Raw genomic sequence first — 57,272 nt, 5'->3', positions numbered from 1 at the left:
GACGTCCGACCCTCAGGTTGTCGCGCTGCGCGACGTCGTGGGTGAGGATAACCCGGGAGCCGGTGCCGAGCCGGGACAGCACCGTGAGCAGCACATTGCGTTCCAGCGACTGCGCCTCGTCCACGATCACGAACGAATCGTGCAATGACCGTCCGCGAATATGCGTGAGTGGCAACACTTCCAGCATGCCGCGACTGATCACCTCGTCCATCACCTCGGTGCTGGCAAGGCCGTCGAGAGTGTCGAAGACCGCCTGGGCCCACGGGCCCATCTTCTCGCTCTCACTACCCGGCAGGTAGCCGAGTTCCTGCCCGCCCACCGCGTAGAGCGGCCGGAAGACAACGACTTTCCGCTGGGTACGGCGCTCGAGCACCGCCTCCAGCCCCGCCGTCAACGCAAGCGCCGACTTGCCGGTGCCCGCCTTGCCGCCCAGCGACACGATGCCCACACTGTCGTCCAGCAGGATGTCCAGGGCGATCCGCTGCTCGGCCGAACGTCCGTGCAGACCGAATGCCTCACGCTCCCCCCGCACCAACTGCACCCGCTTGTCGGCGTTCACGCGGCCCAGTGCGCTCGACGAACCGCCCAGCAGCCGAATACCCGTGTGGCACGGAAGCTCCCGAGCTTCCTCCAGGTCGACGACGCCCTCGGAGAACAGTTCGTCGATCGACGAGGACGCCACATCCAGTTCGGTCATACCCGTCCAACCGGACGGAACGACGTCGTGGGCGTGGTACTCGTCGGCGGGAAGACCCACCGCACCGGCCTTCACACGCATCGGGATGTCCTTGCTGACCAGGACGACGTCACTGCCCTCGGCCTCGAGGTTCAGGGCGCAGGCCAGGATCCTCGAATCGTTGCTGTCCGTGCGGAATCCGACCGGGAGAACCGACGGGTCGGTGTGGTTCAGCTCGACCTGCAAGGTGCCGCCCTCGGTGCCGATCGGCACGGGCTGGTCGAGACGACCGTATTCCAGCCGGAGGTCGTCGAGCATGCGCAGCGATTCTCTTGCGAACCATCCCAACTCGTGGTGGTGCCGCTTCCCTTCGAGCTCGCTGATCACGACGAGGGGAAGCACCACACGATGCTCGGCGAACCTGGTGACGGCCCAGGGGTCGGACAGCAGTACGGAGGTGTCGAGTACGAATGTACGAACTGCAGAATCCGACGATTTCCTGGGGGCGGCGGACGAACGTCCGACGCGGGCTGAGACGGAGCGTGAAGCAGTCACGTTGGCTCCTAGGTCTGCGTGGCACCCACGCAAACTCGGTTCGCTGGACCGGTCCGTCCCTGGTGTGTCACCACACGAGGGCCGGGCGCCGGCCCCCTCGCACTGAGTGTGTCAGCCACGATCAGGACCTCCCGTACAAGCAACTTCCCCGCTGCCTGTTACCCCCGACGGTACTGCCAAACACGCCGGACGGCCGTGCGAGCGGCGGGCGTGTCGGTGAACATCAAGTTACGCGGAGGCGCCTGCGGCGCCCGTGCGCGGTTAACGAGTCCTTGCACTCGCAGGCCACGCACGGGCGGCGGAGCCGCCTAGATCAGGCGCCAGTCCTCGAGACCCTCGTACAGCGGGAAGTCGGCGGCGAGCTTCGACACGCGGGACTTCAGCGTCTCGACGTCGGACGATCCGGCGAGTGCGGTGCCGATGATGTCGGCGACCTCGGTGAACTGCTCGTCCCCGAATCCACGCGATGCGAGCGCCGCGGTACCGATCCGGAGGCCGGACGTGACCATCGGCGGGCGCGGGTCGAACGGCACCGCGTTGCGGTTGACGGTGATGCCGACCTCGTGAAGAAGGTCCTCACCCTGCTGGCCGTCGAGCTGCGAGTTGCGCAGGTCGACGAGCACGAGGTGGACGTCGGTGCCGCCGGTGAGGACGCTGACGCCCTTGTCGACGACATCCGCGCCGGTCAGACGCTCGGCGAGGATCTTCGCGCCGGTCAGGGTGCGCTGCTGACGGTCCTTGAACTCCTCGGTGCCCGCGATCTTCAGGGAGACGGCCTTGGCGGCGATGGCGTGCATCAGCGGCCCGCCCTGCTGGCCGGGGAAGACGGCGGAGTTGAGCTTCTTCGCCCATTCCTGCTTGGCGAGGATCAGGCCGGAGCGCGGCCCGCCGAGCGTCTTGTGGACGGTGCTGGACACGACGTCGGCGTAGGGCACGGGCGACGGGTGCAGGCCGGCCGCGACCAGGCCGGCGAAGTGCGCCATGTCGACCCACAGGTACGCGCCGACCTCGTCGGCGATCGACCGGAACGCGGCGAAGTCCTCGTGACGCGGGTAGGCGGACCAGCCGGCGACGATGACCTTCGGCTGCGCGGCGACGGCGATCTTGCGGACCTCGTCCATGTCGATGCGGTGGTCTTCCTTGCTGACCCCGTACGACTCGACGTCGTAGAGCTTGCCGGAGAAGTTCAGCTTCATGCCGTGCGTGAGGTGACCGCCGTGCGCCAGGTCGAGGCCGAGGAGCTTCTCACCCGGGTTCATCAGGGCCATCAGGACCGCCGCGTTGGCCTGCGCGCCGGAGTGCGGCTGGACGTTCGCGAAGTCGGCGCCGAACAGTTCCTTGGCGCGGTTACGGGCGAGATCCTCGACGACGTCGACGTGCTCGCAGCCGCCGTAGTAGCGGCGTCCCGGGTATCCCTCGGCGTACTTGTTGGTGAGGACGCTGCCCTGCGCCTGGAGGACCGCGCGGGGAACGAAGTTCTCCGACGCGATCATCTCCAGCGTGTCGCGCTGACGGGCCAGCTCACCTGCCATGGCCTGGGCGACTTCGGGGTCGAGTTCGGCGAGGGGGGCCGTGTTGACGTCGGTACCGGGCACAGCGGTCATCGAGGGATCTCCAAGCTGGATGCGGAAACGAATGCTCCCAGTCTACGAAGTACCCGTGAGGACTTCCTAACCGCCCGCGGTGAGGTACCCCTCACCGGCGCGCAGGACGCCGGGCACGAGCGGCTCGTCGAGCAGTCGACGGAACCGCTCCGACCGCTCCGCACCGACGGGTACCTCGGCCAGCCAGCCACCGAGCAGCCGGTATCCCTCCACGTAGGTGCTGGTGTACGCCCGCCACAGAGGCGACGACAGGAACCGCAGCGACTGCCGTGCCCGCTCGGGGGTCGACAGACTCCATCGCTGCAGGAACGCCGCGACGTCGTCGTGGCTGCGACCCTCGTCGTGCAGCATCATCGTCGCGTCCTGCCGCACACCGAGCAGCTGCCCGGACGCGCCGGACAGGCGTTGCGCCTGCTCACCGTCGAATCGCAGGCCCAGGTCGGCGTAGATTGCCTGCGCCCACAGCCCCCAGTCGGACCCGACGATCGATTCGAGCGCGAGGTCCGCGAGGCCCTCGGCCATCAGGCACTGCGGGGTGTTGACGACGAACAACGTCTGCTCGAGTTGTCCCGACCCGACGAGTCCGGCTTCCTTGCGACAGTGCTCGGTGTGGTGGCCGGGGTACGACTCGTGCGCGATCAGCCGGGGCAGGTTCGACATGTGCTGCTTCAGGTCGGAGTTGATCGCGACCCGGGACCGGTAGTCGCCGAGGTAATAGTTGAACCCCGACCACGGCTTGTCGCCCACCACCTCGTACTCCACGACCTCCGAGTCGGGCAGTGCGTAATGCTCCCGCACGAGGTCGCGCAGGGCACTCGAGAAGGCGTCGACACATTCCTGCAACCGGTCCGCGGGGATCTCGTCCTTCGCACGGTGGGCCTGGATGCGTTCGGCGAGCGGCCCCGTTCCGGGCAGCACGGCGTCCATCTTCCTGTGCGCCTCCCGGTACTGCTCCTCGTCGCCGCGTTCGATGCGGACGTCGAAGTACGCCTCGACCTCGTCGACGAAGCCGACGTCGTCGCCCGCGAACTTTCGCCCCGAGCATTCGAGGGCGCGGAGATGGACGTCGAGGAACCGGGTCCGCTCCTCGGACAATCCGGCCGACGGCAATTCCGCGCGGAGGGTCGCCGCCGTGCGCGCGAGGTCGCGCGGATCGGGCTTCGGCGCGTTCTCCACCTGCCTGCGTAGTGCGGGATCGCCGGTATACGCGTCGACGAATCCTTCCTCCAGCCGGTCGAAACCCAGCCCGAGCAGCAAGTATTCGCGTACGAACGAAACGGATTCCATGCCGTCCGACCTTAGTCGCAGACGCGTCTTCCCGACCCGCCGACAGCGCAGCCTGTGGCACCAAGCACAATCCGACTATGCAACCGCTACTCGCCAGCGCAACGACGACGGCAGAGATTCTGGGCATGGACCGCTCACTCCCCCGTGTACCCGAGTGTGAGCGGAACTGATGGCGCGGACGAGCGAGTCCAGTCCGTACGTCGAATTCGACCGGAAGCAGTGGCGCACACTGCGTAAGTCGACGCCACTAGTCCTGACCGAGGAAGAGCTGTACGGACTGCGCGGCCTCGGCGAGCAGATCGACCTCGAAGAGGTCGCGGAGGTGTACCTGCCGCTGTCGCGTCTCATCCACCTCCAGGTCGCGGCCAGGCAGCGACTGTTCGCCGCGACCGCGACGTTCCTCGGCGAGAAGCACCCCGACCAGCAGGTGCCGTTCGTGATCGGCGTCGCCGGCAGTGTGGCGGTCGGCAAATCCACCACGGCCCGTGTCCTCCAGGCCCTCCTTGCGCGGTGGGAGCACCACCCGCGCGTCGACCTGGTGACGACTGACGGCTTCCTGTATCCGACGGCCGAACTGAACCGCCGTGGGATCATGCACCGCAAGGGCTTTCCCGAGAGTTACGACCGCCGGAAGCTGCTGCGGTTCGTCACCGAGGTGAAGTCGGGGGCCGAGGAAGTGGCCGCACCGGTCTATTCACACATCTCGTACGACATCATCCCGGGCCAGTACCACCTGATCCGGCAGCCCGACATCCTCATCATCGAGGGTCTCAACGTGCTGCAGACCGGACCGCGGCTGATGGTGTCGGACCTGTTCGACTTCTCGATCTACGTCGACGCCCGCATCGAGGACATCGAGAACTGGTACATCCAGCGTTTTCTCGCGCTGCGGAAGACGTCGTTCTCCGACCCCGACGCGCACTTCCACCACTACGCCGGATTGTCCGACCGGGACGCGACGGCTGCCGCTCAGGAGATCTGGCACAACATCAACCGGCCGAACCTCGTGGAGAACATCCTGCCGACGCGTCCGCGTGCCACGCTCGTGCTGCGCAAGGACGCCAATCATTCGATCAACCGGCTGCGGCTGCGGAAGCTGTAGGTGAGTGGCGACGTGTGTTCCGGCACGCTTCGCCGCTCACGTCAGACGCCGAAGCGGCGGTGCCGGGCGGCGTAGTCGCGGAGCGCGCGGAGGAAGTCGACGCGGCGGAACTCGGGCCAGTACGCCTCCGTGAACCAGATCTCGGAGTAGGCGCTCTGCCACAGCAGGAACCCCGACAGCCGCTGCTCCCCCGACGTGCGGATCACGAGGTCGGGGTCGGGCTGGCCGGACGTGTAGAGGTGCCCGTCGATACCGTCGATTGTGATCGATTTCACGAGGTCGTCGCCCGACAGTCCCGCGAGGAGTTTCTCACTCAGCAGCGACTGCACGGCATCGGCGATCTCCTGGCGGCCGCCGTAGCCGATCGCGACGTTGACGTGGGTGCCGGTGCGTCCCTCGGTCCCGGCGGCCGCGTCGCGCAGACGCCGCGACTGTTCGGCGGGCAGGAGGTCGAGGGCGCCGACGATCTTGACGCTCCAGTTCTTGTCGGGGCCGGAGATCTCCTCGACGACGTCCGTGATGATCTCGAGCAGGGTGTCGAGTTCCCCCGGGTCGCGGCGCAGGTTCTCGGTGGACAGCAGGTAGATGGTGGCCATCTCGATGCCCGCGGCGTCGCACCAGCCGAGCATCTCGGAGATCTTCAGTGCGCCCATGCGGTGGCCGTGACTGACGTCCTCGAAGCCGTTTTCCCGGGCCCACCGCCGGTTGCCGTCGCACATCACGGCTATGTGCCGAGGGTGCTGTAGACCGTCGAGCCGCTTGAGTAGCCGACGCTCGTAGATGCTGTACAGCAGTCCTCGCGCACTCACCTGGAGATCACCATGACACGCAAGACTACGCCGCAGCCGAAGGTGATCCGCGACGGCCGTCACACAGCGCACGACTTCCTGCTACCGACGGGTACGCTCTCACCACAAGCTAACCTACGGTTGCGTAGGTTAGTGCCACGCACAGCGAGAAGAGGTGTTCAGTGACCGCTTTCGGCCTCGACGAATTGCCCGTCAAGCCCCGACTGCGAGGGTGGATCCACCTGTGGGCGTTCGGCGTCTCCGTGATAGCCGGCATCGTCCTCGTCACACTCTCCGGCACCCAGGTGTCCGGGGAAGCGGCGCTCGCCACCGCCGTCTACAGCCTCACGGTGTGTGGTGTGTTCGGGGTCAGCGCCACCTACCACCGCATCCACTGGAACACCGTCTCGGCCCGCACCTGGATGAAGCGCGCGGACCACTCGATGATCTTCCTGTTCATCGCCGGCAGCTACACCCCGTTCGCGGTGCTGGGACTTCCGCCCGACACGGGCCGGACGCTGCTGATCGTCGTGTGGGCGGGGGCGCTCGCCGGGGTCGCACTGAAAATGCTGTGGCCGACGGCACCGCGCTGGGTCGGGGTGCCGCTCTACCTGCTGCTCGGCTGGGCCATCGTGCCCGTCGCGCCCGAACTGACGCACGAGGTCGGCGTCGTCCCGATGGTGCTGCTGCTGATCGGCGGCATCCTCTACTCGGTCGGCGCGATCCTCTACGCCACCAAGTGGCCCAACCCCTGGCCGACCACGTTCGGGCATCACGAGTTCTTCCATGCCGCCACCGTCATCGCCGCCCTGTGCCACTACATCGCCGTGTGGCTGGTGGTGTTCCGGTAGGCCGGCTACCGGCTCAACGCGGCACCCAGGTCTGCGACCGTCGATACCGGGCGGTCGCACACGAACCCGCGGCACACGTACGCCGCGGACGCGCCGCCGACCAGCGGCCGGTCGGCGAGCAGCGGTGACGAGTCCGGTTCGCCGCCGACCACGACGGCACCACCGGGAGCGAGTCTGCGCGCCTCCCGGAGCAGGACGGAATCGCCGTCGGTTGCGACGGCCACCTGGATCGGGCCGCGCACCGACGCCTCCGCCACGGCGAGCCAGTGCCCGGCCGATCGCGGTGCGCGCTCCAGCAGCAGTGCCACCCGGTCGAGCGATTCGGCGGCGGCGGTCGCGTACCGTCCCGACGCCTCCCCGTCGGCCACCGCAGCCGCGGTGAGCAGCGCCTCGACCAGACACGACGCACCGGACGGCGTTGCACCGTCGACCGGGTCCCGGGGACGGGTCACCAGGGACTCGGCGTCGTCGGCGGTATCGAACCAGCTTCCCGGCCGCTCGTCGTCGGCGAAATGGATCAGGGCGCGGTCCAGCAGCGCCTGTGCATGCGTCAGCCACTCGCTGTCGCCGGTCGCCTGATACAACGCGAGGAGGCCCGTCGCCAGGCAGGCGTAGTCCTCGAGCACCCCGGCCGATTCGCCCACCGACGTGCCCAGGGACGCCCTCCGCAGGCGCCCGTCGACGACGTGCAATCCCAGCACCGCACGCGCGCAGTCGGCGGCCGCGGCCACCCACTCCGGCCTGCCGAGCCCGGCACCGGCCTCGGCGAGCGCGGTGATCGTGAGACCGTTCCAGGCGGTGACCACCTTGTCGTCGCGTCCCGGCTGCGGCCGCGTCGCACGCTGCGCGAGCAGCGTGCCCCGGATCCGGCTCCAACGGTCCCAGTCGTCCGGATCGCGGGGAAGCTGCAGGACGGACGTGCCGGCCTCGAACGTCCCGTCGGCGGTGACCGCGAACACCCGGGCCGCCCACTCCCCGTCCTCGGGACCGAGGACCTCGACGAGCTGCGCGGGGGTCCACACGTACGTGAGTCCCTCGACACCCTCGGTGTCGGCGTCGAGGGCGGACGCGAACGACCCGTTGTCGGTGCGCAGATCGCGCAGCAGGAACTCGACGGTCTCCTCGGTGACACGGACGGCCAGGTCCGAGCCCGTGCGCCGGCCCAGGTGCGCATACGCGCGCAGCAGCTGGGCGTTGTCGTAGAGCATCTTCTCGAAGTGCGGCACCACCCACGCGGCGTCGACCGAATACCGGGCGAAACCGCCGCCGAGCTGGTCGTAGATGCCGCCGCGCGCCATCGCCGACGCCGTCCGCGCCACGACGCCGAGCACCTCCTCGGCACCGGATCGCTCGTACGTGCGCAGCAGGCCTTCCATCAGCGCGGACGGCGGAAACTTGGGGGCTCCCCCGAACCCGCCGCGGTCGGCGTCCTCGTCCCGCAGCACGGCTCCGGCAGCCGCGTCCAGCAGGGCCGCATCCACCTGGACATCCCCCTCGGGGATGCCACCGGCTCCCCGGCGCAGTTCGGCGACCACCGAGGCGGCCGCGTCGTCGACGTCACCGCGGCGGTCCCGCCACGTGTCGGCGATGGCTCCCAGCAGCTGGGTGAACGACGGCATCCCACCACGCGGCGCGGCCGGGTAGTAGGTGCCGCAGTAGAACGGGGCGCCGTCGGGAGTGAGGAAGCACGTCATCGGCCAGCCACCCTGGCCGGTCATCGCGACCGTGGCGTTCATGTACACGGCATCGAGGTCCGGGCGCTCCTCGCGGTCGACCTTGACGCACACGAAATGCTCGTTCATCAGCGACGCCACCGCCTCGTCCTCGAAGGACTCGTGGACCATCACATGGCACCAGTGGCACGCCGAGTATCCGATCGACAACAGGATCGGGACGTCCCGCTCGCGCGCCCACTCGGTCGCCTCCGGACCCCACTGCTGCCAGTGCACAGGGTTGTCGGCGTGCTGTCGCAGATAGGGGCTGGTGGACCCACCGAGTGTGTTCTGTGCGCGTGGGTCCATCTCCAGCTCCTGTTCGACTACTTCTGCAGGTTGGGTGGGGTGTCCGTGGGCTTCGGCGGTTCGGTGCTGCTCGCCCCGCCACCGTGGATCGCGCCGCGGTCGGTGCCCTCGTCCACTTCCTGGTCCGGTTCGGGATGCTCCGGCTCGAACGTCTCGGGCAGGTTCTTGAGCTTCTTGTTCATCGAACGCACCAGCAGCACCACACCCGCGAGCAGCGCGAGAATGACGACGAGGCCGATGGGCGACGCCTTGCCGAACTCCGGACCCGACGGGGTGCTCGGCGTCTGCGCCAGGACGTCCGCCGTGCCGGCCAACAGGTTCACGGTCAACGCATTCACGGCTGTCCGTCCTCGGTGATGCCCGCGAACAGGTCGTTCTCCGGGATGGAGGTGGTGACCCGGGTCTTGGCGAGTTCGAATTCCTCGGTCGGCCAGATCTTCTGCTGGATTTCGAGCGGAACCGCGAAGAACGAGCCGTTCGGGTCGATCTGCGTCGCATGGGCCCGCAGCGCGTCGTCACGCTGCGGGAAGTAGTCGCCGCACGTGATCTGGGTGGTGACGCGTGCCATCAGGTCGCCCTGCTCGGTCTTCCACTTCTTGAGCCACTCGGCCATCGGGAACTCTTCGCCGCGGCGGTCGTACTCCTCCTGGAACTGCAGGAGACGCTTCCGGATGAAGCCGTGCGAGTAGTAGACCTTCTGCACCTTCCACGGTTCCCCGGCGTCGGGGAACCGCTCCGGGTCGGCAGCGGCCTCGTACGCGGCCATCGACACCTCGTGGCAGCGGATGTGATCGGGGTGCGGGTAGCCGCCGTTCTCGTCGTACGTGGTCATGACGTGCGGACGGAACTCGCGGATCACCCGCACCAGGGCCTCGGTCGACTCCTCGAGCGGAACGAGCGCGAAGCAGCCCTCCGGAAGCGGCGGCTTCGGGTCGCCCTCGGGCAGACCCGAGTCGACGAATCCCAGCCACTGGTGCTGGACTCCGAGGATGCGCGCGGCCTCGGCCATCTCCTCGATGCGGACCTCGTGGATGCGGTCACGCACCCCGGGGACGTCCATCGCGGGGTTGAGGATGTCGCCACGTTCACCCCCGGTCAACGTCACGACCTTCACTTCGTTGCCCTCTGCGGCGTAACGGGCCGTTGTCGCGGCACCCTTGCTCGACTCGTCGTCGGGATGGGCATGGACGGCCATGAGCCGGAATCCGCTCACGTATTCGTTCACCTCAACTTCGCCAGTAGCCGTTGCCGGCTTGTCCGTGTCGCGCGCTCTCGCCCTCCGCCATCGCTGACGGCGCACTGACGCACGTCCTCTATAGTTCCACCCGAGAGTTCCGCTTGCAGCCGTGCCCCCGCTCGAGTGCTGTGAGTTACGTGGAACCGGAGCGGTACGAGAGTTGAGAAATGACGAGAACGCTTCCCCCGGGCCGATACACAGCCGCGGCAAAGCCTGCGCGCCCGAAGCGCTGGCTCGTGTGGGCGCTGTCCGCGGCGGTCGTGGTCGTCGGTGTGATCGTGGCGTTCGTCGCCTACGACAAGTTCGCCGTCTCCGAGATCGACAGTGAGGCCACGTCGTTCGATCTGGTGAGTGATTCGCAGCTGGACATCACGTTCACCGTCACCCGGGAGGATCCGTCACAGGCGGCGGTCTGCATCGTCCGCTCCCGGTCCAAGGACGGTTCCGAGACCGGCCGGCGCGAGGTCTACATCGCCGGCGGGGAAGACCAGACGGTGAAAGTCACCGCCCCCGTCTACACGTCCCGCCCGCCCGCGATGGGCGACATCTACGGCTGCAGCCTGGACGTTCCCGCCTATCTGACCCGCGGCTGACACCGGCGCACCCGAGCGACCGTTCGGGTTATTCGGGGTTTGCGCTCCCCGATCGTGCTAGAATCGCCTGGTACACGGTTCCGGTTTGGAACCGTGTATTGCTGCATTGGCGGCAAGGCGGAAATTGAACGGCCCCGGCCGTCGAATTCTGCCGAGCCGTTGATCACTGCTGTTGCAGTGGTCTGTCGAGGGAGCCCGGCGGCTCCAACTACGAGGGAGTGATCGAGATGACCGAGACCCAGGTGACCTGGCTGACCCAGGAGTCACATGACAGGCTCAAGAGCGAACTCGACCAGCTCATTGCCAATCGTCCGGTCATCGCCGCCGAGATCAACGAGCGTCGCGAAGAGGGCGATCTGAAGGAGAACGGTGGCTACCACGCGGCCCGCGAAGAGCAGGGTCAGCAGGAGGCACGCATCCGCCAGCTTCAGGAACTCCTGAACAGCGCGAAGGTCGGCGAAGCGCCCACCCAGTCCGGTGTCGCACTGCCCGGTTCCGTGGTGAAGGTGTACTACGACGGCGACGAGAAGGACACCGAAACGTTCCTGATCGCCACCCGCGAAGAGGGTGCACGCGACAACAAACTCGAGGTCTACTCCCCCAACTCCCCGTTGGGTGGCGCACTGCTCGAGGCGAAGGTCGGCGAAACCCGCGAATACACGCTGCCCAACGGCAGCAGCATGAAGGTGACGCTCGTCAGCGCGGAGCCGTACCACAGCTGATCTCGGATCCACCGCCGAAAACTCCGGTCCGGGCCCAGTGCCCGGGCCGGAGTTTTCTGCTGTGACGCCCGGGATCGGGATCAGAAGACCCTGCGGGCCTTCATGTCGGCGAACACGGGACCGATGCGCACCACGTCACCCGTCGTCGGGGCGTGCAGCATCTGGCCGTTGCCGACGTAGATCGCGACGTGTCCCGGCCCGCCCGACTGCCAGTTGCCGAACAGCAGGTCTCCGGGCCTGGCCTGCGACAGCGGCACCTCCACACCCACATTCCACTGCGTTTCCGACGTGCGGGGCAGTTTGACGCCGGTTGCGGCGTACACGGCGAACGAGGTCAGTCCGGAGCAGTCGAAACCGCCGCCGGACGGTCCGTTGATGTTGCCGCCGCCCCACACGTACGGCAGCCCGATGAACCGCATGGCCGCCTCGACGACCCGGCTCGTGTCACCGGCGGCCGCACCGTAGAAGAACGGCGACAGCATCCGTGCGAACGACTCCTCCAGCGATCGGATCCGCGCGACGTACGGCTGCGTTTCGTGCTCGTAGTCGAACTTGCCGGCGGGCATGCCACCGGCGGTACGGACCGCACCCGCACCGGCGTTGTAGGCGGCGATCGTGAGGTCGAGGGTGTCACCCTTGACCACACCCTCCTTCTTCCAGCCCTCGATCTGCCCGAACAGGTCGCACAGCATCTGACCGGACGCCATCATCGGGTCGGCGACGCCGTTGATGTCGACCTTGCCGTCGCCGTCCGCGTCCTTGCCATATTTGGCCCAGGCAGGGGGCATGAACTGGCCGGGACCGCGGGCCCCTGCCCGGGACACCGGCGAGTTCGCGCCGTAACGGAAACCGTTCTCGACGGAGTACAGGGCCGCCAGTGTCGGCGGCTTGATGCCCTCGCACAGCGACCCGGCCTTCCGTATCCACGGCGCGAAGACGGCGATGGCGCCGACCGGCGCGAGCGAGACACCGGGGAAGCCGGCGGGGACGGACGGGATCAGCGATCCGAGTCCGCTGATCAGGGCCGGAACCCCGGGCAGAGCGGCGAGGCCCCCGATCGCCGTGCCGACGTCGGGGGCGCTCATCGCGGGGGGCTGGTCGAGTGGAGGGTCCGGGAGTGCCAGTGGGGGAACCGGGGCGGGCGGCGGCGCCGCCTCGACGGCGGGCGGCGATGGAATGTAGGGGTCGGTTGCCTGCTTCACCACATCCGAGGCCTGGGCCACCATCTGCTCGGCCTGCACGCGGGCCGGTTCCGGGAGGGTCGATATCGCTTCGTCAACTTGTTTCTGAACGTCGGGTGAGGCCTGCTCGACCACCTGAATTGCTTCGGCTGCTTGATCTTTCACCGGCTGCGGTATGTCCGCTCCCTGAACGATGGCCCCCGCTGCGGTGGTGATCGCCACGATGATCGCCGCTGCATCAACTGACATACGTGCGCTCCTCCTCCTCGGTGCACCTAACCGAGTGAGTTCACGTTACGACGGGGCACAGCAGGTGCGAGGCGATTCTGCGGGATTGATCCGTCTCCTACCGTGACCTGCGGGAGCGCGGCACCGGGCGAATCACGTCGCCTCGGTCACCCACGCACCGGCACGAAACGTTCGCTGAGGATCACGACCAGGTCGGCCGGATCCGTGGTCTCGTCGTCCAACATCTCGAGGAGTGGCGCGCGGTGAGCCGGCGCGATCGGCTCGATTCCTCCGAAGATCTGCCACGTGTCACCCGCAGGGACGACGCGGGCGCAGATCGGATTCCCGACGTGCAATTGCCGGCTCGCGGTTCGTTCCCTGATCGCGTGCAGGTCACCGGTGCGCAGGTCCCGCAGTGTCAGACCCTCACCCGGCCGGACCTCCTCCACCTCGTGCACCGACGGCTGTCGGCCGCGACTGCGCACAACTGCATGCGACACGCCGGGAGTGCACTGCACTCGTGCGCACTCGGCGAGGACAGACAGATTCTTCCCAGGTTGTTCTAAGGTTCTTCGGGGAAGCTGGTCGGCATGAGTGAAGACCGACGGATTTCCCGCCTGCTTCCCGTTCGCCGCGTCCTGGCGGCAGCCGGAATCGCCGGACTGGTCGCCGGCGGTGGCATGGCGGCGGCGGCGGACCCCGCAACCCCCGATTCGACGGTGGCCGCGCCCCTCGTCTCGGCCGGATTCGGCGCACCGGACGCCGTCTCCAGCGGTTCCTGACATCGCGCGACCGGAGAACCACCACATGACCCGCGCACGCAGCGCAACCGAATGGTCCACCTGGGGTGTGCACGCACGCATCGTCGTCACCGACCCCGACGCCCTGAACTCGGCGTCGAACCTGATCCGCGGTTACCTCGCGGCCACCGATGCCGCCGTCAACCGCGACCGCGCGGACGCCGAGATCCGCTCGCTCGACGAAGGCCGAAACACGGTCACACCGATGTTCGCGCGATTCCTCACCGACGCCCTCGCCGCGGCGCGGACCACGGAGGGCGCACTCGACCCCACGGCGTCGGCCCCCGCACCCCAGTCGTGGCGGTCGATCACCGTCGACGGCACCGAGGTCACGCTCCCCGCCGGGGTGGAACTCGACCTGACGGCCACCGCGCGGGCGAGTTCCGCCGACCACTGCGCGTCGACGACGGCGGAACTGCTCGGGTGCGGTGTCCTGGTCGCGCTCGGCGGAGACATCGCCACCGCCGGGACCACACCACCGGGCGGCTGGCAGGTTCAGGTCCAGGACCTGCCGGGCGACCCCACGTGCCAGGTGTCGATCCCGTCGGGTGCGGCCGTCGCGACCGCCAGCACCGTCAAGCCCCTGCACCCCGACTCGATCTCGTTGTGGCGGACCGTGTCCGTGGTGGCCGGGTCGTGCACCACCGCGCACGCGTCGAGCACGGCCGCGGTCGGTATGGGCGGCGGTGCGATCGACTGGCTCACCAACCTCGAGCTGCCTGCCCGGCTGGTGGATCAGGAGTTCCGGGTGATCACCCTGGGCGGGTGGCCGAGCTAGCCCTGGCTACTCCTGCAGCCGAATCGTGTACTGGGCGTCGCGCAGGGCGTCAAGGAGATCCTGCCGGTGTCCGGGACCACGGGTCTCGACGGTGAGGAACACCTCCACCTCGTCGAGCGCGAGCGCGCCACCGGTGCGGGAGTGGACGACGTCCACGACGCTGGCGCCGTTGCCGCTGATCACGCCGAGGAGACTGACCAGACCACCCGGTCGGTCCGGAATGGTCACGTGCACACCGAGATACCGTCCGGCAGCCCGGAGACCGTGATTGACGACATGGGTGAGCAGCAACGGGTCGATGTTGCCACCCGACAGCACCGCGCACACCTTCCCGGTGAGTCCCAGCTCGTCCGTCGAGCAGCTGATCAACGCGGCCACCGCGGCCGCGCCCGCAGGCTCCACGATGAGCTTCGCGCGTTCGAGGCACAGCAGCAGCGCCCGGGACAGGGCGTCCTCGCTGACCGTGACGATGGCGTCGACCTGCGAGCCGACGTGCGCGAACGGAACGTCGCCGGGCCGGCCGACCGCAATGCCGTCGGCCATGGTCGACATGGTCTCCAGCGGTATCGGGCGGCCCTCCGCCAGCGAACGCGGCCAGGCGGCCGCCTGCTCGGCCTGGACGCCGACGATCCGCACGTCGGGCCGGGTGGCCTTCACCGCCGCGGCGATACCCGCGATCAGTCCACCGCCACCGGTCGGGACGACGAGCGTGCCGACGTCGGGTTCCTGCTCGAGGATCTCGAGCCCCACGGTCCCCTGTCCGGCGACGATGTCGACGTGATCGAACGGGTGGATGAGGACGGCGCCGGTCTCGTTCGCGAACTCCTTCGCGGCGACGAGCGCGTCGTCCACCGTGTCGCCCGTGAGGTGGACGGTGGCGCCGTACGCCTTGGTAGCGACGAGTTTCGGAAGGGGTGCGCCGGTTGGCATGAACACGGTGGACGGGATACCCAGTTCCGTGGCCGCCCAGGCCACGCCCTGCGCGTGATTGCCCGCGCTGGCCGCCACCACCCCGCAGGCCCGTTCGGCGACCGACAGGTTCGCGATCCGATTGTACGCACCGCGCGGTTTGAAAGACCCTGTGCGCTGTAAGTTTTCGCACTTCAACGACACGACGTGCCCGCATCGTTCCGACAGCGCCCGGGACGCGATCACCGGCGTCCGGCGCATGACGGGGTCCAGCAGCTTACGAGCTGCTCTGATCTGATCCAGCGTGACAGGCTCCACGCGGGCCAGCATAGGGCGCTCCGCGCCCCGTGCGTGGTTGACGAGTCCAGAGACTCGTCAACCACGCACGGGCGGCGAAGCCGCCTGCTACTTCAGTGCCTGCTCGATGTCGCCAACGAGGTCGGCGGCATCCTCGATGCCGACGGACAGGCGCACCAGGTCGTCCGGGACCTCGAGCAGCGAACCGGCGGTCGAGGCGTGGGTCATGGCGCCCGGGTGCTCGATCAGCGACTCGACACCGCCGAGCGACTCGGCCAGCGTGAAGATCTCGGTGCGCGAGCAGAAGTCCAGCGCAGCCTGCTTGCCGCCTGCGAGGCGGACCGAGATCATGCCGCCGAAGCGGCGCATCTGCTTCTCCGCGACCTTGTGGCCGGGATGCGACTCGAGTCCGGGGTAGATGACCTGGGACACCGCGGGGTGCCCGGTGAGCAGTTCGACGACCTTCTCGGCGTTGTCGCTGTGCCGCTCCATGCGCAAGGAGAGGGTCTTGATGCCGCGGAGCGTGAGGAACGCGTCGAAGGGTCCGGGGACCGCGCCCGCACCGTTCTGCAGGAACGCGAACGCCGTGTCGAGCTCCTCGTCGTTGGTGACGAGTGCGCCACCGACGACGTCGGAGTGTCCGCCGATGTACTTGGTGGTCGAGTGCAGCGCGACGTCGGCGCCGAGCTGCAGCGGCTGCTGCAGGTACGGCGAGGCGAACGTGTTGTCGACGACGATCTTCGCTCCTGCCTCGTGCGCGACGTCGGACAGTGCCTCGATGTCACCGATGTTGAGGAGCGGGTTGGTGGGCGTCTCGACCCACACGAGCTTGGTGTTGGGGCGGATGGCTGCCCGGACGGCGTCCACGTCGGACACCGCGGCGGGCGTGTACTCGATGCCCCACTGGGTGAAGACCTTGTCGATCAGGCGGAACGTTCCGCCGTAGGCGTCGTTCGGGATGACGAGGTGGTCGCCGGGGCGGAGCGCGGCACGGAGCAGGCAGTCGGTGGCGGCCATGCCCGAGCCGAAGGCGCGACCGTACGTGCCCGACTCGAGGGCGGCGAGGTTGGCCTCGAGCGGTCGTCGGGTGGGGTTGCCGGTGCGGGCGTATTCGAATCCGTTACGCATGCCGCCGACGCCGTCCTGCGCGAACGTCGAACTCGCGTAGATCGGGACGTTGACGGCGCCCGTCTGCGGGTCCGGGTCGAATCCTGCGTGCACGGCCTTGGTGGAGAACCCCTGCCAGCTGATGTTGTCCGCTTTGCTGCGCTGCTCACTCATGGCCCCCAGCCTAGTGGGGACCTAATTCTCCAGATACTCCGCGATCGCGAACGCCACGTCGAGCTTGGTCGCGTCGCTGACGGAGGGGTCGAGCGCGTTGACGATGATGCTGTGTTCCGGGGTGAGCAGCGCCATGGCTACGACGTCGAGGACCACCCCGCCGAACTCGGCGGACCGGGGGTCGGGGACGACGTTGGTTCCGTTCCGCATCTCGACGAGGACGGCAGGATCCGTCACCTGCGGCTTGACCGACGCGGTGATGGTGCTCATGACGTTGGTCGGCCCCTTGGACCACGAGCACGTCGGATCGGTCGATCCGGGCAGGACGGCCTCGGTGAGATGCGGCCGGTCCGACACCAGGCGGCCGAGTGCCTTCGTCAGCGCGGTGCAGTCCGCGGACGCCCCGGAAGGCGACGTGCCCGAGGACACCGAGTCGACGTCCGACGATCCCGACTGTGCGACCGCGGCACCCTCGATGCTGTTCCCGCACCCGGCGGCGGCGAACCCGAGCAGGACGGCCGGGACCACCAGAACACGACGCAGACGAACACCCACTGTGATTCCCCCTCACGGACACCGCGCCGGTACCCCGCTGTGCACGGTACGTTCCGTGCGCAGCGGGGACCAGTGTCGTCTAGGAACCGGCGCTGAGGAAACCGAGAAGGTCGTGGCGGGTGATGACCCCGGCGGGCTTGCCGTCGTCGACGACCATGAGCGCGTCGGTGTCGCCGAGCGCCTTGGTGGCGGCCGACACGGGCTCACCGGAACCGATGAGCGGGAACGGCTTGCTCATGTGCTTCTCCACCGGGTCGGCGAGGTGCGCGCGGCCCTCGAACACGGCACTGAGCAGGTCGCGCTCGGTGACGCTGCCCGCCACTTCACCGGCCATGACGGGCGGCTCCGCGCCGACGACGGGCATCTGGGACACCCCGTACTCGCGGAGGATCTCGATGGCGTCGCGCAGCGTCTCGGACGGGTGGGTGTGGACGAGGTCCGGGAGTTCGCCGGACTTGCCGCGCAGCACGTCGCCGACGGTCTTCTCGTCGGGCTTGCCGTCGAGCGGGGTGCGGAGGAATCCGTAGGACGCCATCCACTTGTCGTTGAAGATCTTCGACAGGTATCCGCGACCACCGTCGGGCAGCAGGACGACGATGACGGCGTCGGGGCCCTCGCGCTTGGCCACCTCGAGTGCGGCGACGACGGCCATGCCGCAGGAGCCACCGACCAGCAGGCCCTCTTCGCGGGCGAGACGTCGGGTCATCTCGAAGGAGTCGGCGTCGGACACGGCGATGATCTCGTCGGGGATGGACGGGTCGTAGGCGCTCGGCCAGAAGTCCTCGCCCACGCCCTCGACCAGGTACGGACGGCCGGTGCCACCCGAGTACACGGAACCCTCGGGGTCGGCGCCGATGACCTTGACCTTGCCGCCGGACACCTCCTTGAGATAGCGCCCGGTGCCGGTGATGGTGCCGCCGGTGCCGACGCCCGCCACGAAGTGGGTGATCTTGCCGTCGGTGTCGGCCCAGATCTCGGGGCCGGTGGTCTCGTAGTGGCTCTGCGGGCCGCCGGGGTTGGAGTACTGGTTGGGCTTCCAGCCGCCGGGAAGTTCGCGTGCGAGCCGGTCGGAGACGCTGTAGTAGCTGTCCGGGTGCTCGGGCGCGACCGCGGTCGGGCACACCACGACCTCGGCGCCGTAGGCCTTGAGGACGTTCCGCTTGTCTTCGCTGACCTTGTCGGGGCAGACGAACACGCACTTGTATCCGCGCTTCTGTGCGACCAGGGCGAGGCCGATCCCGGTGTTGCCGGACGTGGGCTCGACGATGGTCCCGCCCGGCTTCAGCTCACCGGACGCCTCCGCGGCGTCGATCATCTTGACCGCGATGCGGTCCTTCGAGCTTCCACCCGGGTTGAGGTATTCGATCTTGGCTGCAACGGTCCCGTGGTTCTCACCGATGACAGAAGAGAGCTTGACGAGAGGGGTGTTGCCGATCAGGTCGACGACGTGTTCCGCGATGCGCATGCCTCCATGCTCCCAGATGCCCTGATCCGATGCTCACAGACGTCCGGCACGGGGGCCCTGATCCGACTAGATTGGTGCGGACGCAGTCCGCTGGAACCCGTGAGATGAGCACCAGGTAGCGGAAAGGTGAGACCAGTGCCCAAGAGGACCTGGCAGACCGGAGTGAAGGCCGGCGCCGCGGCTGTCGTGGCAGGTTCGAGCGCAGGCACGCTGTCGTGGGCGGCGTACTCCTATCTGATGTCCCAGGCGACGGCGGCCCGCGGTGTGATCGGGCACAACGTCGCCAAGCCGCCGGAGGCCGACGGCGTCTACTCCCCCGGCGCTGCCGTCCCCGAACGCTGGCTGCGAACCACCCCGTATGACGTCCATCTGATGATCTTCGGCGACTCCACGGCCGCCGGGGTGGGATGCCTGTCGGCGGACGAAGTTCCCGGCGTGCAGATCGCGAGGCGCCTCGCGGACGAGACCGGCAAGCGGATCCGGCTGAGCACCAAGGCCATCGGCGGCGCCACGTCCCGCGGACTCAGCGGGCAGGTGGACGCGATGTTCGTGGCCGGACCGCCGCCGGACGCCGCGGTGATCCTGGTCGGAGCCAACGACGTCACATCGAAGAACTCGATTCGGGCGTCGGCGCGCAGACTCGGGGAGGCGGTGGAACGGCTCCGCGCCCACGACTGCGCGGTCGTCGTCGGAACGTGCCCCGACCTCGGGGTGGTGACCGCGATCCCCCAACCGCTGCGGACCGTCGTGCGGACGTGGGGGTTGCGCCTGGCCCGGGCGCAGGCGGCCGCGACCAGCGCGGCGGGCGGCCACCCGGTGGCGTTGGCCGACCTGCTGGCACCCGAGTTCCTCGCGGCGCCCGACCGGATGTTCTCCTCCGACCACTTCCACCCGTCCGCGGCGGGCTACGAATTGGCGGCGATCCAGATCGTGCCCGTTCTCGCGACTGCTCTGGGCATGTGGCACGGCGGCCCTCTGCCCGACCTGCCCGAGGTGTCGGAGGCCGCGGAATCACGCAAGCTGTCGACCCGAATGACCGCCTCGCTCAACCGTTTCCTGTGGCGACGCACTGCCCGGCGACGCTCGCCTGCCCGTCTCGACGAACTCCTCGCGATCGAGGAGGCGTCCGCGTCCCGGACGCGACGGGTCGCTGAGTGAGATGGCGATGCCCCCGGTGCTGCCCGGCAACGTAAGTTGTCGGGAAGGCCACAGAACGGGTGGTCTGCAACACAGTGCAGACCCCCGCAGTTGACAAAGGAGTTTTCATGCCCGAGGCAGTCATCGTCTCCGCAGTACGCTCACCGATCGGCCGAGCCATGAAGGGCTCGCTCAAGACCATCCGCCCGGATGATCTGACGACTCAGATGGTGGCCGCGGCGCTGGCGAAGATCCCCGAACTCGATCCCACCGAGATCGACGACCTGCTCCTCGGCTGCGGTCAGCCCGCCGGCCAGTCGGGGTTCAACATCGCCCGCGTCGTCGCGGTGGAACTGGGCTACGACTTCCTGCCCGGCGTCACCGTCAACCGCTACTGTTCCTCTTCGCTGCAGACCACCCGCATGGCACTGCACGCGATCAAGGCCGGCGAGGGCGACGTGTTCATTTCCGCCGGTGTCGAGTCGGTGTCCAGCTTCGTCACCGGCAACGCCGACGGCCTGCCGAACACCAAGAACCCTAGGTTCGCCGACGCCGAGGCGCGTACCGCGAAGCTCGCCGAGGGTGGCGTCGCCTGGACCGACCCACGCGAGGACGAGCAGATTCCCGACGTCTACATCGCGATGGGTCAGACCGCCGAGAACGTCGCCTCGGCCACCGGCATCACCCGTGAGGAGCAGGACCGCTGGGGCGTCCGATCCCAGAACCGCGCGGAGGAGGCCATCAAGAACGGCTTCTTCGAGCGGGAGATCACCCCGGTCACCCTCCCCGACGGCACCGTCGTGGCCGCCGACGACGGCCCCCGCGCCGGCACCACCTACGAGGGCATCAGTGGGCTCAAGCCGGTGTTCCGCCCGGATGGCACCGTCACCGCGGGCAACGCGTGCCCCCTCAACGACGGCGCCGCCGCGCTCGTCATCATGTCCGACACGAAGGCCAAGGCCCTCGGCCTGACGCCGCTGGCCCGCATCGTGTCCACCGGGGTGTCCGGACTGTCCCCCGAGATCATGGGGCTCGGCCCGATCGAGGCCGTCAAGAAGGCCCTCGCGATCGCGGGCAAGTCCATCTCCGACATCGACCTGTTCGAGATCAACGAGGCCTTCGCGGTCCAGGTTCTCGGATCGGCTCGCGAGCTGAAGATCGACGAGGACAAGCTGAACATCTCCGGGGGCGCCATCGCCCTCGGTCACCCGTTCGGCATGACCGGTGCCCGCATCACCAACACCCTGCTCAACAACCTGCGCGAGCAGGACAAGACGTTCGGGGTCGAGACCATGTGCGTCGGCGGCGGGCAGGGCATGGCGATGGTCCTCGAGCGCCTGAGCTAGGCCCTCCGGGCCCGTGAGTGGTTGACGAGTGCAGAGACTCGCTGACCACGCACGGGTGCGAAGCGCCAGAAGGCCCCCGAGAGCATGCTCTCGGGGGCCTTCTCTGTTGAACTGCTAGTCGCTGTTGAAGTAGCTCAGGAGTCGCAGGATCTCGACGTACAGCCACACGAGGGTGACGGTGAGTCCGAATGCGACGCCCCATGCGGCCTTCGCCGGCGCCTGGGCGCGGATCAGCTGGTCGGCGGCGTCGAAGTCCAGCAGGAAGCTGAACGCGGCGATGCCGATGCAGACGAGGCTGAAGATGATCGCCACGGGACCGCCGTCGCGGAGGCCGAGGCCACCTTCGGTGAAGAAGCTGGCGATCACGTTGCCGAGGGCGAGGACGACGACACCGATGAGGGCACCGATGATCATCCGGGTCAGGCGGGGCGTGACTCGGATCGCGCCCGTCTTGTAGACGACGAGCATGCCGAAGAACACACCGAACGTGCCGAGTACGGCCTGGCCGATGAGCGCCGCTCCGCCGACTCCGCCGAACGTGATGTCGGTGAACATGAACGACAGGGCGCCGAGGAACAGGCCCTCCGCCACCGCGTAGGCGAGGACGATGCCCGGGTTGTCCATCTTGCGGCCGAACGTGGCCACCAGGACCAGCACGAGACCGACGAGGCCACCGCCGATGACCAACGGGCTCGCGAGGTTCGCGTTGTTGCTCACCAGGAAGTAGGAGATGATCGCCGACACCGTGAGCACGCCGAGCGTGACACCCGTCTTGGTGACGACGTCGTCGATGGTCATCGAACGGTAGTCGGGGCCCGTCCGGTAGGGCTCGGCCTGCGTGTACTGGGGCTGGCCGAACTGCTGCGTGACCTGCGCTGCGCCGGCCGTCGTAGATCCGAACGAGGCGTATCCGCCGCTGCCCTCTTGTTTGGGCAGGTTGCGGAACACCGGGTTACTGGTGGTGCGCACCGTGCACATCCCTTCTCGTGGCTCGCCGGGTGGATCCGGGTTTCTTGTACGTTGAACGTCCCGCACCCACCGCAAGTTCCCGTTCGTCGCTTTCGGGTCGGACAATTCGGACTCTACCGGTGCCGTGGGGACACCCGCCAGACGAGGCGGGTCGGCGTGGCGGTCAGGCCACCGATCGGGTGACGGTGAATTTGGGATTCCGCCCGACGACGTCCGTCGGGCCGACGAGCCGCTGCAATCGGCCCCGGTACCCGAGATGCGAGTTGTACACGGTCCACAGCTCGCCGCCGGGCCGGAGCACCCGTCCGGCTTCGGCGAACATCTTCGACGCGCCGCCGGTGTGGACGGCCGCGCCGACGTGGAACGGCGGGTTGCACAGGACGACGTCCTGGCTGTCGGTGGCGAGGGTGGACATGGCGTCGTCGCGCAGCGTGCTGACCTGTCCGTCGAGTCCGTTGGCGCGGGCGGTGGCGGCCGCCGATGCCACCGCGGCCGACGACTGGTCGGTGGCGATCACCGACACGTCCGGGAGGAGCCGGGCGAGGCTGACGGCGAGAATGCCCGTTCCGCACCCGAGGTCGACTGCGGCCCGCGCGCCGGGGTTCACGCGGGGAAGGAAGTCGAGGAGGTACCGGGTTCCGATGTCCAGCTTGGGGCCGGCGAACGCGGCCCCGTACGAGACGACGTCCAGCCCGATCTCGGCGAGATGATCGGTGACGGGATACGTCTGCTGCGCTACCTCCACCGGGCCGCGTGCGATCAGCACCCGTGACTTCTGCCTGCCGAGGGTCGCGCGGACGTCGGAGAACGAACGCCCGAGCACGTCGTTCATGGCGGTGGAGATGTGCTTGTTGCGTCCGCCCGCGTAGACGACGACGGACGGGTCGGCGTGACGGGCGATCGCCTCGGCGACCTCGGTCAGTTCGCCGAGGCTCCGCGGCAACTGCATCAGCACGACCGTCGCGCCCGCGAGGAGCTCCTCACCGAGCGCGCACGCCCGGTAGCGGTCGGCGAGCCCGACCGTCGCGGCGTTGGCGGCGAGCGCCAGTTCGCCGGTCAGCGGGTCCTGGTGCACGCGGATCCCGGTGGCGCCGTGCGCCGCCGCGGCGCCGAGGGTGAGCGCACCGTAGTGGTCGCCGATCACGGCGAGCGTCCCGGCAAGTGCCGCCGACAGCGCAGCCGCGGCCTCGTCGAGGATCAGCCGATCTGCGGCGTCGACGGCCGTCAGGTTGGGGGCCTCGACGTCGGGACGGCGACGGAGGCGGGCGAACAGGGCGTCCCGGTCGAACACTTCGGAGTCGAGCACGTTACTGCGACACCCACTGCGCGACGTTGGCGACGGGTTCCCGGTGGGTGCGGAATCCGTTGACGGGGTTCTCCATGTCGGGGTAGCCGAACGAGATCGCGCAGACCACCCGGCGGTCCTCGTCGAGCGAGAAGAAGTCGTGGATGAACCGGGAACTTCCGGCGACGGCGGCCTGCGGGATGGACGCGACTCCGAGGCTCTGCGCGGCGAGGAGGAACGTCTCGACATACAGGCCGCAGTCGACGGCGCCGTAGGTGCCGAGTGCTTCGTGAGTGGTGACGATCGCGACGTGCGGCGCGCCGAACAGGTCGAAGTTCTTCATCGTCTGCTCTGCGGACGCGGCCCGGTCTCCGGGGGCGATGCCGACGCTGGCGTAGAGCTGCATGGCACAGTCCCGGCGGCGTTGCTTGTGCTCGCCCACGTATTCGCGGGGCCACTCGAAGTCGGACTCCTGCGGGTGGGTGCGGACGTACTCCGCCAGCCCGGAACGGAACCGGTCGGTCCCCTCCCCCTCGGTGATCGCGACCTGCCACGGCTGCGTGTTGCACCACGACGGTGTCTGCTGGGCGAGCTCGAGGATCCGCTCGATCACGTCGCGCGGCACCTGCGTCGGTAGGTAAGCCCTGCAACTGATCCGCGCGTCGAGGAGCTGGGCCAGGGTCTGCTCGGCCAGGCTCGTGTCCGCTGCCGCAATACCGGTATCCGTCACCGTCGAATTCTCCTCGGGTCTACTCGTTCTCGAACACCGCTCTCTGTGTCGTGCGACCGCGATATGCTGGCGTCAGCGCACCGAGAAGGTGATTTCATTGAGTGTGCCACGACACCCGGAAAGCAGTTCCGGGCCGACCGACTCGGATCCGCAGGCTACCAAGCGGATCGTCGTGACCGACATCGTCGCGGAGCTGTCGTCGGAAGGATTCGACGACGCCCGCGAGATCGGCCGGGGAGGGTTCGGGGTCGTCTACCGCTGCCTCCAGACCGCGCTCGACCGCACGGTCGCGATCAAGGTGCTGTCCTCCGATCTGGACGGTGAGGACCGCGAACGCTTCCTGCGGGAACAACGTGCGATGGGAAAATTGTCGGGGCATCCGCACGTGGTCGACATCCTGCAGTCCGGGGTGACGCGCAGCGGCAGGCCGTACATCGTGATGCCCTACCACTCGCGCAATTCGCTCGACGCCTGGATTCGCCGTGAAGGGCCGCTGCCGTGGAGTGAAACGCTGCGCGTCGGCGTGAAGCTGGCGGGCGCCCTGGAGACGGCGCACCGGCTCGGCACGCTGCACCGCGACGTGAAGCCGGCGAACATCCTGCTCACCGGGTACGGCGAGCCGCAGCTCACGGACTTCGGCATCGCGCGGGTCACGGGCGGGTTCGAGACCACGTCGAGCATGATCACCGGTTCGCCCGCGTTCACGGCGCCGGAGGTCCTCCGGGGCGACGCACCGTCCGCGGCTTCCGATGTGTACAGCCTGGGCGCCGCCCTGTTCTGCCTGCTCACTGGGCATGCCGCGTTCGAGCGGCGGAGCGGGGAGCGGCTCGTCGCGCAGTTCCTCCGCATCGCCACTCAACCCGTTCCGGACCTGCGGGGCGAGGACATTCCCGACGACGTGTGCTCGGCCATCGAGCGCGCCATGTCCGAGGAACCGACCGACCGCCCGGCTTCGGCCGCGGAGTTCGGGCAGGAACTCCGCGACATCGAGCGCAGGCACGGGCTCGATGTCGACGAGATGGCGCTCCCCGCCGCGGCCGACGAGTTTCCGCGCACCGAGCACACGTCGGCACCGACCGCGCAGTCCTCGACATCCGGGCACAGTCGCAGCTACCGCCGGCGGTCGGGTGCCACCCCGCCGAGCGCCGCGGCCCGCTTCCGGCCGCCGACCCCGATGCGGGCCCTGGTGGAGCGCACCCGTCTGCTGGATCTGCTCCGAATGGGTCAACGGAGGCGGTTGACGCTCATCCACGCGCCCGCCGGCTTCGGGAAGAGCACGGTGGCGGCCCAGTGGCGCGACGTGCTGATCGAGGACGGCGCCGCGGTCGCCTGGCTGACGGTGGACAACGACGACAACAACGTCGTGTGGTTCCTGTCCCACCTCGTCGAGGCGATCCGCCGGGCCGATCCGACCTTGGCGGACGAGCTGGGGCAGGCGCTCGACGAGAACGGCGCCGAAGCGGAACGGTATGTGCTGACCTCGCTGGTGAATCAGGTCCACGACAGCAGGCGTCACGTGGTGGTGATGATCGACGACTGGCATCGCGTCACGTCGCCGGACACGATCGCCGCGATGGACTTCATCCTGGAGAACGGCTGCCACCACCTGCAGATGGTGGTCAGCAGCCGAAGCCAGGCGGGGCTTCCGCTGGCCAAGATGCGGGTGCGTGATGAACTCGTCGAAATCGATTCCGTGGCTTTGCGTTTCGACATCACCGAGTCGCAGAGATTCTTGGTCGACCTCGGCGGACTGCACCTGGAGGATTCCGACGTGGAGGCGCTGGAGGAGACCACGGACGGGTGGGTGGCGGCGCTGCAACTGGCGTCGCTGTCGCTGCGTGATCGCGCCGATCCCGGCGATCTCATCCGGCACATGTCGGGCCGCCACCACGCGATCGGGGAGTACCTGGCGGAGAACGTGCTGAGCACCCTCGAGCCTGCGCTGCTCGACTTCATGCTGGCCACGTCCGTCACCGAGCGGGTCTGCGGTGACCTCGCCTGCGTGCTGGCGAACGTGACCCGCGGTCAGGCCCTGCTCGAGCAGGTCGAATCGCGCGACCTGTTCCTGCGCAGCCTCGACGAGGACAGGGAGTGGTTCGAGTACCACCACCTGTTCGCCGAGTACCTCCGACGGCGGCTCGAACGCGATCATCCGTCGCGCATCGCGGACCTGCACCGTGCGGCCGCGCACTGGTTCGCCGACCACCACTACGTCAGCGACGCAGTGGATCACGCGTTGGCGGCGGGCGATCGCGACGTGGCCGTCGCGGTGGTCGAGGAGCAGGGCATGTACCTGGTGGAGCACTCGCGGATGGTCGCGCTGCTCGGCCTCGTCGACAAGTTGCCGCGGCCGCTGGTCGAATCCAGTCCCCGCATCCAGATCGCGGTCGCGTGGGCGAACATCCTCCTGCAACGGGTGGCGCCGACGCTGCGGTCGCTGTCGCTGGTCGCGTCGGCCCTCGAGTCCTCGACGCTGAGCGACACCGAGCAGGCGGACATCCGCGTGGAGGCCGACATCGTCCGCGCCGTGATCGCGGTGTCGTCCGATCGCATCGCCGGCGTCCCCGACCTCATCGCCGAATGCCTGGCCCGACCGGAAACCCTACGCGCGTGGGTGGTTTCGGCGGGGTCGAATCTCGCCTCCGCAGTCGCGATCGCCCAATTCGATTTCGTGGAGGCACGCCGACTGCAGGACTGGGCGACCGGGTACCACCAGCGGACTGTCGGACCGTTCAGCAGGATGTACGGGTACAGCTTCGCCGGCATCGCCGCGATGGAACAACTCGACATCGCCGCGGCCGAGGACAACTTCCGGCTGGCCGTGCAGACCGCGACGAAGTTGGCAGGCACCCATTCTCATGCCGCACGACTCGCAGGCGCACTCCTCGGCGAGCTGATGTACGAACTGGGCCATCTCGACGAGGCCGAACGACTCCTCGACGAGAGTTACGAGCTCGGACCCGAGGGCGGCATCGTCGATTTCATGATCGCGCGCTTCGTCACGGGCGCGCGGTTGAAGGCAAGTCGTGGCGATCTCGCGTCCGCTGCCCGCCACCTCGACGAGGGTGCGTCCGCGGCGGCGTCGCTGGGACTCCCGCGGCTGCGGGCCCGGGTCGAGAACGAACGGGTCCGGCTCGGCCTGCCCGCGTCACCTCAGCCGCCGGCCGGTGACGGGAAGGCGACCCGGATTCCCGATTTCGGTTTCGCCGAGATCGTCGCGCAGCTCGACGCCGCCACCGAGATCCGGAAGCAGTCGGCCGTCGAGCCCGACGTCGCGTGTCGCCGCGCCGAGGAATGGGTGCGCCGGGTCGAACGGGAGAGCCGGCCGAGGGCGGCCATGCAGGCCAGTCGCCTGCTCGTCGCATGCCTGGTCGCGGCGGGCCGGGTCGACGAGGCCAAGCCGGTACTGGCGTCCATCGCCGCGACGTGTGCACGAATCGGCTTCGTGCGCTACCTGATCGACGGCGGGCCGCGCATGGTGCCCGCGCTGACGGCCCTCCTCGAGGACAGGCGGGCCGGCCGCTGGCAGTCCGACTGGCCGGATGTTCCGGAAGAGTTCCTGGTTGCGGCGCTGGAGACGGCGACCCCGATCGAAAGTTAGCCCGCGCTTTCTTGACTAATTCAAGAAACGGTGGTGCAGTGTGACCGTGCACACACGCGAGGGCGGGAGGCGACCACCACCACGTCGCACGCCGTGAGTGTGTTCGATCCGCCACGTCGACCGCTCGTCGGCGAAGCCTCCTGCCCGACAGCCAGTTCCAGAAAACCCAGAGCGACAGCCAGCAACGAAGGGATCCACTGTGAGCCGAGAGACCACTGCGAACACCAGCGACAAGCTCACCACGGCCGTAGGCGCACCCGTCCCCGACAACCAGAACGTCGTGACCGCCGGGCCCCGCGGGCCGCAGTTGCTGCAGGACGTCTGGTTCCTCGAGAAGCTCGCACATTTCGACCGCGAGGTCATTCCGGAACGCCGCATGCACGCCAAGGGTTCCGGGGCGTACGGAACGTTCACCGTCACGAACGACATCACCCGGTACACCAGCGCGAAGATCTTCTCCGAGGTCGGCAAGAAGACCGAGTTGTTCGCCCGCTTCTCCACCGTCGCCGGTGAGCGCGGCGCCGCCGACGCCGAGCGCGACATCCGCGGCTTCGCAGTCAAGTTCTATACCGAGGAAGGCAACTGGGACCTCGTCGGCAACAACACCCCGGTCTTCTTCTTCCGCGACCCGCTGAAGTTCCCCGACCTCAACCACGCCGTCAAGCGCGACCCCCGAACGAATCTCCGCAGTCCCGACAACAATTGGGACTTCTGGACGTCGCTGCCCGAGTCGCTGCACCAGGTCACCATCGTGATGAGTGACCGCGGCATCCCCTCGTCGTACCGGCACATGCACGGATTCGGTTCGCACACCTTCAGTTTCATCAACGCCGCGGGCGAACGCTTCTGGGTGAAGTTCCACCACCGCGTGCAGCAGGGTGTCGAAAACCTCACCGACGCCGAGGCCGAGGCCCTGGTCGGCGCCGACCGCGAGAGCCACCAGCGGGACCTCTTCGACGCCATCGAGGCCGGCAATTTCCCGAAGTGGAAGCTGTGCGTGCAGATCATGCCCGAGGCCGACGCCGACACGGTCCCCTACCACCCGTTCGACCTGACGAAGGTGTGGCCGAAGGCCGACTACCCGCTCATCGAGGTCGGCGAATGGGAACTCAACCGCAACCCCGACAACTACTTCGCCGAGGTCGAGCAGGCGGCGTTCAACCCGGCGCACGTCGTGCCCGGCATCAGCTTCTCCCCGGACAAGATGCTCCAGGGCCGGTTGTTTTCCTACGGTGACGCGCAGCGCTACCGCCTCGGTGTGAACAACTACCAGATCCCGGTCAATGCGGCCCGGTGCCCGGTGAGCAACTTCCACCGCGACGGTGCCATGCGGGTCGACGGCAACAACGGTGGCACCCTGCACTACGAACCGAACAGCTACGGCAAGTGGCAGGAGCAGAGCCGGTACCGCGATCCCGCGCAGGGCGTGGGCGCGTTCGCCGACCGGTTCAACTTCCGTGAGGACGACGACGACTACTTCTCGCAGCCGCGCGTGTTGTTCAACAACATGAGCGACGAGCAGAAGCAGGTGTTGTTCGAGAACACCGCGCGGGCCATCAACGGCGCGTCGCAGCAGGTCGTGCAGCGGCACATCGACAACTGCACCCAGTGTGACCCGGCCTACGGCGAGGGCGTCGCGAAGGCGATCTCCGCGCTGGGCTGAGAACACCCGGGTCCGCCCGGTCCGGGATCGTCCCGGACCGGGCGGCTGTTCTGCCCACGAACAGGGGTCGCCGCGGCATATCGTGGACTTCCGGACTCTTTCGTGGGAGGGCTGATGACCGATCCGTCGCCGCTGGACGGGACCCCCCGTTTCAGCGGTCTGCGCGCCCTGTTCGTCAACTGCACCCTGAAGCGGTCTCCCGAGGTGAGCAACACCCAGGGGCTGATCGACCGCAGTGTCGGCCTGATGGAGCAGGAAGGGGTCTCGGTCGACCAGATCCGGGCGGTGGACCACGACATCGCGACCGGTGTGTATCCGGACATGACCGAGCACGGGTGGCCGAGCGACGAATGGCCCCAGCTTTTTCAGCGGGTGCTGGACGCCGACATCCTGGTCCTGGCCGGTCCGATCTGGCTCGGCGACAACGGTTCCGTCACGAAGCAGGTGATCGAGCGACTGTACGGTTGTTCGTCGATTCTCAACGACGACGGCCAGTACGCCTACTACGGGCGGGCCGGGGGTTGTCTGATCACCGGCAACGAGGACGGTGTCAAGCATTGCGCGATGAACATCCTCTACAGCCTCCAGCATCTCGGATACGTGATCCCGCCGCAGGCAGACGCCGGTTGGATCGGTGAGGCCGGCCCGGGCCCGTCGTATCTCGACGAAGGGTCGGGCGGCCCGGAGAACGATTTCACCAACCGCAACACCACCTTCATGACGTACAACCTGATGCACGTCGCCGCGATGTTGAAGAAGGCCGGCGGGTTCCCCGTGTACGGAAATCAACGTTCGGAGTGGGACGCGGGTTGCCGCCCCGACTTCGCCAACCCGGATTACCGCTGATCCGCCCCACCCGAGAGGGAAGTCATGTGCCGATTGTTCGGGTTGTCCGCCGCCCCTCATCGCGTCCGCGCGTCGTTCTGGCTGCTGGACGCCCCGGACAGCCTGGCGCAGCAGAGTCACCGCGAGCCGGACGGCACCGGACTCGGCACGTTCGCGGAGGACGGAACTCCGGTGGTGGAGAAGCAGCCGCTCGCGGCGTACGAGGACACGGAGTTCGCGCAGGAGGCGAAGCATCGGTATTCGGCCACGTTCGTCGCGCACATCCGTTTCGCGACCACGGGTGAACTGCTTCCCCAGAACACCCATCCGTTCGCCCAGGACGGTCGGGTGTTCGCCCACAACGGCGTGGTCGAGGACCTGCCGAAACTCGAGGCGGAACTGGGCCCCGACCTCGCGCTCGTTCACGGAGACACCGACTCCGAACGCGTCTTCGCTCTCGTGACCAGTCACATCGGCAGGAACGGCGGCGACGTCACCGCCGGCATCACCTCGGCCGCCCGGTGGCTGGCCGACACCGTGCCGATCTACGCGCTCAACATCCTGCTGACCACACCCGGCGAACTGTGGGCGCTGCGCTACCCGGACACCCACGACCTGCTCTTCCTCGAGCGGCGCGCGGGCGGTCCGAGCGGCGGTCGCCACCTCCAGCACGCGAGCACTCCCGGCCGGATCCGTGCCAGGTCCGAGCATCTCGCCGAGCATCCGGCGGTGGTCGTCGCCAGCGAGCAGATGGACGAGGATCCCGGCTGGACGCCGATGCAGTCGGGCGAACTGCTCCACGTCGACCGCGACCTCACCGTCACCCGGGAGGTGATCGTCGATCGCCCACCCCGTTACCCGATCCGCCTCGCCGATCTCAATGCGCGTGCCGCGGCCGCGCAGACCGAGAAGTAGTGCCGGCGTCGGTCAGAACTCGATCCGCACGTGCTCGCTGACGGGGCGGGCCTGGCACGCGAGGATGTAGCCGCTCGCAATGTCCTCGGGATCGAGGATCGACGCGTTGTCCATGTCCACTTCTCCCTGGACCACCGTGCATGCGCAGGAACCGCATTCGCCCTCGCGACACGAATAGGGGACGTCGAGGCCCTTCGAGAGCATGACGTCGACGAGTGTCGCCCGGCGTGGCCAGCTCAGGTTGTGAGCTTCGCCGTCGAGTTGCACCTCGACCGTCGACGTTCCCGCTTCCGTGTCCGGCAGTTCCTCGACCACGACGTCCGCGAACGGATCCCCGGACAGGGAGGTGAACACCTCGGCGTGCACCCGGTCGCGCGGGACGCCGGCCAGTGCGAGCGACTCGTGGATCGCGTCCATGAACGGACGCGGTCCGCACAGGTAGGCGCGGTGATCCCGGAAACGGTCCGACAGATTCGCCAGCTGGCGCGGTGTCGGCAGGCCCTGCACGCTCTCGAGCCAGTGGACGACGGTCAGCCGGTGTTCGTGGCGGGCCGCGAGTTCCCGCAACTCGTCGGCGAAGATGACCGACTTCTCGTCCCGGTTCGCGTACACCAGAACGACTTTCCCGTTGCCTACGCTGAGCGCCGACTTGAGGATCGACATCACCGGGGTGATTCCGCTGCCCGCGGCGAACAGGATCAGGTCTTCGTCCAGGCTGGCCGGAGTGAACACGCCCGCGGGAGGCAGGACCTCGATGCGGTCGCCGACGCCGACGTTGTCGCACAACCAGTGCGAACCGTAGCCGCCTGCGATGCGTTTGATCGTCACCTTCGGCAGGTCGTCGGTGAACGGCGAACTGGCCAGCGAGTAGCACCGGGCGACGGATCCCGTCCGGTCGCTCGGGATGCGCAACGTCAGGAACTGTCCGGGCTTGTAGGCGAATTCGTGCCGACGCTCGTCGGGGACGACGAACACCAGCGACCGGGCGTCGGACGTCTCCTCCACGACAGCGGCCACGGTGACCACTACTGATCGCGAACTGCGTGGTGTTTCAACGGTCGTCATCGCGACGGTGCCCTCTCGCTACGGTAATTCGATCCTGCCGAAACTAGTGCACATCGACGGCGGCGGCCGCGGCCCTTCCCGCTGTGCGGGACCCGGATCATCACCGTCACCCCCAACGGGACTGCCCGCCGTCAGCCCCAACGGGACTGCCCGCCGTCCAGGGGGATGGTGGCCCCGGTGAGGTAGCCGGCGTCGTCGCTCACCAGGAACACGACGGCGCGTCCGATGTCGGTTTCGGCGTCGCCGACGCGTCCGAGCGGGATTCCCGCCACGAACTCCGCCGCCTCGTCCGGGTTCCGCTCCATCCACCGCGCGAGGGCCGGGCTCTTGGCGTGCGGGGCGACGGACAGCACCCGGATGCCGTCCCGGCCCCACTCGCACGCCGCCGACCTGGTCAGCGAACGCATCCCCTCCTTGATCGAGCCGTAGGCGCCGTAGTTGCTGGCGTCCCAGCGCACGGCCGCCGACGTGACGAGGTTGACGATCACGCCGCCACCGCGCGAGACCATGTGCGGGTGGCACGACTGCATCATGCGCAGCGTCGCGAGCGGTCCCGTCGCGAACGACCGCTCGTACTCCTCGTCGATCACCGACAGGATCGGTCCCGGTGTGCAGTCGTTCGCGTTGTTGACCAGGATGTCGACGCCGCCGAACACGTCCACGGTCCGCTCGACGGCGGACGCGATGTCCGCGCGCCTGCTGACGTCGCACACCACCGGTTCGCTGCGGGCGCCGAGTTCGGTGAGTCGCTCGCACATGCCGTGCAGTTTCGATTCGGTCCGTCCGGCGACGGCGATCGCCGCGCCCTCCCGGGCGAGGGCCAGGGCGATGCCCTGCCCGATCCCCTGTCCCGCACCCGTGATCAGCGCGACCTTGCCGTCGAGTTTGCCCATGTCCACTCCCGTTCCCCTACTATCGAACCGAGCATTTGCTTGTTCTCGGTCTTCGTGCCGATTCACCCGATCTCGTTCGAGCGCCCGTTCTCCTCGCGCTCCCTCACTCCGAAGGTCTCCCGTGACAATCCCCCCTCCTCTCGATTTCAGTGGCCGCACCGTCGTCGTGACCGGCGGAACCAAGGGCATCGGTTTCGTCGTCGCCGAATCGTTTCTCGCCGCGGGTGCGAACGTGCTCGTGTGCGGCCGGAGCGCACCGGACACCCTGCCCGCGCACGGTGAGCGCACCGCCGCGTTCCGCGCGACCGACGTCCGCGACCACGCCGACGCCGCCGCACTGATCGACGATGCGGTCGCGCGGTTCGGCCGCCTCGACGTCCTCGTCAACAATGCGGGCGGTTCGCCCGACGCCGACGCGGCCACCGTCTCGCCGCGCTTCGTCGAGAAGATCGTCGCGCTGAACCTGCTGGCGCCCTTCACCGTTGCCCAGGCCGCCAACGCGGTGATGCAGCAGCAGTCCGACGGTGGTGCCATCGTCAACATCGGCAGTGTGTCCGCCCACGATCCGCAACCCGGCACCGCCGCGTACAGCGCCGCGAAGGCCGGCCTGCTCGTGCTCACGAAAGCGCTTGCGCTCGAATGGGCTCCGAAGGTCCGGATCAACCACATCACCACGGGCCTCATCCGCACCGAGAGCGCGGCGTCCGTCTACGGTGACGACGGCGGTGCCGCCGTCACCCGGACCCTGCCGATGGGGCGGATGGCGGTGCCGTCCGACATCGCGGACGCGTGCCTGTTCCTGGCGAGCGCGCAGGCGTCGTACGTGAACGGTGCCGATCTCGCCGTCCACGGCGGCGGCGAATACCCCGCGCGTTACCTCGCGACCCACTCCTGACCTCCGCGCCGTATGTCACACCGGTTCGGTTCGACTGCACCGGTGTGACATTCGGCGACGGCGGACGAAACGTCCGGTCAGCCGAATGCGGCGCGGGCGCCTGCGATGAGCGGCCGGTCGTCCTGGACGAGTTCGAACGTCGCATCACCCGCATCACCCCACGCCCGCAACGACGGCGCGTCGCCCGGGTAGACCGGTGCGGCGAACCGTCCCTCCAGCCGGACGAGGTCGGCCGGGTGGACGTCCAGCGCCCGCGCGAGTTCCAGCGTGCTGGCGGCGAGGGTGCACAGCCCGTGCATGATCGGCCGGGGCTGCCCAATCCGCTCGGCCGCCGCCGGGTCGATGTGGATGTGGTGCCGGTCGCCGGTCAGCCGGTACAGCGCGGCCTGGTTCTCCGCGGTCTGCAGCACAGACGTCGTGACCGGTTCACCCTCGGGCCGAGCCGGTTTCACGGGTCCGCGATCGCCGCCGAAACCGCCGGCACCGGGCGCGAACAGCGACCAGGTGGCGACGAAGAACTCGGACTCGACGCGCACCTCGAACACGGCCGCCGAACCCTTGTCCCACACCTCGCCGACCGACGCCGACAACGCGATCTCGCCGCGACGCGGAAGCGGCGCGAGCACCGTCAGTTCCTGCGATCCGTGCAGCGCCGTCTTCGTGTCGAAGGCGCCCCGCGACCCCAGCTCGTCCGGCGCCCACTGGGCGAGGGTGAGAGCGAACGTGGGCAGCACCCGCAGACGCTCCTCGAAGACGAGGTCCAGTTCGGTGGCCCGCGCACCCACCGACAGTGCGTACAGGACGGCGTCGCGCTCGTCGTAACTCACGGTGCGGGTGCCGAGGTCGGCCCCTCGCCACGCTCCTGCCGTCGTGCGCTCGGTTGTCGTCATGATCAGTCCTCTCTGCCCAGGATCAGGCCGCTGGTGGGCACGGCGGTGCCCGCGGTCACCAGCACGTTGCCGATGCCGTCCGGTTGTGTGGTCGACGTTCCCCGAATCAGGCGAACCGCCTCGGCGATGCCGTTGACGCCGTGCAGATATGCCTCGCCGATCTGGCCGCCGTGGGTGTTCGCCGGGAGTCGGCCGCCCACCTCGAGGTTGCCGTCCCGGATGAAATCCTTCGCCTCGCCGGGGCCGCAGAACCCGAGTTCCTCGAGTTGCGGGAGCACGAGCGGGGTGAAGTGGTCGTAGAGGATCGCCGCCGAGATGTCGTCGGGCGCGAGACCGCTCTGCCCGTAGAGTTGCCTGCCCACGAGGCCCATCTCGGGTATCCCGGTGATGTCGGGCCGGTAGTAACTGGCCATCATGTGCTGGTCCTTGCCCGAGCCCTGCGCGGCGGCCTTGACGATCGCCGGGGTGGCGCGGAGGTCCTTGGCACGTTGGGCGGAGACGACGACGAGGGCCTGGCCGCCGTCGGTTTCCTGGCAGCAGTCCAGTAGGTGCAGCGGTTCGGCGATCCACCGCGACTTCTGGTGATCGTCGAGGGTGATGGGCCGCCCGTGGAACCAGGCGGCGGGGTTGTCGGCGGCGTGCTTGCGTGCGACGACCGCGACCCGGCCGAAGTCCTCGCTCGTGGCGCCGTACCGATGCATGTACCGGCGGGCGAACATCGCCACCCACTGGGCGGGCGTCGACAGTCCCTGCGGGGTCAGCCAGGCGTACGCCGCCCGGTCCGCGGTGCTGTCCATCGGGCGGTCGTGCTGCCCGAGTCCGTAACGCACACCGGACCGTTCGTTGAACGCGCGGTAGCAGACGACGACGTCCGCGATGCCGGTGGCCACGGCCATCGCCGCCTGCTGGACCGTGGCGCACGCGGCGCCGCCGCCGTAACCGATGCGGGAGAAGAACTTCAGCTCGCCGATGCCCGTGTTGCGGGCGACGAGCACCTCCCCGTTCGTCTCGGCGGTGTACGTGGACAGTCCGTCGACGTCGGACGGGTCGATGCCCGCGTCGGCGAGTGCGGCGACGATCGCCTCGCACGCCAGTTGCAGTTCGCTTCGTCCCGAGTGCTTGGAGAATTCGGTGGCGCCGATGCCGACGATCGCGGCGGCGCCCGACAGGGGGCTGGTCACAGGTCTCCTCGTGCAGGCCAGGCGACGACGACGGTGCCGGTGGCGTGATCACCGAGGCTGTTCGCGCCCCGGATGTTCACGGTGACGAGGCCGCCGTCCTTCGCGACCACCTCACCGGTCACGGCCATCGCGTCGCCGGGGTAGTTGGGGGCACCGAGCCGCACCGCGATCCGGCGGAGCGACGCGTGCGGTCCGGCCCAGTCGGTGACGAACCGCCCCACCAGCCCGTTGGTGGTGAGGATGTTCATGAACACGTCCTTCGACCCCCTCTCCATCGCGAGGGCCGGGTCGTGGTGAACGTCCTGGAAGTCGCGGGTGGCGAGGGCGGTGGCGACGATCAGGGTGCGGGTCAGCGGAATCACCAGCTCCGGCAGTCGATCGCCGATCGTGACGGCGTCGTAGGTCGTCGCGCCGACGGTCGCGGTCATGCGACCACCTCCACCCCGGCCGCCAGCTGCGCGCCCAGACGTGCCAGGTCGGAGCCGGCTCCGCCGAAGGTGGCGGCGAGCTGTTTGCCCCACAACAGGTGTCGATGCACCGGGTAGTCGGTGTCCACGCCGATACCGCCGTGCACGTGCTGCGTGCGGTGGACGACCCGCTGCCCGCCGTCGGTCGCCCACCATTTCGCGACCAGCACAGCGGTTCCCGGATCTTCCCCGCTCGCGAGGAGCCACACGGCCTGCCACAGCGTCACCCGCATGGCCTCGAGGTCGATGTAGCAGTCCGCGAGCTGATGGGTGACGGCCTGGAACGTCGCTAGCGGGCGGCCGAACTGGGTGCGTCCGTTGAGGTAGGTGACCGCCTGCCGCACCGCGCCCTCCCCGACGCCCAGTTGCAGGGCGGCGACCGCCAGTTCCGCCCGTTCGATCAGCCACCGCACCGCGCTACCGTCCGCCGGGCCGACCGGTTCCGCGGGGGCCGCGACGAACGTGACGTTCGCGCAGATCTCGTGGGTGGTCGACTCCGCCTGCTGCGCCGTCACACCCGCGGCCCCCGGGTGCACCAGGAACAGCGCCGGACCACTGTCGGTGGTCGCGGAGACGAGGAGGCGTTCGGCGACGTGCGCCACGGGCACCGCGGCCTTGGCGCCGTGCACCTGCCACCGGCCGTCCACCTCGCGTGCCGTCGTCGCCGGTTCGCCCGCGACGTACGGTCCGAATTCCTCGAGCCCGACCGTGAGGATCAGGCTGCCGTCGGCCGCCGCGGGGACCAGGGCGGCACGTTGGTCCGGTGTCCCGAACTCGGCGATCGCGAGTGCGCCGAGCACGTGCGGCCACAGCGGAACCGGCGCCACGGTCCGGCCCTGCTCCTCGAGTAGGACGCACAGTTCTGCGAGCCCCATGCCGCCGCCACCGAGGTTCTCGGGCAGGGCGATGCCGAGCAGCCCTGTGGTGGCCAGTTCGCGCCACAGTTCCCGGTCGATCCGGTCGGCACTCGATTCGACGTCCTTGATCCGCTCGGGTCGCGACTTGGCAGCGAACACGTCCGCGGCCAGTCCGCGGACCGCTTCCTGCTCCTCGCCGAAGGTGAAATCCATCAGTGTTCCTCCGATGCTGCGGGCCGGAATGCGGGCAGTGTGAGTTCCGGGTCGGCGTCGATCCAGTCCAGTTCCACGGGCATTCCGATGTGCACGTGTTCGGGTTCGACGCCTGTCATGTTGGCGATCAGGCGGGTGCCCTCCTCGAGTTCGATCACCGCGACGACCAGTGGGTAGTCGAACGCGTCGATCTTCGGGTGGTGATTGACGACGAACGTGTAGACGGTGCCCCGCCCCGACGCGTCGACGGTGTCCCATTCGGTGGAGCGGCACTCCCCGCACATCGGTCCGGTCGGGTGCCGCAGCACACCGCACCTCGCGCACCGCTGGATGACCAGGCGGTGCTCACGTGCGGCCGCGAACCAGAAGGCGTTGTCGTCGTTGAGCGCGGGCCGCGGGCGAAGCGGGCGCGGGGCCGGACGTTCGGTGGGCCGGAATCGGAGTGTCCGCCACCGCTGGGTTCCGACGATCTCGCCGTCGCCGTTGCGGTACGTCTTGAGGGTGGTGACGAAATGTCCGGCGCCGAGACCGGTCTGCTTCTCCGCGGAGACGGACTCGACCACCTCGGTCGTGCTCACCCGGTCGCCGGGGCGCAGTTCGGCGAAGAATTCCTGGTCGGAATCGGTGGCGACGACGGACGTGAATCCCGCCTCGTCGAGTGTGGCGATCAGTTCCGTCCAGACGGGTGACGGGTCGGCGCCGGACATCTTGTCCGCGAATGTGCGCATCGTCCACACCTGCAGCATCTGGGCGGGTGCGACGGCGCCGCCGCGGCCGGTGGCGCGCGCGGCGGCGTCGTCGAGGTAGACCGGGCTCGTGTCGCCCATCGCCTCGACCCAGTGCCTGATCATGGGAGTGTTCACCGGGTCGGGACCCCAGGTGGCCGGGACGATCGTCCGTCCCTCGAAAGCGAGGAGGCGGGTAAGGAGTTCGCTCATTTCACCCTCTTCTCGCGGGCGAGTCCGAGGCCGAGGGTGCCGACCATGTCACGCAGCACCTCGTTGACGCCGCCGCCGAACGTGTTGACCACGCTTTGGCGTGAGATCTGTTCGATCTGGCCGGCGAGGATCGCGCCCGGCGAGCCCGGACGCAACCGGCCGGCGGCACCGAGGATCCCGAGCAGCGTGCGATAGACGTCGACGTGGGTTTCGGTGCCGTACGTCTTGGTGGCGCCGGCGTCGGCCCCCGACAACGCATCCCGCGCGACCGCGACGGTCATCTTCCAGTTCAGTAGTCGCATCGCCTCGAGCTTCGCGTGCGTGCGCGCGAAGTCCATCTGCACCCACGGGATGTCGAGTGCCCCGTTCTGACGGGCCCAGTCGAGGACCCGGTGCCACAGTCCGAGCGTGCGGCCGCCGAGCGCGGCGAGCCCGATGCGTTCGTGATTGAGCTGCGCGGTGATCAGCTGCCACCCGCCGTCGACGTCGCCCACGACGTCCTGATCGCCGACCCGGATCCCGCTGTAGTAGGTCGACGTGACCGTCAGCCCGCCCACGGTGTGGATCGGTGACCAGCTGAAGCCGGGATCGTCGGTGGGAACGATGAGGATCGAGATGCCCTTGTGTTTGGGCGCATCCGCATCGGTGCGGCACGCCAGCCACACGTAGTCGGCCGTGTTGGCGCCACTGGTGAAGATCTTGTTGCCGTCGACCACCCAGGTGTCCCCGTCGCGCACGGCGCGGGTCTGCAGCGAGGCGAGGTCGGTGCCGGCTTCCGGTTCGGTGTAGCCGATGGCGAAGACGATGTCGCCGGCAAGGATGCCGGGAAGGAACCGCGCCTTCTGCTCCTCGGTGCCGTACTTCATCAAGGTGGGGCCGACGGTGTTGACGGTGACGAACGGGAACGGCAACCCGGCCCGCTGCACCTCGTCGAAGAACACGAACTGGTCTTCGATCGACCGTCCCTGCCCGCCGTACTCCACCGGCCAGCCGACACCCAGCCAGCCGTCCTTGCCCAGCAGCCGCACGATGTCGCGGAAGTGCTCTCCGCCCACACCCTCCTCACCCGCGATCCGCCGCGTCTCCTCCGGCAGCAGCGCCGCGAAGTAGGCTCGCAACTCCCGCCGGAGTTCCCGCTGCCCGGGCGATTCCCTCACATCCATCGGCGTTCTCCTCAAACCTGTGCGTGGCTGTCGCCACGTGTGTTCTGGACGCTAATCAGCACTCCCACGCCTCGGTGCCGATGTCTCGGTCAGCGGGAGGCGGCTGTCGGCGATGCCGCGTGTCCGCTGGAATGGTGGAATGGCCACCGGATTCGCTCTCACCGAACTCACCGCCCGCTATGCGCGGGCCGTCGACCGGCGCGAGGCGGCGACGCTCGCGGCGTTGTTCGACTCCGACGCGACGTTCGTCCTCCCGCCCGCGCTGACGGGCACCGGCGCGGCAACGGAACTCCGCGGCAGTGACGTGCTCGCGTCCGCCGTCGTGGACGCGGTCTCGCATCTGCAGTCCACCCGCCACGTCGTTCACCAGCAGGTGATCGACGTGGACGGGTCGACGGCGTCGGGCGAGACGTACTGCACGGCGCACCACGTCTATGCCGGTCGAAACGGATTCCGCGACAACCGGATCGCGTTGCGCTACCACGACCGGTACGTGCTCGGCGACACAGGCTGGCAGTTCTCCCGGCGCGAACTGATCGTCGACTTCAGCGAGGACGTGCCGGTCACCGTGCCGGACTGAGGCCCAACCGCGCCGAACAGGCGGCCATCTCGTCGATGACCTGGCCGAGGGACTGCGCGTGCCGGGACGCCGACAGCACGAGCCGATTCGCGCCCAGGTCCCGGCTTCGGTCGAGCTTGGCCTCGTCGAGCCGTGGCAGCGTGGCACCCAGCACGAGGTCGACGTCGGCGGGATCACGGCCGGCGTCCGCTGCCGCCGCCCGCATCCGGGCGATCGCCCGGTCCAGGTCGTCACCGGCCAGGCCGAGCGGCTGGAACCCGTCGCCGAGCCGCCCTGCCCGCCGTGCGGCCGCCGGGCTGTGTCCGCCGATGTAGAGCGGCACTCCTGAATCCCGGTGGGGTTTGGGCCAGCTCTGGGCGCCGCGGAAGGAGAAGTGTTCGCCCGCGAAGTCGACCGCGGCGGTACCCGACCACAGCGCCCGCATCACCGCGATCGCCTCATCGGCGATCGCGCCGCGCCGGTCGAAGTCGCCGCCGCAGGCCTCGATCTCCTCGCGCATCCAGCCGAGACCGAGGCAGATGCGCAGACGCCCAGCGGACAGTCGGTCCAGGGTGGCGAGACGCTTCGCCAGCACCACCGGGTGGTGGTTGGGCAGCACCAGCACGCCCGTCGCGAGACCGAGGGGCGTCGTGGCGCCGGCGACGAACGACAGCAGTTCCAGCGGGTCCGGCAGGCTGCAGTCGTCGGGCAGGTGCGACTTGCCGGTGGGCGAGTACGGATAGGCACTCGCCGTGTCCGCGATGGCGACCGAATGCTCGACCGCGGAGATCTCGTCGAATCCGAGTGATTCGGCGGCCCTCGCGAATTCGAGTATCCACTCGGGCTCGCCCGCCCGTCCCAGCTCGACGGGAACCACCACACCCAGTTTCATGTCACCCTCACCGTCACACGTGCAGGAATCGTTGCCGGCCGTGCGTGTGGAACTCCTGCTCCAGCGCGGCCTTCTCACTGTCGGTCATCTCGTGGTACTCGGGAACACCGCGTCCCACCCACCGGAAGACCGGATCGTCGCAACGCCAGCGCTGTTCCTGCAGCGTGCGTTTGAGCACCTTGTTCGATCCCGTCACCGGCAGGTCCGTCGACACCCGGACGAAGCGCGGTGCAGCCTTCGTGCCGAGGTCGTCCTGGTTACCGAGGAACGCTGCGAACTCCGCCGGATCGAAATCGGTGGGGTCCGCCACCTCGACGGCCGCCATCACCTGATCACCCGACCGCGGGTCCGGGACGGCGAACACGCCGGTGGCGACCACTTTCGGGTGGCGCCGCAGAATGCGCTCCACCATCAACGCCGAGGTGTTCTCCCCGTCCACCCGAATCCAGTCACCCTTCCGGCCGGCGAAGTAGATGAAGCCGGCCTCGTCGACGTACCCGAGGTCGCCCGTCCAGTACCAGCCGTGCCGGATACGGTCGGCGATCGCGTCCTCGTTCTTGTAGTAGCCCTCGAACCGCGACGCGCCTGCCTTGTCGACCATTTCGCCGATCGCCTCGTCCGGGTTGAGCACGCGACCGTGCTCGTCGAGTCGCGCCCGGGCCTTCTCCACGCGGGTGTCGGGGTCGACGATGACGATGTTCTCGTTCGCGGGTCTGCCGAGCGCACCCTCGGGGGCGTCGGGATCGAGCGTCACCGAACCGGCGCCCTCGCTCGAGCCGTACCCTTCGTACAGTTCGGCGCCGAACCGGCGGACGAATTCGGTTTTGTCCTCCGGGGACGCCTCGGTCCCGAAACCGCGGACGAGCGTGTTGTCACGGTCGTCGGGTTGCTCGGGTGTGGCCATCAGGTACGCCAGCGCCTTGCCGACGTAGGTGAAGAACGTGGCGCCGAAGAACCGGACGTCGGGCAGGAATCCGGAGGCGGAGAACTTGCGCGGCAGGCAGACGGTGGCGCCGTTGGCGAGGGCGGGCGCCCACAGCGCCATCAGCGCGTTGCCGTGGAACAGCGGCATGCAGCAGTAGTCGACGTCCTCGCGCACGTGCCCGTATTTGGCGGTGTTCGCGTACGCCAGCCGGGCGAGCCGGCCCTGGCTGCACCGCACCGCTTTCGACGTGCCGGTGGTGCCGGACGTGAACAGCAGGAGGAACAGCGTCGACGCGTCGATCCCGGGATCCTCGGCCGGGCTCTCCACGGCGTGGGCCGCGACGAGTTCGGTGTAGGCCGGATCGTCGACGAGCAGAAACCGGTCCTCGGACAGCCCGAGGTCGAGACCGGCGAGCTGCGCCTTCCCCGCGGTGTCCGTGACGATCAGCTGGCAGTCGACGTACCGGATCTCGGCCTCGAGTTCCGCGCCGCGGCGGGTCGGATTGACGCCGACGACGGCGGCGCCTGCGAGCGCCGCGCCGCCCAGCCAGAACAGGAACTCGGGGGTGTTCTCGAGCAGGACGCCGACGTGGAACGGTCCGTCGCGCCGCAGCGAGGACGCGACGGCGCCGCGGGCCGCACTCTCGCGCACCACCTCGTCCCAGGTCCAATCCTGTTCCCGGGTGCGCACTCCCAGCCTGTCGTCGCCCAGCCGGTCGAACAGCATCCGGGCGATCGTGGTGCGTTCCAACTCCATCTCTCCTATCGACGCGGTATGCACGCTCACGGCACGCGAAGCACGCAGTGGGTGCCACCGTAGATCGCCGTCATGCACTTGTTGCAGTGAATGCACAGACCGGGGTTGTGGGTCTCGTCCGTGATCCGGTTGACGAGGTCGGGTTCCCGCAGGAGTGCCCGTGCGACGGCCACGAACTGGAAGCCTTCCGCCATCGCCAGGTCCATGGTCGCCTTGCCGGTGATGCCGCCGAGGAGGACGAGCGGCATCGTCACGGCGGCCCTGATCTGGCGGGCGTCCTCGAGAAGGTAGGCGTCGCGGTAGGGGTATTCCTTCAGGAAGTGCCTGCCGACCAACCGGATTCCCAGTTTCGTCGGCTGCGGCATGACGGCGGCGAACTCGCGGAGCGGCGCGTCGCCCTTGAACAGGTACATCGGGTTCAGCAGCGAACTGCCCGCGGTGAGCTCGAGCGCGTCCAGCGAACCGTCCTGTTCGAGCCACTGCGCCACCTGGATGGCCTCGTCCACCCAGAAGCCCCCGGGCACACCGTCGTCCATGTTCAGCTTGGCGAGGATCGCGATCCGCTCCCCCACCGCGTCGCGGACGGCGCGGGCGGTCTCGAGCGCGAACCGGGCGCGGTTCGCCAGCGATCCGCCGTACCGGTCCGTGCGCTTGTTGACCTTCGGGCTGAGAAAGGAGCTGATCAGGTAGTTGTGGCCGAAATGGATCTCCACGGCGTCGAACCCCGCCTCCACCGCGCGGCGAGCCGCGTTGGCGTGAGCCTCGACGATCCGGGCGATGTCTGCCGTGGAGGCCGGCTTGGAGAAGTTCTGAGTGGTCACCCGGAACGCGCGGGACGGGCCCAAGGCCGGGAATCCGATGTACTTCGCGGCCGCGACCGGTCCCGCGTGGCCGATCTGCGCCGACACTGCGGCACCCTCCGCGTGGATGGCGTCGGTCAGCTTCCGCAGACCCGGCATCGTCTCGTCGGTCCATTGGATCTGGCCGGGCGACGTGCGTCCATCCGCGGCGACCGCGCAGTACGCGACGGTCGTCATGCCCACGCCTCCGGCGGCGGGCTGCCGATGGAATTCGATGAGCTCGTCGGTGACCAGCCCCTTCGGGGTCAGGCCCTCGTACGTCGCTGCCTTGATCACACGATTGCGCAGGGTGATCGGCCCGAGTTTGGCCGGGGCGAGCGGATCGACCTTCACTGCGGGCGGGTCGAGATCTATCGTCATATGAGTTCCTCCAGCTGCGATTCGCTGTCGAACGTAACGGCGCCGGGATGTCACGGATCGCGGCAGTCTCGCTGAGTGGTAACCACGTCCGGGCGCCCGTCACGGCGTGCCATCTTGTGTCGGTACGAGTGCCCCGAGGACGAAAGGTCGCCCCGATGACTGCCCCTACAGATCCACAGTTGCACCTGGATCAGGTGATGTCCCGCCTCACCGGACCCGGTGGCCGGTTCGAACTCGTCGAGGAGCCGGTGCTCGGCACCCGGATGCCGGTGATGAAGAACCGTGGGCGGTCGGTGGGCGAGCTCCTCACCACGTCGCTCCGGTGGGGCGACCGCGACTACCTCGTGACCGCCGATCGCCGCATGTCCTACACCGAGCACGCCGCCGCGGTCGCGGCCCTGGCGACGGCGCTGCGCGAGGACTACGGCGTCCGGAAGGGTGACCGGGTGGCGATCCTGGCCGCGAACACCCCCGAGTGGGTGGTTGCGTTCTGGGCCACGCAGGTGCTCGGCGCCATCAGCGTCGGGTTGAACGGCTGGTGGGTTCCGCGGGAGGTCGAGTACGGACTGACGCACAGTCGCCCCACCGTGGTGGTCGCCGACGCGAAGCGCGCGGAGACACTCGCCGCGGTCGGCACCGACCTCCCGGTCCTCACGATGGAGGAGGATCTGCCTGCGCTCTTCGCGCGGTACGCAGGGTCCCCGATGCCGCACACCGACGTCGACGAGGACGATCCCGCCGCCATCCTCTACACCAGCGGCACGAGCGGCAGGCCCAAGGGAGCGCTGCACTCTCAGCGCAACATTCTGGCCGTCGTCGACTACCACCGGTTCAGCGACGCGGTGGTCGGCGAGTTCAGTGGACGCCCTGTCGATCCGGCGGTGCCGAGTCCGCTTCGCTACCTCCTGACGTCTCCCCTGTTCCACATCGCGAGCCTGCACAATCTGGTGATTCCGCGGCTTGCGACGGGCGGCGCGGTCGTCATGCACCAGGGCGGATTCGACGTGGACGCCGTGCTCCGCCTCGTCGAGCGGGAACGGGTCACCAACTGGGGAGCGGTACCCACGATGGCGTCCCGTCTGGTCGAACACGACGACCTCGACAAGTACGACCTGTCGTCGCTCACGTCGTTCTCGCTGGCGTCCGCACCGTCGTCGGTCGCGTTCAAGGAACGGCTGCGCGAGAAGGTGCCGTTCGCGCGCAACGCCCTCGTGGACAGTTACGGACTCACCGAGTGCAGTACCGCGATCGCCGTCGCCACCGCCCCCGAACTCGAACAGTTCCCCGGCACTCTGGGCCGTCCGATCATCACGGTGAGCATGGAGATCCGCGACCCGTACGGGGAGTGGCTGCCCGACGGCGTCGAGGGTGAGGTGTGTGTGCGCAGCCCGTTCGTGATGCTCGGCTACTGGGAGGACGAGGCCGCCACCGCCGCGGCGATCGCCCCGGGCCGGTGGCTCCGGACCGGCGACTACGGACTCGTCGAGAACGGTCGCCTGCGGCTGACCGGACGTCGCTCGGATCTGATCCTGCGCGGCGGGGAGAACGTGTATCCCACCGAGATCGAGCAGTGCCTCGACGAGCACCCGGAGGTGCTCGAGTGCGCGGTGATCGGGACGCCCCACGAGGATCTGGGGCAGGAGGTGGCGGCCGTCGTGGTGTTGCGACCGGGTGCCGCGGCCACCGAGGCGGAACTGCGCGAGTACGCCGCGGATCGCCTGTCGTATTTCAAGGTCCCTACCCGCTGGCGGATCACCACCGACCTGTTGCCCCGCAACGCAACCGGCAAGATGGTCCGCCGGGACATCACCGTCTGACCCCGGTGGCCGAACGCCGAATGCCACAGTGGTACAGTCGAACTGCACCACTGTGACATTCGGCGAGCAGGAGAGGTGAACCTCAGCGGATGAGGTTGCCGAGATCGACTGGAATCTGCGCCCCGGTGATGTATTTCGCCTCGTCGGAACACACCCACGCGACGACGGCGGCGACGTCCTCCGGCTGGGTGATGCGGTAGGGCAGCGAATTCTGGTAGATGGAGCCGAGCGTCGACGCGTACCGGGCGATGAGCGGGTGCAGGTCACGCACCTTCATGCCGGTGTCCACGCCCGCCGGGTGCACCGTGTTGACGCGGATGCGGTACTCACCGAGTTCGTTCGCCATCGTCTTCGCGAGCCCGGTGATGCCGTGCTTGGTGGCGACGTAGTGCCCCGTGAACGGCGTGCCCTTCAGCCCGGACACCGAACTGGTGAAGACGACGGCGCCGCCCTCACCCTGCTCGATCAGATACGGAACCGCCGCCTTCGCGGTGTGGAACGTTCCCGTGAGGTTGACGTCGACCGTCTCCTGCCACTGCTCGGCGGTGATCTCCCACGACAACGCACCCGAGCAGATGCCCGCGTTCGCGATCACGACGTCGAGGCGGCCCAACTGCTCGATGCCGTCCGCGAGGGCCCGCGAGAGGCCCTCGAAATCGCGCACGTCCGCGGTGGCGGAGACGATCCGCCGCCCGGTGGACTCGACGAGCCGGACCGTCTCGGCCAGGTCGTCCTGGGTGGCGCCGGGATAGGCGGTGGACGCGAATTCGGTGCAGGCGTCGATCGCGATGACGTCGGCGCCCTCGGACGCGAACCGGACGGCCTCGGCGCGGCCCTGCCCACGCGCCGCGCCGGTGACGAAGACGACCTTGTTCTCGAAACGGCCGGGTGACGTCATTTTCTGCTCCTGATCGGGGTCATCGTGGGCGGGGCACGGTCTTGTCGACGAACAGTCCCTCGACCGACACGCACACCTGGCCGTCCGCGGTCCGGATGTCGCCGGCGGTGGTGATCTTGCGTCCGTCGACCGACATCAGCTTCCCAGTGAGGGTGAGCGGTTCGAACAGCGGCGTCGGGCGGTGATAGCGGGTGCTCAACTGCGCTGTCATGCCGGCTTTTCCACCCCAGGCGTTGGCGACGCCGAGGACGTGGTCGAGCAGGAGTGCGGACACGCCGCCGTGGACGTGCCCCGGCGGCCCCTGGTACGGGATGGTCAGTGTGACGGTGCCCCGGACCGATCCGTCGGACAGCCCCTCGAGGACCACGGGCGGTGCGAGCGCGTTCTCGGGTCCGGTGACGGGATCGTGCCGGGTGACCCCTTCGCCGTTCCACATGTCGATCAGCCGCTCGGCGACGGCGGGCGCGTGTTCCTCGAGATGCCCGGCGATGCTGTGCAACTCTTCCGCGACGCGGTCGAGGTTGGCGTTGCCGCGATCGGTCCGCAGCAGCGCGTCGACCACGCGCCGGGCGGCCTCGGTCGCCCGGTCGACGGCGGAACCGTCGGGCGGTGACGTCAGCACCGTTCCCGACGGGCTGTTCTCGAACGTGGGGTGCGTACCGACGCTCATCCGCTCACCTCCATCGTCGCCTGGGTCAGCACCGGTTGCCCGTCACGGTCGGGGCACGTCGCGCGCAGGGTCAGCCGGTCGCCGTCGTGCCAGACCGCGGTCTCGACGGTCTCGCCCGGGTACAGCGAGCCCGCGAACCGCACCGCGTAGTGGCGCAGGCGCGTGGGATCGCCGTCCAGCATCCCGTCGACGACGGCCTTGCACACCACACCGTACGACGCGAGCCCGTGCAGGATCGGCCTTTCGAACCCGGCCGCGGCCGCGAAGTCGGGATCCGCGTGCAGCGGGTTGAGGTCGCCGCTGAGCCGGTAGAGCAGGGCCTGCGCCGTCCCGGTGCGCGACACGAGCACCTTGTCGGGTGCGCGGTCCGGCGCCGTGGCCACCGACTCGGGTCCCGGGGAGCCGCCGAAGCCGCCCTCATCGCGGGCCCAGATCTGCATCCCCGTGGTCCACAACGGGTTCCCGCCCGAGTCGGTGGCCGTCTGTTCGAGCACGATGACGGCGGCCTTGCCCTTGTCCCATACGTCGGCCACCCGCGAGGACACCCGGGCCTCACCCGACGGAGGAATCGGCGCATGCACGGTGAGCGACTGTCCGCCGTGCAGGATCCTGCGCAGGTCGACGTCGATGCCGGGCAGGCTCAGTCCGGTCGCCGGTGCGTCGCCGGCCGAGATTCCCTGCCCCGCGACGAGCGCGAACGTCGGCAGCACCTGCAGGTCCTTCTCGTACGCCCAGCGCAGTTCCGCGGGGTCATGAGTCTTCTCGCCGGCGCCGAGGCCGAGGTGGTAGAGAATCACGTCGCGCTCGGTCCACGACACGTCGCGTACGGACGGTTCCGCGGTCAGCGCGGCCTTCACGTCGATCGCCATGTCAGGTCACGCTCCCTTTCCGGGCTCGGGGTCGCGGGGCAGACCCAGCAGTCGTTCGCCGATGATGTTGAGCTGGACGTTGGTGGTGCCGCCCGCGATCGACATGCACTGCGAGTTCAGGAACATCTGCGTAGCGGACGTGCGGGGCTGGTCGCCGAGCAGGGCGCGCGGTCCGGCCCAGTCCATCGCCACCTCCCACACCTGCTGGATGTGTTCGACACCGAGCAGTTTCGCGACCGAAGACTCGGCGCCCGGTTGCCCGCCCGCGATCGTTCGCAGGGTGGTGCGCAGCCCCATCAGGCCGCCGGACTGTGCGTCGCAGAGGACCTTGCCGAGCACGGTGAGCTGTTCGTCGTCGATGCCGCCGGGCAGTTCGCCTGCCAGGGTCAGCAGAGCCTCGCCGCCGGAGCCCAGGGAGGAGTCGTGCGACAGCGACACCCGTTCGTTGGCGAGGGTCGTCCGGGCGAGCTTCCAGCCGTCGCCCGGTTCGCCCACCAGGAGTTCGTCCGGGACGAACACGTCGTCGAGGAACACCTCGTTGAACAGGGCCTCGCCGGTGATCTCGCGCAGCGGCCGGATGTCGAGACCGTCGCTGCCCGACATGTCGATCAGGAAGTACGACAGTCCCTTGTGTTTGGGCACCGAGCCGTCCGTGCGGGCCAGGCAGATGCCCCAATCCGCGTCCCGGGCCATCGACGTCCACACCTTCTGCCCCTGCAGCACCCAGCCACCGTCCACCTTGGTGGCCCTGGTGGTCAGGCCGGCGAGGTCCGATCCGGCGCCGGGTTCGGAGAACAGCTGGCACCAGACGAGGTCGCCGCGCAGCGACGGAGGCACGAAGCGCTGCAACTGTTCTTCGCTGCCGTGCGCGGTGAGCGTGGGCACCACCCAGTTGCCGATGATCATGTCGTGGGGCTTCAGCGCGGCCGCGCGCAGTTCCTCCGCGATCACGAGTTGTTCCACGGCACCCGCTCCCCTGCCCCACGGCGTCGGGAGGTGCAGTGCGGTGTAGCCCTTCTCGGCCAGGTACGTCCTGCGCTCCGCCTCGCCCATCGCGGCGGCGGGCGCGAGTTCCGCGGCAACGTCGGCGCGGATGTCCTCCGCGTCCGGCGGAAGGTCGATGCCGAGGACCCGGCGGGCACCGCCCAGGGTCGCGCGGGCAACGCGCCGCCGCCACGATGCGGTGGACCCGAGCAGGATCCGCAGCGACTGCGCCCGGCGCAGATACAGGTGGGCGTCGTGTTCCCAGGTATACCCGATGCCCCCGAGTACCTGGATGCAGTCCTTGGTGACGGCGAACGCCGCGTCGGGTGCGGTGGCCCCGGCGACCGCGGCCGCGAGTGATGCCTCCGCCGCACTGCAGCGCGGCGCGGCCGTCGCGGCCCTGGCACTGCTTCCGGGATTCATCGCACGGGCCGCGTCCCACGCGCAGACACGGGCCTGTTCCGCGAGGCAGAGCATGCGGGCCACCCGGTGCTTCACCCCCTGGAACTGGCCGATGGGGCGGCCGAACTGGTGGCGCACCTTGGCGTAGTCGGCGGCGGTGGTCACGGCCCAGTCGGCGACACCCGACGCCTCGGCGGCGAACAAGGTGGCCGCCAGATCGCGAACGCGTTGCGAATCGATCTGCAGCACATCGACTTCGGCGATCGCCAGCCGATTCGCCGCCGCGGTCGCGCTGCGGCGCACCACGTCGTGGCTGGGCAGGTCGGTCACGTCGAGCCGGTCGCGGGCGACCACCACGTAGACGGTCTCGTCGCCATCCGTTGCCGCGAGCAGGAACAGGTCGCCCACCTGCCCGCCGAGGACGTACCCGGACTCACCGTCCAGTGTCACCACTCCGCCGTCCCGGACGAGACGCAGCGAGCCCGGCTGCAGGGCCACCGCACCGAGGGTCGAACCGTCGGCCACCCCGGAGAGCTCACCCGTGCGCCCGGACTCGTGCAGGACGGCACCGAGCAGCACGGTCGGGAGGAAGGGACCGGGCAGCAGGACCCGGCCGAGTTCCTCGGTGACCACTGCCAGTTCCACCAGCCCGCACCCCGCCCCGCCCACGTCTTCGGGCAGGTGGAGTCCCAGTACGCCCAGGTCCGCCAACGACTTCCAGAACAGCGGTCGTTGCTCGGTCTTGGCCTCGACGGCCTCCCGGAGCACGGCCGGGGTCACGGTCCGCGTGGCCCAGCCCCGCACCGAGTCGCGCAGGTCGCGCTCTTCTTCGGTCAATCCCATTGTCATGTCGGCCTCGTCGATCGTTCGGGGTCAGATTCGTTCGATGATGGTTGCGGTGGACAGTGCGCCACCGGCGCACATCGTGACCAGCGCGGTGGAGGTGTCGGAGCGCTCCAGTTCGTGCAGGGCGGTCGTGATCAGCCGGGCCCCGGTGGAGCCCACCGGGTGTCCGAGGGCGATGGCGCCGCCGTTGACGTTCACCTTCGACATGTCGGCCCCGTGCACCTGCGCCCACGACAGCACGACGGCTGCGAACGCCTCGTTGATCTCGACGAGATCGATGTCGTCCAAAGACATTCCGGCGCGTTCGAGGACCATGCGCGTCGACTCGATCGGCCCGTCGAGGTGGAAGTACGGGTCGGAGCCGACCATGCCGGACGCGACGATCCTCGCGCGCGGCCGCAATCCGAGTTCGCGGGCACGGCCGCCGTCCATGAGCAGGACGGCGGCGGCGCCGTCGCTGATCTGGGACGAGTTGCCCGCGGTGTGGATATGGCCGTCGATCACGGGCTTCAGGGCCGACAGGGCCTCCGCCGTCGTCTCGCGCAGTCCCCCGTCCCGGGTGACCACCGCGAGTTCACCGGTGGGCGTGCCGGATTTGTCCACGACGGGAGCGGTGACGGGAACGATCTCGCAGTCGAACCGTCCGTCCGCCCAGGCCTGGGCGGCGCGTCGTTGCGACTCGAGCCCGAACGCGTCGACGTCGCCGCGCCCGAGTCCGCGCAGGTCGGCGATGCGCTGGGCGGACGTGAACTGGTCGCCCATGTCGATCGACCAGTCGTCGGGGTACGGGTTGCCGGTCTCCGGTGTGACGGCCTGGCCGAGGAACACCCGGCTCATCGCCTCGACACCGCACCCGATTCCGGCGGAGATCTGGCCGGACGCGATGAGACCCGCCACGACGTGCACGGCCTGCTGGGAAGACCCGCAGGCGCAGTCGAGCGACGTGGCCGCCGTCGTGTACGGCAGTCCCGCGTGCAGCCATGCCTGCCGGGTCACGTTGTTGGACTGCTCACCGGCCTGGGTGACGCATCCGCCGACGATCTGGCCGATGTCCGCCGGGGCGACCCCGGCGCGTTCGAGGACACCCCGCTGTGCGGCGCCGAGCAGTTCGGCGGGGTGTAGTCCGGACAGTGCCCCGCGCCGGCGCCCGATCGGTGTCCGTGCCGCGTCGACGATGACGGCGTTGCCCATGTTCCGCTCCTTGGGTTCTTCTGGCTCGCGGACGCGTCCGCGGCTCATTTTTGAAATGTATTCTATTATTGAGGAGACATCAATGCCCTTTGCCGTGCGAAATAGTTCTCCGCGCAGCTCAGAGGTCAGGAATGAATTTCATTTCGATCTCGACGGCGAGACGGCCCCACGCCGGCGAGCTGTCAGCGATGCGACAGATTGACCAGCAGCAGGTCACACGCCCTACGAATGTCGGACTCGGCATCGGGAATCGAGACCCGGCCGTTGAGGCAGGACTGGATGACACCGAACCACAACTGCACCAGCAGACGCAGTGCCGTGAGGTCTTCCTCCGTCGGATGTTCGATCCCGGCGGCGTCCAGCATGATCTGCCGGAATGCCCGGTCGACCTTCCCCGCGTCCGGCACGGACGCGACGTTGGCGGTGCTCGTGGATTGGATCATCGCGGTGGACAGTGCGGGCCGTCGCAGCAGACCGCGGGTGGCGCGGACGAGCACGTTGTACACCGCATCCTGCGGCGATTCGCCGGGGGGCGCGCTCTTCTTGAACCCGACACCCATCCGGTCGATCTGGTCGACCATCACGGCGACGAACAGATGCGTCTTCGACGGAAAATACCGGTACAGCGTCCCGATCGCGACGCCGGCGCGTTTGGCCACCTCGTGCATCTGGACCCGGGCGAGTTCCTTCTCGGTGGCCAGTTCGATCGCGGCCTCGAGCATGCGGACGTGGCGGGCCCGCTGTTCCTCCGAACTCGGTTCGGCAGCGTCCCGCACTTCGGCGATTCTCGGCACCCTCGATCCCCCTTTACTCCGCACACAGCCCCGGATCCGGTGTCGATTCTCGCATTGGATCGGGAAAGCATCGAATTTCGTCCGGTGAGTGGGACCGCGCATGCCGCAGGCCGCCCGGATGCGATTGCGTGAACCCCACGACTGGACCGCCAGTCTCCACAGACCATCAACGGAGGAAACGACGATGCAGGACTGGACAACCGAGTGCGACGTGCTGGTGGTCGGTTCGGGGGGCGGCGCGCTGACCGGCGCCTACACGGCCGCTTCGCAGGGTTTGCGCACCCTCGTCCTCGAGAAGACCCCACTGTTCGGCGGCACGTCCGCGTACTCCGGCGCCGCGGTGTGGTTGCCGGGCACCGCCGTGCAGGAGCGCGCCGGCATCGGCGACTCCACGGACAAGGCGCGCACGTACCTGCGCGCAGTGGTCGGTGACGAGGAGATCGACCGTCAGGAGGCGTACGTCGCCACCGCGCCCGAGGTCGTCGACCTCCTCGAACGCGATCCCCACATCGAGTTCGAGTGGCGCGCGTTCCCCGACTACTACAAGGCGCCCGGCCGGATGGACTACGGTCGCGCGATCAACCCGCTCGACCTGCCGAGCGACGAGGTCGGGGACCTGCGTGAGGTCATCCGGCCCGAGGCCGACGTCGACCGGGCCGGGGAACCGCATCCGGAGGGCACACTGAACGGCGGCCGCGCCCTGATCGGGCGCCTTCTCATGGCGCTGCACGGCACCGGGCACGCGGAACTGCGCACCGAGACCGCCGCGCGCTCGCTGGTCGTCGAGGACGGCCGGGTGGTCGGCGCCCTGGCGACGAACGCCGCCGGTGAGACCGTCCGGATCCGGGCGACGCGCGGCGTGCTGCTCGCGGCCGGCGGGATCGAGGGCAACGCGGCCCTGCGCACCGAGAACGGAACGCCGGGCAAGGCGGACTGGAGCATGGGCCCGCGCGGCGCGAACACCGGTGACCTCCTGCGGGCGGCGGTGGACATCGGTGCCGACACCGCACTCCTCGACGAGGCGTGGTGGTGCCCCGGGGTCGAGCTTCCGGACGGCTCCGGCGCTTTCATGGTGGGTGTGCGCGGCGGCATTCTCGTCGACACGTCCGGAGAGCGGTACCTCAACGAGTCCCTGCCGTACGACCAGTTCGGTCGAGCGATGATCGAGCACGGAAGCCGCAGTTCGTATCTCGTGTTCGACTCGAAGGAGGGCGGGCCCGTGCTGCCTGCCATCTCCATTCCGCACATCTCCGCCGAGAAGCATCACGCGGCGGGCACCTGGGTCTCGGCCGACACGATCGAGGAACTCGCGGAGAAGATCGGCGTCCCCGCAGACGCTCTGCGCCGCACCGTCGAACAGTTCAACGACTTCGCCAAGCACGGCGTCGACGAGGCCTTCCACCGGGGAGAGGACCCGTACGACAACTTCTTCTGCCCTCCGGGCACGGGTGCGGACGCGCCACCGAACCCGGCACTGAGCCCGGTGTCGCAGGGCCCGTTCCACGCGGCCCGCATCGTGCTCAGCGACCTCGGCACCAAGGGCGGGGTCCGGACCGACGCCGACGCCCGCGTCCTGCGCGCCGACGGCACACCCATCGACGGACTGTATGCGGCGGGCAACACCAGTGCATCGCTCAGCGGCCGGTTCTATCCCGGTCCCGGAGTGCCGCTCGGCACCGCGATGGTCTTCTCCTACCGGGCAGTTCAGCACATGCGGAGCTGACTACACGAGGTTGTCCTCCACCGGGAGCCCGAACGCGCCCCTGCCGAACAGGGCGAGGGCGCGTTCGGGCTCGTTGGCCACGTGCACGCTGCCCGCGTGGGCGTCGCGCCACGACCGTTCGATCGCGTTGCCGCGCGACAGCGAACTCCCGCCGGCGGTCTTGAACAGCAGGTCGATCGCGTCGAGGGCTCGCTCGGTGGCGCGAACCTGATCGCGGCGCACCCGCAGACGCAGACCCATGGGGAGTTCCTCCCCGGCCTCGGCCAGTTCCCACAGTTCACGCACGTTGCGATCCATCTGCAGTATCGCGGCGTCGATCTCGGACGACGCCCGGGCCACCGCGACCTGGGCGAACTGGTCGTCGACGAATCGGCCGCCACCGAGGCTGAGCCGCACTCGTTCCCGCATGAACGTCAAGTAGCGTTCGTAGCACCCCGCGACGACACCGACCCCCGGCGCCGCGACGGCGGTGGTGAAGAGCGTGGCGAACGGCAGCCGGTACAACGGTCCCCGGTTCACCTTCTGCCCGGGTCCGCGCAGTTGCGCCGTCTCGTAGTTCCTCTTGATCCGGTAGTCGGGAACGAACACGTCCTCGGCGCTGATCTCGTTGCTGGCGGTGCCGCGCATCCCCACCACGTCCCACACGTCGTGGATGCGGTAGTCCGACCGCGGCACCAGCGCGGTCATGAAATCGACCGGGCGGCCCGCGGTCCCGACCACCATCGCGCCGAGCAGCGCCCACGACGCGTGCTCGCAGCCCGAGGAGAAGTGCCAGTCCCCTGTCAGCCGGTAACCGCCCTCGACCGGAACGAGCCGCCCGACGGGTGCGTAGGCGGACGACACGAGTACCGAATCGTCGTGGCCCCACACGTCCCGCTGCGCCCGGTCGTCGAACAGCGCCAGGTGCCACGGGTGCACACCGAGCACGGACGCCAGCCAACCCGTCGAACCGCACACACCGGACACGGCGCGCACCACCTCGTAGAAGTGCACCGGATTGCTTTCCGTGCCGCCGTACCGCCTGGGCTGCAGCATCTTGAACATTCCGGCGTCGCCGAGCTCACGGATCACCTGTTCGGACACCCGCCGCGACTCGTCGACCTTGTCCGCGCGTTCCGCGATCATCGGCAGCAGGCCGCGGACCGATCCCAGGACCTCGTTCGTCATCTGTCGGAGGGTAGGGCGATCACACCCGCGTGTGGATGTGCGTCTCGCTCAACGGGAAACACCGCCCCACTGCCCGGTCCCGTCCAGTGGGACAACGCGATGCGCGCCGTCCACGCTCACTTAGCGTGCAGGGCACCGCACAAGCCCAGGAGAGGACGGGACGCATCGTGACCACCCAACAGTCCGAGACAGTCGAGGTACGCGAAATCGACGCGGGCGCAGCGCCCACCCGATTCGCCCGTGGATGGCACTGCATCGGATTGTCCGAGGCATTCCGGGACGGCAAGCCCCATTCCGTGCAAGCGTTCGGGACCAAGCTCGTCGTCTTCGCCGACAGTGCGGGCGATCTCGCCGTGCTCGACGGCTACTGCAGGCACATGGGCGGCGACCTCAGCCAGGGCACGGTCAAAGGCGACGAGGTGGCGTGCCCGTTCCACGACTGGCGGTGGGGAAGCAACGGCCGGTGCAAGAAGATTCCGTACGCACGCCGGGTTCCGCCGCTCGCCCGGACCCGGTCGTGGCACGCGCTCGACCAGGACGGGATGCTGTTCGTGTGGAACGATCCGGAGGGCAATCCGCCGCCCGCAGACGTCACGATTCCCCGCATCGACGGCGCACTCGACGACGAGTGGACGGACTGGGTCTGGTACCGGACCACGGTCGACACCAACTGCCGCGAGGTGGTCGACAACATCGTCGACATGGCGCACTTCTTCTACGTGCACTACTCGTTCCCCACCTACTTCAAGAACGTCTTCGAGGGCCACGTCGCCAGCCAGTTCATGCGCGGCCAGGCCCGCGACGACATGCGCCCGCACGCGTCGGGACAGCCCCGCATGCTCGGAAGTCGCTCGGATGCTACGTATTTCGGACCTTCGTTCATGGTCGACGACCTGACGTACCGCTACGAGACGCACGATGTCGACTCCGTGCTGATCAACTGCCACTACCCCGTCAGCGCCGACAAGTTCGTGCTGCAGTACGGCATCATCGTCAAGAAGTCGAAGGAACTCGACGGCGAGGCGGCCACCGAGATGGCGAAGAGTTTCGGCACGTTCATCGCGAAGGGTTTCGAGCAGGACATCGAGATCTGGAAGAACAAGACCCGCATCGAGAATCCGCTCCTGTGTGAGGAGGACGGCCCGGTCTACCAGCTGCGACGGTGGTACGAGCAGTTCTACGTCGACGTCGATGCGGTGACCCCGCAAATGACCGAGCGGTTCGAGTTCGAACTCGACACCACCCGGCCGGTCGAGTCGTGGAAGCGGGAAGTGGAAGAGAACCTCGCACGAAAGGCGCGCGAAGCCGATGCAACCGCTGCAGTGCACTGAGTGCGGCGCGAGCGTCCTGGTCCGGAAGAACAGCTGGGAACACACTTCCGTTCAGTGGGACGACGCAGCCCGAGCCCGGTGCCGCGAGATCGGCAGTGCGGGACCGGGGCGCCCTGGCGCTCCCCGTAAAGAATGCGCGGCGCTGACGGCGTCGGTCACCCGAGCCGCGGAAGAGGGTGCCGTCCCGGTGCGCGATCCCGACCCCGTCCCGACGCCCGTCGCCGCCCACTGAACGATTTCCGGAAGGACACAACATGATCGACAC

At 68.6% G+C, this 57,272-nt stretch carries 53 protein-coding genes (2 of these 53 running past the window's edge); 19 read left to right on the top strand and 34 right to left on the bottom strand.

All coding sequences use genetic code 11. The annotated features are described in order from the left end of the window. From PSR88_RS29790 to PSR88_RS29780, 3 genes are all read right to left on the bottom strand, one after another. A protein-coding gene (locus tag PSR88_RS29790; protein ID WP_016883370.1) for a PhoH family protein crosses the window boundary here: on the bottom strand, positions 1–1,231 show its 5' portion. 137 nt of this gene lie to the left of the window's left edge; only the first 1,231 of its 1,368 coding nucleotides appear in the window; it begins with the start codon at positions 1,229–1,231; its stop codon lies off the left edge, out of view. Between the two features lie 308 nt (positions 1,232–1,539). Further along, positions 1,540–2,835: a serine hydroxymethyltransferase gene (glyA, locus tag PSR88_RS29785; protein ID WP_009479108.1), complete on the bottom strand. Its 1,296-nt coding sequence runs from the start codon at positions 2,833–2,835 to the stop codon at positions 1,540–1,542. 66 nt (positions 2,836–2,901) lie between these two features. Further along, positions 2,902–4,122, bottom strand: coding sequence for a hypothetical protein (locus PSR88_RS29780; RefSeq protein ID WP_016883371.1), 1,221 nt, complete (start codon positions 4,120–4,122; stop codon positions 2,902–2,904). A 169-nt stretch (positions 4,123–4,291) separates the two neighbouring features. On the opposite strand from PSR88_RS29780, the gene coaA reads away from it, so the two are divergent. Then, positions 4,292–5,224, top strand: coding sequence for a type I pantothenate kinase (gene coaA, locus PSR88_RS29775; RefSeq protein ID WP_009479106.1), 933 nt, complete (start codon positions 4,292–4,294; stop codon positions 5,222–5,224). Positions 5,225–5,265: 41 nt separating this feature from the next. On the opposite strand, the gene PSR88_RS29770 is transcribed toward coaA, so the two are convergent. Continuing rightward, complete coding sequence (locus PSR88_RS29770) at positions 5,266–6,033, bottom strand: isoprenyl transferase (RefSeq protein WP_009479105.1); 768 nt, start codon at positions 6,031–6,033, stop codon at positions 5,266–5,268. A gap of 161 nt (positions 6,034–6,194) precedes the next feature. On the opposite strand from PSR88_RS29770, the gene trhA reads away from it, so the two are divergent. Continuing rightward, positions 6,195–6,863, top strand: coding sequence for a PAQR family membrane homeostasis protein TrhA (trhA, locus tag PSR88_RS29765; RefSeq protein ID WP_009479104.1), 669 nt, complete (start codon positions 6,195–6,197; stop codon positions 6,861–6,863). 5 nt (positions 6,864–6,868) lie between these two features. On the opposite strand, the gene PSR88_RS29760 is transcribed toward trhA, so the two are convergent. Genes PSR88_RS29760 through mca form a run of 3 tightly spaced genes read right to left on the bottom strand, consistent with a single transcriptional unit; the run spans position 6,869 to position 10,097 of the window. Beyond that, positions 6,869–8,884 carry a thioredoxin domain-containing protein gene (locus tag PSR88_RS29760; RefSeq protein ID WP_016883372.1) on the bottom strand — a complete coding sequence of 672 codons (2,016 nt, stop codon included), beginning with the start codon at positions 8,882–8,884 and terminating at the stop codon, positions 6,869–6,871. Positions 8,885–8,901: 17 nt separating this feature from the next. Continuing rightward, positions 8,902–9,222: a hypothetical protein gene (locus tag PSR88_RS29755; RefSeq protein ID WP_009479102.1), complete on the bottom strand. Its 321-nt coding sequence runs from the start codon at positions 9,220–9,222 to the stop codon at positions 8,902–8,904. Continuing rightward, a complete protein-coding gene (gene mca / locus PSR88_RS29750) occupies positions 9,219–10,097 on the bottom strand; it encodes a mycothiol conjugate amidase Mca (protein WP_011597950.1) in 879 nt (292 codons plus the stop codon). Before mca ends, PSR88_RS29755 begins: the two co-directional genes overlap by 4 nt. A 191-nt stretch (positions 10,098–10,288) precedes the next feature. On the opposite strand from mca, the gene PSR88_RS29745 reads away from it, so the two are divergent. Together PSR88_RS29745 and greA are read left to right on the top strand one after the other, a co-directional pair. Next, positions 10,289–10,714: a DUF4307 domain-containing protein gene (locus PSR88_RS29745; RefSeq protein WP_011597949.1), complete on the top strand. Its 426-nt coding sequence runs from the start codon at positions 10,289–10,291 to the stop codon at positions 10,712–10,714. A gap of 227 nt (positions 10,715–10,941) precedes the next feature. Beyond that, positions 10,942–11,436, top strand: coding sequence for a transcription elongation factor GreA (gene greA / locus PSR88_RS29740; RefSeq protein WP_005238978.1), 495 nt, complete (start codon positions 10,942–10,944; stop codon positions 11,434–11,436). An 80-nt stretch (positions 11,437–11,516) separates the two neighbouring features. On the opposite strand, the gene PSR88_RS29735 is transcribed toward greA, so the two are convergent. Both PSR88_RS29735 and PSR88_RS29730 read right to left on the bottom strand, forming a co-directional pair. After that, positions 11,517–12,866, bottom strand: coding sequence for an NlpC/P60 family protein (locus PSR88_RS29735; protein ID WP_011597948.1), 1,350 nt, complete (start codon positions 12,864–12,866; stop codon positions 11,517–11,519). 146 nt (positions 12,867–13,012) lie between these two features. Further along, positions 13,013–13,345 (bottom strand): nucleic acid-binding protein, encoded by a 333-nt coding sequence (locus PSR88_RS29730; protein WP_237724120.1) that lies wholly within the window; start codon positions 13,343–13,345, stop codon positions 13,013–13,015. A 90-nt stretch (positions 13,346–13,435) separates the two neighbouring features. On the opposite strand from PSR88_RS29730, the gene PSR88_RS29725 reads away from it, so the two are divergent. Both PSR88_RS29725 and PSR88_RS29720 read left to right on the top strand, forming a co-directional pair. Then, positions 13,436–13,627, top strand: coding sequence for a hypothetical protein (locus PSR88_RS29725; protein WP_009479096.1), 192 nt, complete (start codon positions 13,436–13,438; stop codon positions 13,625–13,627). Between the two features lie 25 nt (positions 13,628–13,652). Next, positions 13,653–14,423 (top strand): FAD:protein FMN transferase, encoded by a 771-nt coding sequence (locus PSR88_RS29720; protein WP_011597946.1) that lies wholly within the window; start codon positions 13,653–13,655, stop codon positions 14,421–14,423. 6 nt (positions 14,424–14,429) lie between these two features. Here PSR88_RS29720 and ilvA read toward each other — a convergent pair whose 3' ends face one another. From ilvA to PSR88_RS29700, 4 genes are all read right to left on the bottom strand, one after another. Continuing rightward, positions 14,430–15,662, bottom strand: coding sequence for a threonine ammonia-lyase (gene ilvA / locus PSR88_RS29715; RefSeq protein WP_011597945.1), 1,233 nt, complete (start codon positions 15,660–15,662; stop codon positions 14,430–14,432). A gap of 75 nt (positions 15,663–15,737) precedes the next feature. Then, positions 15,738–16,910 (bottom strand): cystathionine gamma-synthase, encoded by a 1,173-nt coding sequence (locus tag PSR88_RS29710; protein WP_009479093.1) that lies wholly within the window; start codon positions 16,908–16,910, stop codon positions 15,738–15,740. Positions 16,911–16,931: 21 nt separating this feature from the next. Further along, positions 16,932–17,465: a hypothetical protein gene (locus PSR88_RS29705; protein ID WP_009479092.1), complete on the bottom strand. Its 534-nt coding sequence runs from the start codon at positions 17,463–17,465 to the stop codon at positions 16,932–16,934. A gap of 79 nt (positions 17,466–17,544) precedes the next feature. Then, positions 17,545–18,930, bottom strand: coding sequence for a cystathionine beta-synthase (locus tag PSR88_RS29700; RefSeq protein ID WP_005255744.1), 1,386 nt, complete (start codon positions 18,928–18,930; stop codon positions 17,545–17,547). Between the two features lie 135 nt (positions 18,931–19,065). Here PSR88_RS29700 and PSR88_RS29695 point away from each other — a divergent pair, with 135 nt between their 5' ends. Both PSR88_RS29695 and PSR88_RS29690 read left to right on the top strand, forming a co-directional pair. Further along, positions 19,066–20,088: an SGNH/GDSL hydrolase family protein gene (locus PSR88_RS29695; protein WP_009479091.1), complete on the top strand. Its 1,023-nt coding sequence runs from the start codon at positions 19,066–19,068 to the stop codon at positions 20,086–20,088. Between the two features lie 107 nt (positions 20,089–20,195). After that, positions 20,196–21,413, top strand: coding sequence for an acetyl-CoA C-acetyltransferase (locus PSR88_RS29690; RefSeq protein WP_009479090.1), 1,218 nt, complete (start codon positions 20,196–20,198; stop codon positions 21,411–21,413). Between the two features lie 114 nt (positions 21,414–21,527). Here the strand turns inward: PSR88_RS29690 and PSR88_RS29685 are convergent, their stop codons facing one another. The 3 genes from PSR88_RS29685 to PSR88_RS29675 all read right to left on the bottom strand — a co-directional run bounded on the left by PSR88_RS29685 (position 21,528) and on the right by PSR88_RS29675 (position 24,397). Next, positions 21,528–22,382, bottom strand: coding sequence for a Bax inhibitor-1/YccA family membrane protein (locus PSR88_RS29685; protein WP_029539503.1), 855 nt, complete (start codon positions 22,380–22,382; stop codon positions 21,528–21,530). A gap of 163 nt (positions 22,383–22,545) precedes the next feature. After that, positions 22,546–23,688 (bottom strand): class I SAM-dependent methyltransferase, encoded by a 1,143-nt coding sequence (locus PSR88_RS29680; RefSeq protein ID WP_016883375.1) that lies wholly within the window; start codon positions 23,686–23,688, stop codon positions 22,546–22,548. A gap of 1 nt (position 23,689) precedes the next feature. Continuing rightward, complete coding sequence (locus PSR88_RS29675; protein WP_009479087.1) at positions 23,690–24,397, bottom strand: nitroreductase; 708 nt, start codon at positions 24,395–24,397, stop codon at positions 23,690–23,692. Positions 24,398–24,500: 103 nt separating this feature from the next. Here PSR88_RS29675 and PSR88_RS29670 point away from each other — a divergent pair, with 103 nt between their 5' ends. From PSR88_RS29670 to PSR88_RS29655, 4 genes are all read left to right on the top strand, one after another. Then, complete coding sequence (locus tag PSR88_RS29670) at positions 24,501–27,998, top strand: serine/threonine-protein kinase (RefSeq protein ID WP_016883376.1); 3,498 nt, start codon at positions 24,501–24,503, stop codon at positions 27,996–27,998. Positions 27,999–28,197: 199 nt separating this feature from the next. Beyond that, positions 28,198–29,661, top strand: coding sequence for a catalase (locus tag PSR88_RS29665; protein ID WP_016883377.1), 1,464 nt, complete (start codon positions 28,198–28,200; stop codon positions 29,659–29,661). A 114-nt stretch (positions 29,662–29,775) separates the two neighbouring features. Continuing rightward, a complete protein-coding gene (locus PSR88_RS29660) occupies positions 29,776–30,507 on the top strand; it encodes a flavodoxin family protein (protein ID WP_016883378.1) in 732 nt (243 codons plus the stop codon). 24 nt (positions 30,508–30,531) lie between these two features. After that, positions 30,532–31,401: a class II glutamine amidotransferase gene (locus tag PSR88_RS29655; RefSeq protein ID WP_009479083.1), complete on the top strand. Its 870-nt coding sequence runs from the start codon at positions 30,532–30,534 to the stop codon at positions 31,399–31,401. Between the two features lie 12 nt (positions 31,402–31,413). Here the strand turns inward: PSR88_RS29655 and PSR88_RS29650 are convergent, their stop codons facing one another. Together PSR88_RS29650 and PSR88_RS29645 are read right to left on the bottom strand one after the other, a co-directional pair. Beyond that, complete coding sequence (locus PSR88_RS29650; protein WP_016883379.1) at positions 31,414–32,466, bottom strand: ferredoxin--NADP reductase; 1,053 nt, start codon at positions 32,464–32,466, stop codon at positions 31,414–31,416. Between the two features lie 131 nt (positions 32,467–32,597). Further along, a complete protein-coding gene (locus PSR88_RS29645; protein WP_020476822.1) occupies positions 32,598–33,359 on the bottom strand; it encodes an SDR family NAD(P)-dependent oxidoreductase in 762 nt (253 codons plus the stop codon). A 121-nt stretch (positions 33,360–33,480) separates the two neighbouring features. Between PSR88_RS29645 and PSR88_RS29640 the strand changes: the two genes are divergently transcribed. Next, positions 33,481–34,254, top strand: coding sequence for an SDR family oxidoreductase (locus PSR88_RS29640; protein ID WP_016883381.1), 774 nt, complete (start codon positions 33,481–33,483; stop codon positions 34,252–34,254). A 77-nt stretch (positions 34,255–34,331) separates the two neighbouring features. Here the strand turns inward: PSR88_RS29640 and PSR88_RS29635 are convergent, their stop codons facing one another. The 6 genes from PSR88_RS29635 to PSR88_RS29610 are packed head-to-tail and all read right to left on the bottom strand — an operon-like array spanning position 34,332 to position 39,963. Continuing rightward, positions 34,332–35,144 carry a MaoC/PaaZ C-terminal domain-containing protein gene (locus tag PSR88_RS29635; RefSeq protein WP_011597934.1) on the bottom strand — a complete coding sequence of 271 codons (813 nt, stop codon included), beginning with the start codon at positions 35,142–35,144 and terminating at the stop codon, positions 34,332–34,334. Between the two features lie 2 nt (positions 35,145–35,146). After that, positions 35,147–36,325, bottom strand: a complete 1,179-nt coding sequence (locus PSR88_RS29630; RefSeq protein WP_016883382.1) for a lipid-transfer protein — start codon at positions 36,323–36,325, stop codon at positions 35,147–35,149. Continuing rightward, on the bottom strand, positions 36,322–36,753 hold the full coding sequence (locus tag PSR88_RS29625; RefSeq protein WP_016883383.1) for a MaoC family dehydratase: 432 nt from the start codon (positions 36,751–36,753) through the stop codon (positions 36,322–36,324). The genes PSR88_RS29630 and PSR88_RS29625 overlap by 4 nt, the downstream gene beginning before the upstream one ends. Next, positions 36,750–37,862, bottom strand: coding sequence for an acyl-CoA dehydrogenase family protein (locus PSR88_RS29620; protein ID WP_016883384.1), 1,113 nt, complete (start codon positions 37,860–37,862; stop codon positions 36,750–36,752). Before PSR88_RS29620 ends, PSR88_RS29625 begins: the two co-directional genes overlap by 4 nt. Further along, positions 37,862–38,800, bottom strand: coding sequence for a bifunctional MaoC family dehydratase N-terminal/OB-fold nucleic acid binding domain-containing protein (locus PSR88_RS29615; RefSeq protein WP_016883385.1), 939 nt, complete (start codon positions 38,798–38,800; stop codon positions 37,862–37,864). The genes PSR88_RS29620 and PSR88_RS29615 overlap by 1 nt, the downstream gene beginning before the upstream one ends. Continuing rightward, positions 38,797–39,963, bottom strand: a complete 1,167-nt coding sequence (locus PSR88_RS29610) for an acyl-CoA dehydrogenase family protein (protein ID WP_011597929.1) — start codon at positions 39,961–39,963, stop codon at positions 38,797–38,799. The genes PSR88_RS29615 and PSR88_RS29610 overlap by 4 nt, the downstream gene beginning before the upstream one ends. Positions 39,964–40,102: 139 nt before the next feature. Between PSR88_RS29610 and PSR88_RS29605 the strand changes: the two genes are divergently transcribed. Further along, positions 40,103–40,543, top strand: a complete 441-nt coding sequence (locus PSR88_RS29605; protein WP_009479073.1) for a nuclear transport factor 2 family protein — start codon at positions 40,103–40,105, stop codon at positions 40,541–40,543. Here the strand turns inward: PSR88_RS29605 and PSR88_RS29600 are convergent. From PSR88_RS29600 to PSR88_RS29590, 3 genes are read right to left on the bottom strand one after another with little or no spacing between them, the layout of a single operon-like run. Next, positions 40,527–41,414, bottom strand: coding sequence for an LLM class F420-dependent oxidoreductase (locus tag PSR88_RS29600; protein ID WP_016883387.1), 888 nt, complete (start codon positions 41,412–41,414; stop codon positions 40,527–40,529). The two genes, PSR88_RS29605 and PSR88_RS29600, sit on opposite strands and share 17 nt — an antisense overlap. A 13-nt stretch (positions 41,415–41,427) precedes the next feature. Further along, on the bottom strand, positions 41,428–43,095 hold the full coding sequence (locus PSR88_RS29595) for an AMP-binding protein (protein ID WP_016883388.1): 1,668 nt from the start codon (positions 43,093–43,095) through the stop codon (positions 41,428–41,430). Positions 43,096–43,121: 26 nt separating this feature from the next. Next, positions 43,122–44,315: an NADH:flavin oxidoreductase gene (locus tag PSR88_RS29590; protein WP_011597925.1), complete on the bottom strand. Its 1,194-nt coding sequence runs from the start codon at positions 44,313–44,315 to the stop codon at positions 43,122–43,124. Positions 44,316–44,470: 155 nt separating this feature from the next. Here PSR88_RS29590 and PSR88_RS29585 point away from each other — a divergent pair, with 155 nt between their 5' ends. Beyond that, positions 44,471–46,132 (top strand): class I adenylate-forming enzyme family protein, encoded by a 1,662-nt coding sequence (locus PSR88_RS29585; protein WP_011597924.1) that lies wholly within the window; start codon positions 44,471–44,473, stop codon positions 46,130–46,132. Between the two features lie 82 nt (positions 46,133–46,214). On the opposite strand, the gene PSR88_RS29580 is transcribed toward PSR88_RS29585, so the two are convergent. The 6 genes from PSR88_RS29580 to PSR88_RS29555 form a co-directional block, all read right to left on the bottom strand. Next, positions 46,215–47,030 (bottom strand): mycofactocin-coupled SDR family oxidoreductase, encoded by an 816-nt coding sequence (locus PSR88_RS29580; RefSeq protein ID WP_009479068.1) that lies wholly within the window; start codon positions 47,028–47,030, stop codon positions 46,215–46,217. Between the two features lie 19 nt (positions 47,031–47,049). Then, positions 47,050–47,700 carry a PaaI family thioesterase gene (locus PSR88_RS29575; RefSeq protein WP_016883389.1) on the bottom strand — a complete coding sequence of 217 codons (651 nt, stop codon included), beginning with the start codon at positions 47,698–47,700 and terminating at the stop codon, positions 47,050–47,052. Next, positions 47,697–48,569 (bottom strand): MaoC/PaaZ C-terminal domain-containing protein, encoded by an 873-nt coding sequence (locus PSR88_RS29570; RefSeq protein ID WP_016883390.1) that lies wholly within the window; start codon positions 48,567–48,569, stop codon positions 47,697–47,699. Before PSR88_RS29570 ends, PSR88_RS29575 begins: the two co-directional genes overlap by 4 nt. Positions 48,570–48,575: 6 nt before the next feature. After that, a complete protein-coding gene (locus PSR88_RS29565; RefSeq protein ID WP_016883391.1) occupies positions 48,576–50,804 on the bottom strand; it encodes an acyl-CoA dehydrogenase in 2,229 nt (742 codons plus the stop codon). A 24-nt stretch (positions 50,805–50,828) separates the two neighbouring features. Beyond that, on the bottom strand, positions 50,829–51,992 hold the full coding sequence (locus PSR88_RS29560; protein WP_016883392.1) for a steroid 3-ketoacyl-CoA thiolase: 1,164 nt from the start codon (positions 51,990–51,992) through the stop codon (positions 50,829–50,831). 182 nt (positions 51,993–52,174) lie between these two features. Then, positions 52,175–52,786, bottom strand: a complete 612-nt coding sequence (locus tag PSR88_RS29555) for a TetR family transcriptional regulator (protein WP_011597920.1) — start codon at positions 52,784–52,786, stop codon at positions 52,175–52,177. 184 nt (positions 52,787–52,970) lie between these two features. On the opposite strand from PSR88_RS29555, the gene PSR88_RS29550 reads away from it, so the two are divergent. Then, on the top strand, positions 52,971–54,509 hold the full coding sequence (locus tag PSR88_RS29550) for an FAD-dependent oxidoreductase (protein WP_011597919.1): 1,539 nt from the start codon (positions 52,971–52,973) through the stop codon (positions 54,507–54,509). Here PSR88_RS29550 and hsaA read toward each other — a convergent pair whose 3' ends face one another. Next, positions 54,510–55,676 carry a 3-hydroxy-9,10-secoandrosta-1,3,5(10)-triene-9,17-dione monooxygenase oxygenase subunit gene (gene hsaA, locus PSR88_RS29545; protein WP_016883393.1) on the bottom strand — a complete coding sequence of 389 codons (1,167 nt, stop codon included), beginning with the start codon at positions 55,674–55,676 and terminating at the stop codon, positions 54,510–54,512. Positions 55,677–55,843: 167 nt separating this feature from the next. Between hsaA and PSR88_RS29540 the strand changes: the two genes are divergently transcribed. The 3 genes in view from PSR88_RS29540 to PSR88_RS29530 are tightly spaced (at most 22 nt apart) and all read left to right on the top strand, a layout consistent with a single transcriptional unit that may run on beyond the window. Beyond that, positions 55,844–57,007, top strand: a complete 1,164-nt coding sequence (locus tag PSR88_RS29540; protein ID WP_016883394.1) for a Rieske 2Fe-2S domain-containing protein — start codon at positions 55,844–55,846, stop codon at positions 57,005–57,007. Then, the gene (locus PSR88_RS29535) at positions 56,985–57,239 is read left to right on the top strand and encodes a hypothetical protein (protein WP_083853107.1); all 255 of its coding nucleotides are present in this window, start codon (positions 56,985–56,987) and stop codon (positions 57,237–57,239) included. Before PSR88_RS29540 ends, PSR88_RS29535 begins: the two co-directional genes overlap by 23 nt. 22 nt (positions 57,240–57,261) lie before the next feature. After that, positions 57,262–57,272 carry the 5' portion of an SDR family NAD(P)-dependent oxidoreductase gene (locus PSR88_RS29530; protein WP_016883395.1) on the top strand. It continues 781 nt past the right edge of the window, so the window shows 11 of its 792 coding nt (coding positions 1–11); its start codon is at positions 57,262–57,264; its stop codon lies off the right edge, out of view.

The organism is Rhodococcus sp. DK176 (assembly GCF_038447315.2).
Taxonomy (GTDB): domain Bacteria; phylum Actinomycetota; class Actinomycetes; order Mycobacteriales; family Mycobacteriaceae; genus Rhodococcus_F; species Rhodococcus_F jostii_A.
The sequence above is the reverse complement of the archived record's forward strand: the minus strand, read 5'-3'. Positions and strand labels throughout refer to the sequence as shown.

Coding starts and splice junctions, on each gene's coding strand:
- glyA (WP_009479108.1), bottom strand. CDS start 2,835: ATGACCGCTGTGCCCGGTACCGACGTCAACACGGCCCCCCTCGCCGAA.
- PSR88_RS29780 (WP_016883371.1), bottom strand. CDS start 4,122: ATGGAATCCGTTTCGTTCGTACGCGAATACTTGCTGCTCGGGCTGGGT.
- coaA (WP_009479106.1), top strand. CDS start 4,292: ATGGCGCGGACGAGCGAGTCCAGTCCGTACGTCGAATTCGACCGGAAG.
- PSR88_RS29760 (WP_016883372.1), bottom strand. CDS start 8,884: ATGGACCCACGCGCACAGAACACACTCGGTGGGTCCACCAGCCCCTAT.
- PSR88_RS29745 (WP_011597949.1), top strand. CDS start 10,289: ATGACGAGAACGCTTCCCCCGGGCCGATACACAGCCGCGGCAAAGCCT.
- greA (WP_005238978.1), top strand. CDS start 10,942: ATGACCGAGACCCAGGTGACCTGGCTGACCCAGGAGTCACATGACAGG.
- PSR88_RS29735 (WP_011597948.1), bottom strand. CDS start 12,866: ATGTCAGTTGATGCAGCGGCGATCATCGTGGCGATCACCACCGCAGCG.
- PSR88_RS29725 (WP_009479096.1), top strand. CDS start 13,436: ATGAGTGAAGACCGACGGATTTCCCGCCTGCTTCCCGTTCGCCGCGTC.
- PSR88_RS29720 (WP_011597946.1), top strand. CDS start 13,653: ATGACCCGCGCACGCAGCGCAACCGAATGGTCCACCTGGGGTGTGCAC.
- ilvA (WP_011597945.1), bottom strand. CDS start 15,662: ATGCTGGCCCGCGTGGAGCCTGTCACGCTGGATCAGATCAGAGCAGCT.
- PSR88_RS29710 (WP_009479093.1), bottom strand. CDS start 16,910: ATGAGTGAGCAGCGCAGCAAAGCGGACAACATCAGCTGGCAGGGGTTC.
- PSR88_RS29700 (WP_005255744.1), bottom strand. CDS start 18,930: ATGCGCATCGCGGAACACGTCGTCGACCTGATCGGCAACACCCCTCTC.
- PSR88_RS29690 (WP_009479090.1), top strand. CDS start 20,196: ATGCCCGAGGCAGTCATCGTCTCCGCAGTACGCTCACCGATCGGCCGA.
- PSR88_RS29660 (WP_016883378.1), top strand. CDS start 29,776: ATGACCGATCCGTCGCCGCTGGACGGGACCCCCCGTTTCAGCGGTCTG.
- PSR88_RS29655 (WP_009479083.1), top strand. CDS start 30,532: ATGTGCCGATTGTTCGGGTTGTCCGCCGCCCCTCATCGCGTCCGCGCG.
- PSR88_RS29650 (WP_016883379.1), bottom strand. CDS start 32,466: ATGACGACCGTTGAAACACCACGCAGTTCGCGATCAGTAGTGGTCACC.
- PSR88_RS29645 (WP_020476822.1), bottom strand. CDS start 33,359: ATGGGCAAACTCGACGGCAAGGTCGCGCTGATCACGGGTGCGGGACAG.
- PSR88_RS29635 (WP_011597934.1), bottom strand. CDS start 35,144: ATGACGACAACCGAGCGCACGACGGCAGGAGCGTGGCGAGGGGCCGAC.
- PSR88_RS29625 (WP_016883383.1), bottom strand. CDS start 36,753: ATGACCGCGACCGTCGGCGCGACGACCTACGACGCCGTCACGATCGGC.
- PSR88_RS29620 (WP_016883384.1), bottom strand. CDS start 37,862: ATGGATTTCACCTTCGGCGAGGAGCAGGAAGCGGTCCGCGGACTGGCC.
- PSR88_RS29615 (WP_016883385.1), bottom strand. CDS start 38,800: ATGAGCGAACTCCTTACCCGCCTCCTCGCTTTCGAGGGACGGACGATC.
- PSR88_RS29610 (WP_011597929.1), bottom strand. CDS start 39,963: ATGGATGTGAGGGAATCGCCCGGGCAGCGGGAACTCCGGCGGGAGTTG.
- PSR88_RS29605 (WP_009479073.1), top strand. CDS start 40,103: ATGGCCACCGGATTCGCTCTCACCGAACTCACCGCCCGCTATGCGCGG.
- PSR88_RS29600 (WP_016883387.1), bottom strand. CDS start 41,414: ATGAAACTGGGTGTGGTGGTTCCCGTCGAGCTGGGACGGGCGGGCGAG.
- PSR88_RS29595 (WP_016883388.1), bottom strand. CDS start 43,095: ATGGAGTTGGAACGCACCACGATCGCCCGGATGCTGTTCGACCGGCTG.
- PSR88_RS29590 (WP_011597925.1), bottom strand. CDS start 44,315: ATGACGATAGATCTCGACCCGCCCGCAGTGAAGGTCGATCCGCTCGCC.
- PSR88_RS29585 (WP_011597924.1), top strand. CDS start 44,471: ATGACTGCCCCTACAGATCCACAGTTGCACCTGGATCAGGTGATGTCC.
- PSR88_RS29580 (WP_009479068.1), bottom strand. CDS start 47,030: ATGACGTCACCCGGCCGTTTCGAGAACAAGGTCGTCTTCGTCACCGGC.
- PSR88_RS29575 (WP_016883389.1), bottom strand. CDS start 47,700: ATGAGCGTCGGTACGCACCCCACGTTCGAGAACAGCCCGTCGGGAACG.
- PSR88_RS29570 (WP_016883390.1), bottom strand. CDS start 48,569: ATGGCGATCGACGTGAAGGCCGCGCTGACCGCGGAACCGTCCGTACGC.
- PSR88_RS29565 (WP_016883391.1), bottom strand. CDS start 50,804: ATGACAATGGGATTGACCGAAGAAGAGCGCGACCTGCGCGACTCGGTG.
- PSR88_RS29560 (WP_016883392.1), bottom strand. CDS start 51,992: ATGGGCAACGCCGTCATCGTCGACGCGGCACGGACACCGATCGGGCGC.
- PSR88_RS29550 (WP_011597919.1), top strand. CDS start 52,971: ATGCAGGACTGGACAACCGAGTGCGACGTGCTGGTGGTCGGTTCGGGG.
- hsaA (WP_016883393.1), bottom strand. CDS start 55,676: ATGACGAACGAGGTCCTGGGATCGGTCCGCGGCCTGCTGCCGATGATC.
- PSR88_RS29535 (WP_083853107.1), top strand. CDS start 56,985: ATGCAACCGCTGCAGTGCACTGAGTGCGGCGCGAGCGTCCTGGTCCGG.